The following is a 57,223-nucleotide window of genomic DNA, read 5'->3' as shown; positions in this document are numbered from 1 at the left end:
GCCGACGGCGAACCGCTGACCTCGGGCGCGTCCGTGGCCGTCGGCGCGACGGTCGCCGCGGCGAGTGCCGTGCCGCCGGTCCGCGGGTCGTTGGCGGCGTTGACGCCCAGCGCGACCCCGGCCACCGCCAGCACCGCCGAACCGCCGACCGTCGCCAGAAGCAGATTGGTGCGCTTCATCGTGGTGTCCACCTTTCCTCGGTTGTCGACTCCGAGGATCGGTCAGGTCGGGATAGCACCGCGCTGTCCGAGCGCTAAGGCCAGGTTAAGGCGGCCGGGGGCAGGGTCAGCCGCGCCGGTTGAGTTCCGCCTCGAGCCGCTGGACGAGCGTCTTGCGGTCCTTGCTGGCGCGCTCGTTGCGCAGTGCGGTCTTGAGCTGTCGCGTGTCGAGGCCCCGGACCAGCTTGGCCGCCTCGGCCACCGACATCTCGGTCATCCGGCCGGCGGTGGTGGCGTCCCGGCGCGCCCGCTTGGCGGGGCCGGTGTTCGCGACGTACTGCTTGCCGCTTCGCGACGCTTCGCGCTTCTTGGTGTCGGTCGCGCGCTTCTGGCTGTCCGACATCTCGTCCCAGGCCTTCTTGGGCAGGTAACGACTCGTCGTGTCGCCCTTGCGCGCCCGCGTGTCGCCCTCTTTCGTCTGCCACTTCTCGTTGCCCCAGCGCTGGAGCGACTTCTGCCGCTCGTCCTTTTCGCCGAGGAATCCCCCGCCGCGCTTCTTGTACTCCTGAGTGACCAGCTGCGACTTGCGCGCCGACCACTGCCCCGGTCGGCCGCCCTTGTCGGAAGACTTGATCTCTTCCTTGATCTGCTCTCTGAGCTCGGGTTTCGTGTACCGCGCCATGACTGGCAGCTACCCGGGACCGCGGTGGCTATGCCTGTGGCCGGGACGTCGGTGCTCCGAGCCGCAGCAGCACCTGCGCCCCGCCCCGCGGACGGGTACCCAACTCCAGGCGACCGCCGGCGGCCTGCGCGGCGCGGCGGGCGATGTCCAGGCCGAGGCCGGTCGACCCGGCCGCGCTCGCGCCCCGGCGGACGGCGCCGGCCGGCATCCCCGGACCCTCGTCGGCGACGCTGAGGACCACCTCCCCCGCGTCTTCGGCGAGCCGGACGGCGAACGACGTTCCGTCGGGGGTGTGCGCGAAGACGTTGCCGAGCAGGGCGTCCACGGCCGCCGCCAGGTCGTCCGCGGCCACACCGACCGGAAGAGGCCCGGGCGCCAGGTCGAGGGTGACGGCCCGGCCGGTGTCCTCGGCCAGCACCGACCAGAACGCGACCCGGTCGGCGACGATCGCCGCCGCGTCCGAGGCGGCCGGTCCCGCCGCCGGTGAGTGCCGCCAGCGGGCCTGCCGGATCAGCCCGGTGACCGCACGTTCGAGACCGTCGGCGGCGGCCGTTATCCGGGACGCGTCGTCCGGGTCGCGCAGCGACTCCGCCTCCAGCCGCAACGCCGTCAGCGGCGTCCGCAACTGGTGCGACAGGTCGGCGACCTGCTCGCGTTCCTGCACGAGGAGCACCTGGATCCGGGTGGCGAGGTGGTTGAGCGCACCGGCCACCTCGCGCAGCTCGGCCGGGCCGGCCGGGGTGACCCGGGCGTCCAGCTCGGCGTTGGCCAGCCGGTGCGAGACGGCGGAGAGGTCACTGATCGGCCGGACCAGGGTGCGCGCCAGCCGGTCGGCGACCAGCAGCCCGATCACCACGAGGATCACGCCGAGCAGCGCGAGCACCAGCCAGGCCCGGGTGACCCCGGCGGTCAGTTCGTGCTTCGGCACCACGATCCGGATCACGCCGGTGCCGTCCGACCGGCCCTGCACGGCGATGACCACCTCCCGGCCGGCCGCCGACTCCCCGGTGAGGCTCTGCCCCCGCGCGGCCAGGGCAACCGCCGGCGTACGGGGGGTCTGGGCGCCGAGCACCGTGCCGTCCGGCAGGAAGACGCTCACCGGTCGCCCGGACTCCGCGGCGAGCTGCTCGACGGTGAGCCGGATGGTCGCCGCGTCGGCGGTGCCGACCACCGGCACCAGACTCTGCGCGTCGGCGGTGGCCCGGACGGTGGCCCGGTCCTCGGCGACCGTGCGGACCAGCAGCGCCAGCGGCACCAGGAAGGCGATGAGGGTCAGCACGCTGACCGCGGCGACCAGCAGCGCGAGCCGTGCCCTCACGGCTGCGCCGCCGGCGCTTCGAGACGCACCCCGACACCACGCACGGTGTGCAGGTAGCGGGGCTGTTGGGCGTTCTCCCCCAACTTGCGCCGCAACCAGGACAGGTGCACGTCGACGGTCTTGTCGGCGCCCCCGTACGGGATCTGCCAGACCTCGGTGAGCAGTTCACGTTTCGTGACCACCTGGCCGGGGCGGCCGGCGAGGTGGTGCAGCAGGTCGAACTCGCGCGGCGTCAGCTCGACCACCACCCCGTCCAGGGTGACCTGCCGGGCCCGGGCGTCGACGCGCAGCCCGCCGACGACGAGCACCGGGTCCTGCGCGTCGGCGCCGGAGGGCCCCCGCCGCAGCACCGCCCGGGCGCGGGCGTCGAGCTGTGCCGCGGTGAACGGCTTGACCACGTAGTCGTCGGCACCCGCGTCGAGCACCCGGACGATCTCGGCCTCGTCGTCGCGGGCGGTGGCCACGATGACCGGCACCGAGCTGACCGCGCGCAGCATCCGCAGCAGCTCACGCCCGTCCAGGTCGGGCAGGCCCAGGTCGAGCACGACGAGATCGGGGCGGTCCTCGAGGGCGTCGCGGAGCCCGGCCATCGCGGTCGAGGCCGCGGCCACCGCGTGGCCGCGTTCCCGCAGGGCACGGATCAGCGGGGTACGGATGGTCAGGTCGTCCTCGATGAGCAGCAGGCGGGCCACAGCTGGCAGGCTAGCCGCTGCCGCCGGCAGCGAGGCGCACGTTAACCATGCCTTAGCGTCCGGATGTGCCAACGACAAGGACGGATCGGGGATAGTCAGAGGATGGGCCGTCGTTCGATTCTCGTCGCCGCGGGGTGGGTGGCCACCGCCGCCGTGGCGACCCTGATCGGGTTGGGCGCGATCCGGTTGGTGGGTGAGAGCCTCACCGGCACACCGGGCGGGGTGCGCAGCGAGGCCGAGATCGAGCGGGCGCTCGCCTCGCCGGAGCCGGTGCCCACCGGCACGACGGGCACCGGCTCGGTCGGGCCGGGCACCAGCTCAGCCGGGCCGGGCGCGACCAGCCCCGCACCGAGCGCAAGCTCCGGGGTCCGCCGGGGGTTCGCCACCGACGGCGGCACGGCCGTGGCCGAGTGCGGCCCCGGTGGCGTACGCCTCGTCTCCTGGGCACCCGCGCAGGGCTTCCGGGTCAGGGACGTGGACCGGGGCCCGGACGACGACGTGGAGGTCACGTTCCAGGGGCCCACCCGGGGGTACGAGTTGAAGGTGCGCTGCATCGGCTCGGAGCCGGTGGCCGTCGCCGATGACTAAGCCGGGACGTACACATGGGTGATTCTTCGCCTACCACCACCGTGTCGGAGAACAGATCCGACCAGAAGATGCAGACCTAGATCGTTGACCAGTATTTCTCATCTTCACTCGTGCCACTTCTAAGTCCTCCGCTCCCGGTCAATGGTCCCGAATGGAACCCCTGTCCGGAAACCTCCGGGCAGCCCAATGCTGGGATGTTGATCTGGTGGTCTTGTCGTACCGGGCCCCTACGGTGTGCCGATGACGCGATTCGTGCAGCAGCCCGACTACGAGGGTGCGGAGTTCATCGACCTGTCAATGGCCAGCGCAACCTTCCGCGAGGTGGATCTCAGCGGCGCCCGGATGCGTGGCGTGCTGCTGTTGGACGCCGACATCGACGGGGCGATCGACGGCCTGCGCATCAACGCCGTGGAGGTCATGCCATTGATCGAGGCCGAGCTGGATCGCCTGCACCCCGAACGGCTTCGACTGCGGCCAACCACACCCGAGAGGATGCGCGATGCGGTGGATGTCATCGAGGAGCTGTGGCAGGCGACGCTGCGACGCGCAAGCGTGCTGCCAGAGGAAGCCGTCCACAGATCAGTGAACGACGAATGGTCGCTCGCCCAAACCCTGCGCCACACGATCTTCGTCGTGGACGCCTGGTATGGCCACGCGGCGGCCCTTCGCCCGAACCCGTTCCATCCGATCGGCGTACCCGCATCGTTCACCACCAACGGCACCGAGTTCGGCATCGACGAGTCGGCCGCGCCCACCCTCGGCGAAATCCTCGCCGTGCGCGCCGAGCGGATCGCCGATCTGCGCGCATATCTGGCGCAGGTCACGCAGGAGGAGCTGGACCGCGTGCGGGGGCCGAACACCGCGATCGGCTGCCCGCCGCCCGCCGAACGTACGGCGGTCAAGTGCCTGCAAGTCATCTTCAGCGACCAGTGGGCGCACGTGCAGTTCGCCGACCGCGACCTGGCCATCCTGGAACAGGAGTATGCGTGATGCTCCGGGAGGTCCACTGCTACACCGTCCGCGTACTCGTTTGATAGGCCAAACGCAGAATTCGCTAGCGCCGGCTCCGGGCGGTAGGCCGCTTTCGCAGCACGGCTCCGATGGAGATCACGGTGACGTTCACGACCGTCGGTCCGCCGACCCACTCAGGTCACTCGGAAGACCGGCCACCCGATCTCGGTGCGCCACGCGGCTGGATCGCTTGCGTCCCGAGGTCCGACGAGGTACACCTCCCGCACGGGCCCCGCCACCGACATGGCGTTCTTCACGACCCAGGTACCGAGCTCGCCGTAGGTGACCTCGATGCCATCGTGCTCGCCGACATGGGTGGCCACCGCCAGTTCCGCGGCGGGTAGGGTCGCGGCGTGCACCCGCCCGGTACGAGGTGGAGCGGCCGTCGGCAGGTAGACCAACGCGTGACCGCGGCCCTGCTCGAACAGGGAGTTGTCGTAGGTGCCACCCGGTGGACCGGTCACCGCGTCGCCAACGGCCACCTCCAACTCCGCCATTGCGCCCGCGAACCAGGCTTCGACCTCGCCCTCGTCGACCACGGCCGCCACCGCCGCGACCGTGCGGGCGGGCTCGGCACGGAGCTCCACCTTGATCGGCGCGGGGTCGGGGCGGAGCAGGCGGCGCAGCGACGCGACCGCGGCTCGGGTGCGGTCGAGTTCGGCCTCCAGGCGTTGGAGGTGGTCGGCGATCAGGGTCGCGCGGACACCGGGGTCCGGGGACCGCAGGATCCGCTGCACGTCGCCCAGGGGGACGTCGAGTTCGCGGAGCCGGTTGATGACCTGGGCGGTCGGGATCTGCTCGATGGCGTAGTAGCGGTAGCCGGAGGTCTCGTCCACCACGGCGGGTTCCAGCAGGTCGCCCTCGTGGTACCGCCGCAGGGTCCGCACGCTCAGGTGGGTCAGGCGCGAGAACTCCCCGATCGTCAGCACCTCCGCAGTATGAAGGCTCCCCCAGGGGGAGAGTCCACCGTTTGACCCTCCTGCACCGCGAGGCCACATGGTGGGCTCATGACACACCACATCAACCTCCGGTCCGATCCACTGCCAGCCACCGTCCGCGGTTTCCTCGCCGCTCACGTCGTCCGCGACGCCGACACAGCATCGTCGTTCTTCGCCGAGGACGCGGTGGCCATCGACCAGGGCGAGTCCTTCCGCGGCCGAGAGCAGATTCACGCGTTCCTGCGGGACGCCGGCTCCGAGTTCGAGTACACGACCGAGCAGATCGCTGCTGCCCGAATCAACGACGACCACTGGGTGGTGACCCTGCGGCTCGAGGGAACCTTCCCAGGCGGCGTCGCCGAGCTCGACTATCGGTTCACGACCCGTGAGGACCTCGTCACCGAACTCGTCATCGCCAACCACGGGTCCTGACAAGACCCGCATCACGTCAATCTTCAGAGGAGAGCGAATGCCCGCTTCAGATCGCGATCGTCTCGATGGGCGCCGAGCGCTGGTCACGGGCGGATCGAAGGGCTCAGGCAAGGCCGTCGTCGAGAGACTGCGGGAGATGGGCGCCGACGTCTACGTGACGGCCCGGACGATGCCCGAGGGATACGAGCACCCCGACCGGTTCATCGAGGCCGACACCTCGACGGTCGAGGGCACGAAGGCGGTGGCCGACCGGATCGCCGAGACCGGCGGCGCACTGGACATCCTGGTGCACGTCGTCGGAGGTGCCTCGACGCCGTCCGGTGGGTTCGCGGCCATCACCGACGAGCAGTGGATGATCGAGCTGAACCTGAACTTCCTCGGAGCGGTGCGGCTCGACCGAGCTCTCCTCCCCGCGATGATCGAGTCCGAGTCGGCGGTCGTGCTGCACTTCACCTCGATCCAGCGTGAACTCCCTCAGTACGACGCGTCCCTGGCCTACGCGGCAGCGAAAGCCGCGTTGCGCACCTACAGCAAGGGGCTCGCCAACGAGCTCGCCCCGCGCGGCGTCCGCGTCAACGCGATCAGCCCCGGCGGGATCGAGACGGAGGCCTACGAGAGGTTCGTGGACCGAATCGCCGAGGGCAACGGGATCAGCCGCGAACAGGCCAAGCAGAGCATCTACGACTCCCTAGGAGGCGTGCCCCTGGGACGGTTTGCCAACACTGAGGAGATCGCCGACCTGGTCGGGTTCCTGGTCTCGGACCGCGCCTCGGCCATCGTGGGCGCCGAGTACGTGATCGATGGCGGAACAGTCCCGACCGTCTGAGCCGGCAAGCGGAGTGACCTACGCCTTCATCTGCGGGGATGTCCTCCGGATCTCGGTCCCGCCCCCGCTGCTACGTGATCGAGGCGGGTCCGCCCCCACCGCCAGATCGACGGTGGGGGCGGACCCTGGTGGTGGTTCAGCTGGTGTACGCCTCCACCTCCCAGAGCGAGTGGCCGTACCCGGTGCCCCGGGCGGTGCCGTTGATCCGCAGGTAGCGGCCGTTGGCATTGAGCGCGGTGTGCTCGTCCACCCCGCCGTCGGCGCCGGTCACCGTCTTCACGGTCGTCCAGGTGGTGCCGTCGTTCGAGGTCTGGATCTGGTACGCGCTGCTGTACGCCGCCTCCCAGCTCAGCTTGACCCGACCGATCGCGGTCGGGCTGCCGAGATCGACGCGGATCCACTGCGGGTCGGAGAAGGTGCTCGACCAACGGGTGGTGAGGCTGCCGTCCACCGCCTGGGCGCCGGACACGTCGGCCCCCTCGTTGCTGGACGTGGACGTCGGCTTGTTGAGCAGCAGGTTGCCGCCGGTCGGGTTGCCGGTGCCGCCGTACACCTCGAACTCGAACAGCGAGTAGCCCCAGGCGGTGCCCCGGGTGGTGCCGAGGAGCCGGATGTAGCGGCCGGAGCCGCTGAGCCCGGTCACGTCGTCCACCCCGCCGTCGCCGCCGGTCACGGTGCGGATCGTGGTGAAGTTGACCCCGTCCGGCGAGGTCTGGATCTGGTAACCACTGCCGTACGCCGCCTCCCAGGTCAGTTTGACCCGGCTGACCGAGTATGTGGCGCCGAGGTCCACATCGATCCACTGGGGGTCACTGAAGGAGCTGCCCCACCGGGTTCCGGCCACGCCGTCGAACGCGTTGGCCGCGCCGTACGCGCCCTCGAAGCTGGACGCACGCGCCGGCTTGCCCCGGGCCAGGTTGGCGCCCGGATCGGGATCCGGGTCGGGGTCCGGGTCCGGCCCGGGCCCACCGGGGGTGGTGGAGAGCGTGAACTCGTCGATGTCGAAGTACGGGCCGGCGCCCTTGAAGACCAGGAACAGGGTCCGGGTGCCGGTCGGGGCGGTGACCCCACCGGTGACCGTGGCGAAGTTGGCGTACCCGCCGGTGGAGACCACGGTGGCCGAGCCGACCAACGGCCCGGTCGGCGAATCGACCCGCAGCTCCAGCGTGCCACCGCCACCGGCCGGGGCACCGACCCGGGCGCTGAACGACTGGACGCCGGTCAGGTTGTAGGGACGGAACGAGATCCAGTCGTTGTTGTCGATGTAGCCGACCGCCGCGCCGCCGTGCCCGGCTGCCCCGGCGACGACCTGGACGCCGGACGAGTCACCGAAGTGCTCGGCCTGACGTACCCGTGGTTGCAGGACGGCCTGGGTGTGCGTGGTCAGTGCCGGCTGACCACCACCGCCCAGGTCGGTGTACTCGGCGTCGATGATGCCGAAGATGTTCGCCGCCGTGTCGTGCTCGCCGTCCGCCGAGGTCTGGATGACGCCGGAGCAGCCCTGCACGCTGCCGAGCTGGTGGCCGTGCGAGTCGTGGCCGAGGACGTAGTTCACCTTCACCCGGGCGCAGTTGATCGCACCGTCCTGCGCGTCGGTGACGGTGACGGAGAACGGCACGGCGTCCCCGAAGGTGAAGGTCTGCCCGTTCAACGGGGTGTTCACCGTGACCACCGGGGCACTGTTGCCGACCGTGACGACCACGCTCGCGGTGGCCGTCTTGCCGGTGGTGTCCCGGACCGTCAACGTCGGACTGCGGGTCCCGTTGGTGGTGTACGTGAAGCTCGGGTTCGCCGCGGTCGAGTCGGTGGTGCCGTTGTTGTCGAAGTCCCAGGCGTAGGTGAACGGGTCGCCGTCCGGGTCGAGCGTGCCGGCCGAGGAGAAGGCCACGGTCAGCGGCGCGGTGCCACTGGTCGGGGTGGCCGAGGCCTTGGCGACGGGCGCTCTGCCCTCGCGGGCGTACTCGATGCGGTAGAGCGCCGAGTTGGCGTCGCCGTTGAACCAGCCGGTGCCGTAGTCGAGCACGTAGAGCGCGCCGTCGGGCCCGAACTCCATGTCCATGACCTGCGTGCCGGTCCACGGGAACGGGTTGATCTTCAGCGGTTGGCCGGACCCGTCGAGCTTGATGTTCTTGATCCAGCGGCGGCCGAACTCACCGGCGAAGTAGGTCCCGTCGTAGTACTCCGGGAACGCCACGGGCGAGGTGTTGTTCGGGTCGTACCGGTAGACCGGGCCGCCCATCGGCGACAGGCCACCGCCGGTGAACTCCGGCGGCGAGCCGGAGCCGCCGTACGGCAGCCACGCCGAGACGGCCGGCGGCAACTGGGTGATGCCGGTGTTGTTGGGCGAGTTGTTGACCGGCCCGCCCGCGCAGTTGAACTTCGGCCCGGACGGGCCGGACGGGAAGGTGTAGTCGTTGTACGCGTCGTTGCGGGCGGTGCAGTACGGCCAGCCGTAGAAGCCGGGCCGGTCGATCCGGGCGAACTCCACGTTGCCCGCCGGCCCGCGGTTCGGGTCGGCGGTGCCCGCGTCGGGACCGTAGTCACCGAGGTAGACGATGCCGGTGGCCTTGTCCACGCTCATCCGGAACGGGTTGCGGAAGCCCATCGCGTAGACCTCCGGGCGGGTCCGCGCGGTGCCCGGGGCGAACATGTTGCCGGCCGGGATGGTGTAACCGCCGGCCGTGCTCGGCTTGATCCGGAGCACCTTGCCCCGCAGGTCGTTGCTGTTGGCCGAGGTGCGCTGCGCGTCGAACGCCGGGTTGCGCCCGGCCCGCTCGTCGATCGGCGTGAAGCCGGCCGAGTCGAACGGGTTGGTGTCGTCACCGGTGGACAGGTAGAGGTTGCCCGCCGCGTCGAAGTCCATGTCACCGCCCACGTGGCAGCACATGCCCCGGCTGGTCGGCACGTCGAGGATCAGCGTCTCGCTGGCCAGGTTGATGGTGTTGTCCGCGTTGACGGTGAACCGGGCCAGCCGGTTGACGCCTTCCCAGACGGCGAACTCGGCCGGGGTGCCGGTGGCCGGCGCGCCGCCACCGGGGGTGCTCAGTGGTGGGGCGAAGTACGCGTACACCCAGCGGTTGGTGGCGAAGTTCGGGTCGGCCTTGATGCCTTGCAGACCCTCCTCGTCTCCGGTGTAGACCGGCAGCGTGGCGGCGATCTTGGTGTTGCCGGCGGCGTCGGTGTGCCGGATCACGCCGTTGCGCGAGGTGTGCAGCACGCCCCGGTCCGGCAGGACGGTGAGGCTCATCGGCTCACCGGTCTCGGCCGCGCCCTTGGCCAGCTCCACCTGCTGGAAGCTGCTGGTGACGGTGGGGCCGCAGTCGGCGTCGACCGCGCCGGCGGCCGTCTGGATGCCGCCGAGCAGATGCTGACGGAAGCTCGCCTCGGTGTACGACGCGTCGGTGTGCCCGAGGCCCGTGTACCAGGCCCGGCCGCCGGAGTAGTTCTGGCACCAGGAGATCGGGTGGTCGGCACCCATGCTCCCGCCGGTGTAGGTGCTCTCGTCCAGGGTGGCGAGCACGTGCGCGTTGCCCCGCGGGTTGGTGCGGTAGTTGTACAGCTCGTCGAACCGGTTCCACCGCTGCGGCAGCGTCGCGGTGGACGGGTGCACCTGGTCGGCGACCTTGACGGTGACGTTCTGCTCGGCGGGGTGCGAGGCGAAGTACGCCCCGACCAGCCCGCCGTACCAGGGCCAGTCGTACTCGGTGTCGGAGGCGGCGTGCACGCCGACGTAGCCGCCGCCGCCGGTGATGTAGCGCTCGAACGCAGCCTGCTGGGCGGCGTTGAGCACGTCGCCGGTGGTGGACAGCCAGATCACCGCGGCGAACCGGTCGAGGTTGGCGTCGGTGAACTGGGCGGAGTCCTCGGTCGCCTCGACGGTGAAGCCGTTGGCGGCGCCGAGCTGCTGGATGGCGGCGATGCCCGGGGTGATGGAACCGTGCCGGAATCCGGCGGTCTTGCTGAAGACCAGCACGGTGAAGGGTGCGGCGCTGGCCGTGGGTGGCGAGGCGACGATGCCGCCGGCAACGAGGACCGCGCTCAGCGCGAGGCCGAGCCACGATCTCAGGGATCTGCGCACAGTGGGGTCCTTTCGCGGTGCGAGGGACGGCGTGCGCCGATCACGCCTGGCGGTGGTGGGACGAGATATGTGAATGCATGGTTGCGTCCGGATCACGGGCGCGTCAAGCACTCTCCCACCAATCCTGAGAGCGTTATCTCCGCAGGTCAGAGACGACCGTCGAGAGCTAGATCGAATAACGGTTTTCCGGCTGCGATCCGTACGCGGAGGGCCCCGGAGCGCGGCCTACGCGCTCGGGGCCCTTCCCAACGGTCGGTCGTCCTCGCGTCAGCGCGAGTAGTACTCCACGACGAGTTGCTCGTCGCAGACGACCGGGACCTCCGACCGCAGCGGGAGTCGGGTCAGGCGCGCGGTCAGGCCGGCCAGGCTGACGTCGAGATAGGGGGCGAGCCGCTCCGAGGCGTGTGCACCCGCCGCCGCGACGAGGAACGGGGCCTTGCCCCGGCTGCGCTCCGCGACGGCGATGACGTCGCCGGGTTGCAGCCGCGCGGACGGTCGGTCCAGGCGGCGGCCGTTCACCGTGACGTGCTGGTGGGTGACGATCTGGCGGGCCTGGTAGATGGTGCGGGCGAGACCAGCTCGCAGCACCAGCGCGTCCAGCCGGGTCTCCAGCTCGACGATCAGCTCCTCACCGGTCTTGCCGGGCCGGCGCACCGCCCGGTCGAACGCGCGCCGGAGCTGGCCCTCGTGCAGGTCGTACTGCGCCTTGAGCCGCTGCTTCTCCAACAGTCGGACCTTGTAGTCGCTGGTGGTGCGTCGGGCGCGGCCGTGCTGCCCCGGCGGGAACGGTCGGCGCTCGAAGTAGCGCACACATTTCGGGGTCAGCGCGATGCCCAGAGCGCGGGAGCGCTTGACCTTGGGACGGGTCTGATTCATCCTTCACCTCTCAAGTAAGGTAAGGCTAACCTTATTAGGAGATGATCGCCGTGAGCAAGCCCTCGACCAGCACGGACACCACCGACGACGCGGCTGTCCGACTCCGATCGATGCTCGTCGCCGCCGACTCCCTCACCCTGCACGTCCCCGGGATCGAGGCGTACGTCGCCGGACGGCACGTCGTGACTGGCGACGGACGGCTGCGGGTCGACCTGCCGGCCGGATGTCACCTGACCGACCACCTCGCGCAGCAGCGGGAAACCGTGGCGATGGTCGAGGTGACCGATCTGGCGCCCACCCCGGTGCGCAACCGGGTGCGGGGGCGAGGCACCCTCACCGGCTGGCTGGCGATCGAGCCCACCACGACCGAGAATGATCAGGACATGGTGGCGCTTCTCGACCTCGCCACCGCCGAGCTGACCGTCGAGGGCCACACCATCTCCGTCGGCCCGGACGCCTTCGCGGCCGCCCGGCCCGACCCACTGGCCGCCGCCGAGGCCGACCTGCTCTGCCACCTCGACCACCACCACCCGCAGGCCGTCGAACGGCTGTGCCGACTGATACCGACCCGCCATCTCCAGGGTGTTCGCCAGGTCCGGCCGGTACGCCTGGACCGCCACGGCGTCGTGCTCCGGTTGGAGCTGGCCAGGGGTGACCGCGACGTCCGGCTGAGCTTCGGTGCACCGCTTCGGCATCCGGACCACCTCGGGGCCGAGATCGAGGCGCTGCTTCACCAGGCGCACGGCTGCCGGAGCCGCCGTGTGCACTGAATGACCGAAGACGATCGTTGCGCTTAGGCAAGGCTGGCCTATGCGAAATACCCCTAAAAGGGGCAGCCCTTGGGGAATTGTCCCGTCGGCGCCGGGTACTGGGATTACCCGGCACCACCGACGAAAGCGAGAGCGCTGATGACTGACATGCTGGAGATGCCGCGGGTCCACGAGTGCACCGTCACCGACTGCGGCTACAACCACGACGGCTGCCACGCGTTCGCCATCACAATCGGGCAGGAGAACGGGCACCAGAACGCCAACTGCGCCACGTTCATCGACACCTCGGCCAAGGGCGGGCTGGACCGGGTCATCGCCCAGGTCGGTGCCTGTAAGCGCAGCGACTGCCAGCACAACGCCGAGCTGGAGTGCCACGCACCGTCCATTCGGGTCGGCCCGGGGCAGGACATCGCCGACTGCCAGACGTACCAACCGCGCTGAGCAGTCGCGGGCACCGGGAGAGGGCGGCCGTCACGGCCGCCCTCTCCGGCACGTCAGCTCAGGCGGGTACGACCATCGGCGTGCCGGCGATCGGGTCCGGTACGACGAGGCAGTTGAGACCGAACACCTGCTCGACGAGGTCGCCGGTGACCACGTCCACGGGAGCGCCCTCGGCGACGATCGCGCCACTGGACATCGCGATGAGGTGGTCGCAGTAACGGCAGGCAAGGTTGAGGTCGTGCATGACGATGACGATGGTCTTGCCGGACTCCGCGTTCAGTTTCCGCAGCAGCCGCAGCAGCTCCACCTGGTGGTTGATGTCCAGATAGGTGGTGGGCTCGTCGAGGAGCAGCAGGTCGGTGTCCTGGGCCAGGGCCATGGCCACCCAGACGCGCTGGCGTTGACCGCCGGACAACTCCCGGATCGGGCGGTCGATCAGGTCCGCGGTGCCGGTGGCGTCGAGGGCCCGGGCCACGGCGTCGTGGTCGTCGTCGTTCCACCGCCGGAACCACCCCTGATGGGGGTAGCGCCCTCGGGAGACGAGGTCGGCGACGGTGATGCCGTCGGGCGCGACGGGGGTCTGCGGGAGGAGCCCGAGGACCTTGGCGACGTCGATGTTGCGCAGCTCGGCGAGCGACCTGCCGTCGAGCAGCACCGTTCCCGCCCGTGGTGCGAGCAGTCGGGCCAGACCGCGCAGCAGGGTGGACTTGCCGCAGGCGTTGGCGCCGACGATCGCGGTGACCTTGCCGTCGAGGACGGTGACGTCGAGGTTGTCGACGATGGTCCGGTCGTCGTAACCGAGGGTCAGGCCCTCGGCGCGTAGTCGGGTCATCCGCCCGCTCCTTGCCGGTTGGTGGTGGCCAGCAGCCACAGCAGGTAGGGAGCACCGACCGCGCCGGTCACCACGCCGGTGGGCAGTGGTGTGGGCAGCAGGTGCACAGCGACGAGGTCGGCGGTGAGCAGCAGCCCGGCGCCGACCAGCGCGGCGGGCAGGACACCCCGGGCAGCCGGACCGAGGAGCCGGTTCGCGATCGGCCCGGCGACGAGAGCGACGAAGGCGATCGGCCCCGCCACGGACACCGCGAGGGCGACCAGCACGACGGCGGTCCCGAGAAGCCCGGCGCGACTGAGCTCGGCTCGGGCGCCCAGCGTGCGGGCGGTGTCGTCGCCGAGGTCGAGGGCGCCCAGCGGCCGTTGCAGCAGGACGGCGACCGGCAGCAGGACGACCAGCGCACCGGTGAGCAGGAGCAGCTCCGTGGTGCTGGCCTGCCCGACCGAGCCGATCAGCCAGTGCATGGCCTGCCGGGCCTCGAACAACTGCGCCCTGCTGAGCACGTAGCCGATCAGGCCCTCGAAGAAGGCCGCCACCCCGATGCCGATGAGGATGAAGCGGTAACCGGTGACACCGTCGCGCCAGGCCAGGAGGTACATCGCGAGGGCGGCGAGAATCGCGCCACCGAGGGCGAGCCCGCTGACGACGAGGCCGCCGGCCTGGAGGAGCACGATCCCGGCGGCGGCCGCCAGGCCGGCACCCGAGGTGATGCCGACGAAGTCCGGCGACGCCAGCGGGTTGCGCAGCACCTGTTGGAAGATCGTCCCGGAGGCACCGAGAGCGAGCCCGACGGTCAGTGCGGCGGCGGCGGTCGGCAGCCGCAGTCCCCGGACGACGAAGTCGACACTGGGGTTGTCGGACAGGTGCAGCACCGAGGCGATGACCTCCCCGGCACCGATGCGGAAACTGCCCACCATCATGGTGAACACGAAGAGGGCGGCGACCGCCACGGTCAGGGCGCAGGTCACCAGGATGGACCGGCCGGCGCGTCGCCTCCGGTTGGCCCGCAACGCCGCCGCCGTGCCGGACGTAGCGGAGCGGAGGTCACTCGTCGTCGTTGTCGTCATCGTGCTCACACCTCCGACAGCCGGCCGTAGCGCACGATCGCGATGAACGCCGGCGCGCCCATCAGCCCGAGGACCACACCCACCTGAAGCTCGTCGGGGGCCGCGACCACGCGGCCGAGCACGTCGGCAAGGAGCAGGACGATGGGTGCCAGCAGCATCGAGTACGGCAGGATCCACCGGTAGTCGGGGCCGCAGATGAACCGAGCCAGGTGCGGCACGACGAGCCCGACGAAGACGATCGGCCCGCACGCGGCGGTGGCCGCGCCGGCGAGGACCGCGACCACGGCGAACGCCGCCGCGCGGGTCCGGACCACGTTCTGGCCGAGGCCACGCGCCACGTCCTCGCCGAGCGCGAGGCCGTTGATGGCGCGCCCGAACCCGAGCGACGCCGCGAGGCCGAGGAGCAGGAACGGCGCGACACCGGTCAGGATCGGGGTGTACCGGCCGGCGAGCGACCCCACCTGCCAGAACCGCAGCTCGTTGAGGGCGTCCACATTGGTCATCACGATTCCGCTGGTCACCGAGACCAGGCCGGCGGTGACCGCCGCCCCCGCGAGAGCCAGCTTGACCGGGGTGGCACCCTCCCGGCCGAGGGACGCGACCGCGTACACCAGCGCGAGCGCCGCGATCGCGCCCGCGAAGGCGAACCAGACGTAGACACCGATGCCGCGTACGCCGAGCACGGTGATGGCGAAGACCACGAACGCGGCGGCACCGGAGTTGATGCCCAGGATCCCCGCGTCCGCGAGGGGGTTGCGGGTGACGCCCTGCAGGATCGCCCCGGCCACGCCGAGCGCGGCGCCGACGAGGATGCCGAGCAGAGTGCGGGGTACGCGCATCTCCAGCGTGACCGTGCTGCTGATCGGCCCGTCGCTGTCGAAGTTGACCAGGGCGTGCAGCACCTCGGACACCCCGATCGCCCGCGAGCCCAGGGTCACGCTGAGGAAGCCGACGAGGGCGAGAGCCACGAAGAGGACGGCGAGCCCCGGCCCGAGGGCAGAGGCTCGCCGCACGCCTCCGGTCGAGGTGCGCGTCCCGATCTGGCTAGTTGCCGACATTCGGATCCGCGGCCTTGACCGCCTGGGTGAGCTTGTCCAGCTCGGTGGCGAAATCGGCGTAGGTGTGCAGCCAGAACGCCGGCCACGAGACGGCTGCACCGGCCTTGGCTGCCTTGATCTTGAACCAGGTCGGCTGCTTCGTGCCCCACTCGGCGTTCGCGGTGGGGGTGAAGGAGCGGCCGTCGAACAGGATCAGGTCCGGCTGGTACGTGTCGGCGTTCTCCCAGCTCAGGTTCTCCCAGTACGGGAAGGCCGGGTCCGGGCTGGCCGGGTTGATCACCTTGAGGCCCCAGGTCTGCAGGTCCAGCAGCTCGGGCGCGTACTCGGGGTTGGCCACGTAGACCTTCTCGGTCGAGGGCGACATCGCCGCGACCGTCAGACCCGGCTTGCTCGCGGTGGCCGCCTTGAACGTCTCGACCGCCTGCTCGAAGCGCTTCTTGTTCGCCGCGATCTGCGGGCTGTTCACGTCGGCGCCGAGGCTCTCGGCGAGATCCTCGTACCCCTCGGCCAGCGCGACGATCGACTTGCCCTGCGCGACCCCGACGACGGGGGCCAGGTCGGCGAGCTTCTTGCTCTTCTCGTCGACGCCCTCCTCCATGCCGCTGTGCGCCTTCTCGGCCGGCCACCAGTCCCCGACGATCAGGTCCGGACGCAGGGCCGCGGCCTTCTCCACGTCGATCTTGCCCCACTCCTCGCCGAGGATCTCGATCCCGGCGAGGTCGAGGTTCTTCAGGTTGGGATCGGTCTTGACCGGCTCGTCGGCGTAGACGCCGACGGGCTTGATGCCGAACGACAGGAGCGCCGCGGCCTCACCGGCGTGCGCGATGATCCGGGTCGGCTTCTTGTCCGCCTTGACGACCTGACCCGACCCGTCGGTGAACGACCAGGGGCCGGAGGCGGCGGCCGCGGCCGTGTCACCGGTGCCGGTGTCGTTGCCACAGGCGGTGAGCGTGCCGAGCGCGACGCTCAGCGCCGCCACGGCCAGGACCGGACGCCATTTCTGCATGCTGAAGTTCCCGATCTCTCGAAGAGAAGTGAGCCACCCGGCCCGAAAGTTAGGTTAGGCTAACCAATGCTTCGAGTTTTGCCAACGCGGGGTGCCCTTCACCTCGGGAAATGGCCGAACGGCGGCGACCAGCGGCCCGACGGCCCTCAGCGACCTCCCGCGACCAGCTCCGCGATCATCCCCTCGCAACTGCGGGCGACGACCTGCGCCCCGCGCCGCTGCGCCAGCGGAAGCAGAGGGTCCTCGGCCCGGTCCCGCCACCGCCACTGCGCGTCGGAGGCGACCTCCCAGAGCCGCTGCGCGGTCGCCTCGTGCTCGACACCGAGCCGGGCGGCAAGGCCCACTCCGTTGCCCCCGACCAGTCGCTGCGCCTCGTCCGCCAACTCCACGTCGAACCCGAGCCGGTTGTTGCGCAGCGCCACCAGCAGGCGCAGCTCCCGGAACTCGTGCGCACCGGCGAGGATCTGCTCGACCGCGCCGACCAGCTCGCCGGAACCCCGGGTGGGCTCGGCCCGCAGCAGCGTCTCCACCGCGGCCAGCGCGGACCGGGCCTTGAGTGTGTCCCGGCGGTCGATGAAACAGCGGGTCACCGACTCCCGCAGCTCGGTGAGACCGCTGCGCCGGATGAGCTCGGCGGAGAGTTTCACCCGACTGTCGAAGCCACTGCGGACCAGGGTGGCCGCCAACCGGACACCGAAGATCCCGAACCGGTCCAGCAGCGCGCCGCGGACCTCGGTCTCCAGCCGTACCGGCAGATCACCACGGAGGAAGCGCTCGGCGGAGATCAGATGGGCGTCCAACCCCGCCCGGGGCACCGAGGCCAACGCCGCGAGCGCCGCGAAGTCCGACTCGCCGAGCATCCTGCCGGCCAGGCCGAGCATCCCGCTGCACGCCACCACGTTCACGCTCAGTGCGCTCACCCGTGGGTCGCGGTAGTGCCGGCGGGCGAGCTGACGGGCGCTGAGCAGACCGTCGATCCGGCCTCCCCCGGTCTCGTCCGCCCGGGACAGCACCATGATCACGTTGATCGGGGCGGCCTGCCCGACGGCGCCGTCCCGGCCCGCCTCCAGCATCCGCAGATCACTGTCACGACCGTCACGGGTCAGGTACAACACCGCGTCCGAGTCCCGCAGCACCCGCTCCACCAGGGGCACCCGCCCCTGCTCGACGTCACCGGGAACCGCCGGAGTGTCGATCAGCGTGATCTGCCGCAGCGCCCGCGTCGGCCACTGCACCACGATGTCGCGCAGGTCCCCCGTGTCCCAGCCGAGATCCACCCGCAGCCCGGTCGCCGACTTGACCACCGTCAGCTCCTGCGGGGGCTGACCGGCCGGATAGGCGGTGGCACGCGGGGCGGGGCCGTCCTCGTACCAGGTGAACACGCCGTCGGCCCGCTCGACCGGCGCGACCTCCTCGCCCATCAACGCGTTGAGCACCGTCGACTTGCCGGACCGCCACGGCCCGGCGACCGCGATGCGCAGCGGTTGCTCCAACCGGGCCACCTGATTGCGCAACTGCCCCACGGCCCGCGGGTTGTCCTGATAGAGATCGATGGCCTGGTGCAACAACCCCCAGGCCGCCTCGTCCAGGCGCAGCCCCACGGTCATGTCTGCGGCTCCAACAGCAGCGGCGCGGAACGCGTGGCGGTCAACTGCTGAGCCTGCTCGTAGAGCGCGGCCAACCGGGTCATCTTCAGCCGGATCTCGCGCTGGCGCTGCTCGCGCAGCGAGGCATCGGTGTCGGCCTCCTGCTTCGCGCTGCGGAACGACTGCACGATGGCCTCCTGAAGCTCCTCGGTCAGCCCCGTGAAGTGGTCGCGCAGCATCCGCTGCACCTGCCGGACGGCGTCCCGGCAGTCGCGGGTCATCCGCACGAAGAAGTCGTCCACGTGGCGCTGGATGGCCGTCTTGACGGTCGCCTGACGGCGACGGAGCAACTGTTTGCTCTCGTCCCGGATGCTCTTGCCGCCGAAGAGCGCCCCGATGCCGACCGAGACCGGGTTGATCATCGGCATTCCGGCCAGGGTGGTCGCCAGGCCGAACATCAACATGCCGCCGTACGAGCCCTTCATGCCGGTGAACAGCTTCTGGCCGGTGGTGAACCTGTCGATCGTCGGCCGTTGCAACTCCGGCAGTCGCTGGCCGATGTCGTCCGGCATGGACATGGACCAGGGTGGCAGGACGTCGTAGCCGTACCGATTGAAGTTGGCGGCCACCCGGCGGGCGATCCAGTCGCAGCGCTGGATCAGCCACTCGTGGTTGGCCTCCGCCGCCTCGACGAGGCTGCGCTCCAACCAGTCCTGAAAGGTGTCCCACGCGTCGAGCGGATCGGCGGTGTCGAACGCCTCGTCCACCGTACGCAGGATCTGCCGGGTCCGGTCGCGAAGGTCGTACTCGATGTCGGAGAGCAGGTCGGCGATCTCGTCGTTGAGCGTGTTCTGCCAGCGGGTCGAGCACCGGCGCAGCTCGTCGACCTCGCGCTGCGCGGCGTGCAGGCGGGAGATCGGCCCGGACTGCTCCTCGGCCTCCTGGGTCGCCAGCTCGGCGCGCAGCGGTGCGGCCAGCTGCTCCACCACCGTCCGGGCCACCGCCTGCACCGACGCCCGGGCCAGGTGGTCGGACTTGCCGGCCAGGTCCCGCTGCAGTCGGGCGATCAGCGCGGGAAAACCGGACTCGGCGTTGAGGTCACGGTCGTCGGCCGCCGCGGCGCGCAGTCGCAGTGTCGCCGAGACCGGGATCAGCGCCGCCGCGACACCGGCCTCAACGAGATGCTGCCGGTTGCGCTCGGCGACCGCGCGCCAGTCCGCCACCAGATCGGTCTTGCTCTGCACCACGACCACGTTCGGGTGCGCGCGCATCACGTGCAGCAACATGTTCAGCTCGGCGACCGACAGCTCCCGAGTGGAGTCGGAGACCAGCAGCACGGTGTCCGCGCGGGCGGGCGCCGCGACCGGGGCGGCGCCACCGACACCGGCGACCTCGTCGGTGCCCGGAGTGTCCACCAGCACCAGCCCGGCGCCGAGCAGGGCGCGCGGCACCCCGATCTCGACGTACGCCGGACCGCCGCCCGCGCGGCGGCCGACCAGGCCGGCCACGCCCGCGGCGACCTGGTTGAGTGCCACCGGGGTCCGCTCCACCGTCATCGTGGCGGCGGAGCCGGCGGGACGACCCGAGGCTGGTGGCGGCGCCTGAGCGACTGCGGCGGACGGGGCTTCGGCGTGCTGCACCACGGTCGGCAGGAGGGTCGTGCGGCCGTCGCCCACGGGGCAGGCGGGAGCGTTGATGATGGCGTTGATCAACTGACTCTTGCCCTGGTTCGGCTCACCGATGACCAGGACGCGCAGCGTCGGGTCCAGCAGTTGGGCACGCTTCTGCCGCACCGTCTGGAGCAGGTCACCACGACCATGAGCACTGCACGTACGGGCGATCTCGTCCAGCACGTCCAACCAGATCCCGGCCATCACCGCACCAAGTGTGCGGATTTCGGCTCAATTATCAAGAGGGACCGGATGTGGAACCGGAGAGGGCCGGATCGCCCGAAGCGACCCGGCCTCCCGCTCCCGCCGGAGATCCCTGTCAGAGCAGGCCGCCGGTGATGCCCAGCAGGCCGTGGTCCGACGAGTCGTGCGAGTCGCCCAGCACACCATCGGTGGCGCCTCCGGTCACGTCGCCGACCGTGCCGGTGACGCCGGGCAGGAGGCTGTCCACCTGGTGCGTCACACCACCCACAGTGGACGGCACGTCGAGCGGCGGGACGACGCCACCGACAGCCCCTCCGCCGTGGCCCAGGCCCAACCCGCCCAGGGTGTCGTCGACACCGAGGGAACCGACGACACCGTTGAGCTGACCGTGGGTGCCGGAGAGGACACCGCCGGTCAGGTCACCGCCGAGCAGACCCGGGTCGGTGGCACCGAGCACACCACCCGGGTCGCCGGCCACGCCGGTGACGTTCCCCAGAACCGGGTCCGCGATGGCGTCCACCGGCTGCACCACGTCGGCGTCGAGGGTGTGCGCCACGTCGGAGACGCCGGCCAGGTCGCTGTCCAGCCCGTACGGACCGACGCCCAGGCCGATCCCCGGCAGGACGGTGATCCCGGCGGCGGCGGCCGACGGGTCGACCGCGATGGCGCCGAGCACACCGGCCTTGATGTCCACGCCGGTGGGAGAACTCGTGACGCTGATCTGCTGCGCCACGCTCTGCAACTGGCCCACCACGTCCGTGGTGTCGGTGACCAGCGGGTCGAACCCGAGCTCCCCGACGGCCGGCACCAGCGGCGTGAGGCCCTGCCCCGGCGCGTAGTCGACCACCAGCGGCACCACGTCCTGCACGTCCGCCGCGGTGATGTCGGTGAGCCCCGCGGCCCGCAGCGCACCCTCGGGGTCCAGGTCGAAGGCCGACCGCGCGTCGGGGTTCGTCAGCAGGTCGAGCACGAAGTCGTGGAGGGTCTGGTGCGAGTCCATGTGCCGGTTCTCCTCGGATCTGGGCGTCGGCGGGTGTCGTACGTCGACAGTGACGCTATTGCCGGGCCCGCCCCCGGGCATCGGGGCTCAGCCCGCATCCGGGCCGGTTGAACTAGGGGCTCCGCCGCCTCGTACGTTAGGGGGACAGGGGGAAACCGACCCGGCGAGATTAGGGTCCCGACCAGGGACTGATCTCTGGTACGAACGTAGGAGCCCGCGGGGTTCGCCGGGGGTGGGTCGTCGGCAGCACCGACACCATCGCCACCGGCCGGCCAACTCACGGGGGGAGAAGAGACGATGCCGTACGTCCTGGGGATAGACATCGGAAGCACCAACACCGCCGCCGCGGTCGCACGGTCGCACGGCACGACCTGGACCCGCCCTGAGCCCGTCCCGCTGCAGGTAGGCTCCACCCTCGTACCGTCGGTGCTGTGCCTGTCCGAAGACGGCTCGCTGCACGTCGGCGAGCCCGCCACCGACGATGGCAGCCGCACCACACGCGACTTCGTGCACCGGATCGGCGATGACGTACCCCTGCTGCTCGGCGGCGAAACCTGCCCGCCGCAGACTCTCACCGCCGAACTGGCGGCGTGGGTGGTGGAACGGGTCCACGCCCTGGAGGGCGGGCCGGCGGAGGCCGTCGTGCTCAGCCACCCGGCGGGGTGGCGTCCCTACCGACGGGAGGTGCTGCACCGGGCGCTCTCCGGCTTCGGTCTGCGCAACGTGACACTGCTGCCGCGCACGGTCACGGTCGCCGAGAGCCACGCCGCCCGCGGGTTCGCGGGCAGCACCGCGGTCGTCTACTTCCTGGGGGGCAACAGCTTCGAGGCGGCTCTCGTGCGTCGCACCCCGCGCGGCACCTACGAGACGTTCGGCACCCCCCAGGGTCTGGACCCGATCGGCGGGGCCGACTTCGACGAGGCGCTGGCCGACCACACCCGTACCGCGCTGGCCCGGGAGTTGGCCGCCGGCGCACGCCGCGGCACCCAGGCCGCGCTGCGCGGCCTGCGCGCGGAGTGTGACCGGGTCAAGCGGGTGCTGACCGTCGACCTGACAGCCGACGTGGTGCTGGCCCTGCCGGGCGGCCCGGCCCGGATGCCGGTGACCCGGGCGCAGTTCGAGGCCATGATCCGCCCGACGGTGCAGGTCACCGTCGACCTCCTGCTGCGGGCCGTGCGCAGCGCCAACCTGACGCCGGGGCAGCTCGACGGCGTCCTGCTGGCGGGCGGCTCGACCCGCGTCCCACTCGTCACCGAGCTGGTCAGCGCAGCCCTCCCGGTCCCCGTCGAGGTGGAACCGGACTCCCAGTTGACCGCCGCCACCGGCGCGGCGATGGCCGCCTGCCAGGTGGTGTCGCCGCGCCACCGCCGACAGCCACCGGCCCGCGATCCGGCCCCGGTCAGTGGTGCCGGTCGGGCGTCCGTCCCGGCGACACGCCGCCCCCACCACGACACCACCGTCCCGGGCGACCCGCCACCGCGGCCCCCGGTCCGGGTCCTGCCACTGGACCTGCCGAAACCGTCCCGCCTGGCGTTGGCACGCAGCCGGGGACGCGAAGGATGACCCCAATGATCATGAATGACACCGCCGAGGCCGGGCTGACGCTGGACAGGGGGCCGCAGGCCCTGCTGGACACGGTCGTGCAGAATCCGACCGGCCCGCTCAGCGTCGGCATCGCCGGTCCGGGCGGTCACGGGAAGACCGCGCTGCTCGCGGAGCTGGCGCGGGTCCACCAGCGGGCCGGGGTCACCGTGCGCACGACCGCCCCCGAGCCGGGTGAACCGGTCGACGACGACACGCTGGTGCTGGTCGACGACGCCCACCTGCTCGACGACGCACGGATCGAGGTGCTGCTGGGTCTGGTCGCCAGCCGTCGGCACCGGCTGGTGGTCGCCCACCGCCCGTGGCCCCGGTCGGCGGCGCTCAGTGAGCTGGTCGACTCGCTCCGGCGCGACGGGCAGGCCCTGCTCCTCACGCCGTTCACCCGGGAGCAGACCGCCGCCTACCTCGCCGCCACACCCGAGGTGGGCCGCCGCGACGACCTGGTCGACTTCGTCCACACGCAGACCTGCGGCGTACCCCGCGATGTCGAACGGCTGGCCCGCGGCCTGGCCGGCGCGGAGACCCCGACCGGCGCGGTGGTCGACCCACCCCGGTCCGTCGTCGGCGAGCTCGGGCCGGACCTGGACGTCCAACCCGACGCGGTACGACGACTGCTGCTGGCCGTCGCGGCCGCCGGGACGCTGCCGGTGAGTATGCTCGGCGCACTCCTGGGCCGGGAGCCGGCGGCGGTGGACGACCTGATCGCCACGACCAGGGCGGCCGGGCTGCTCGGCGCCGACGGCCGGCTCGCGCCGATCGTCCGGCGGGCCGTCACGACGCTCAGCCCCACCACCGAGCGGACGGCGGTCTGGCGTCGGCTCACCGAGTTGCAGCTCGCCCGGGGTGGCGCGGTGCTGCCGCTGGTCCGGTCCCTGCTGGCGGTCGGGGCGCTCGGTGACTGCCCGGTCCCGACCCTGGTCGCGGCGGCGAACGAGGCCCTGGCCGACGAGCCGGCGTTCGCCGCCGACCTGTTCGGGGCCGCCACGGCGGCCGGACGGCCAGCCAGCGCCGAGCAGGCGCTCGCCGCCGCACTCGCCGGCAACCTCGACGACGCCCTCCGACTGGCGGACCGACTGCTGTCCACGGCCACTCCCCCCGATCGCCGCGAGGCGGCCGTGGTGGCAGCGACCGCCCTGGCGCACCGTGGGCACGTCGGCCGCAGCGTGGAGCTGTACCGGTGGTCGGGCACCGCGTCGGCGACGGCGTTCGCCACCGTCGGCGGGCTCGCCACCGGCGACCTGGCCGCCGCCGCCGAGCCACCGGCCGGTGACCCCGCCGGCGAACCCCCGACCCTGCACGCCAGCGCCGCCCGGCTGATGGCCGCCGGCGTCCGCGACAGCGTGACCGGCTCACCGACCGCCGCGCTCTCCGCGCTCGTGCAGGCCGCCGCGCTGCTGGAGCCGGACGGGCGGGCGGCACTCCTCCCGGACAGCCCGGCGGCACTCGCGGCGCTGACGGCGGTGCACTGCGGCGAGCTGGAGATCGCCGAGCAGGTGCTGCACCGGGGCCTGGCCGCCGGCGTCGGCGGCCCTCTGATGGCTCGTCGCCACCGGCTGTTGCAGGCCTGGATCCTGATGGTCCGGGGCGAGACGCACGCCGCGACCGAACGCCTCGCCACGGTGACCCTGGACGGGCGGCCGTTGGAGTCACGCGACCTGCTCTTCGCCGCCGCGATCCGGATGGGCGTCAGCCGGCGCAACAGTGACCTCGGGGCGCTCAAGCGCGGGTGGGGGCAGGCGCTGGAGGCAGTGGTCCGGCACCCCGTCGACCTGTTCACGCTGCTGCCCCTGGGTGAGCTGGCCATCGCGGGCGCGCGCCTCGGTGACCTGGCCCGCCTGGAGCCGTACCTGCTCCAGGGGCGCGCCCTGCTGGGCCGCCTCGGCGACCCGCCGCTGTGGAGCGTCCCCCTGCACTGGAGCGGGTTGCACGCCGCCATCCTGACCGCCCAGCCGGCGGTCGCCGACGAACACGTCGCCGCGCTGCTCGCCGCCGCCGGCCACAGCCGGTACGCCGCCAGGGTCGCCGCCGCCGCGGAGAGCTGGGTGGAGGTGCTGCGGGGCGTCGTCGACCCGACCCGGGTGGAGGCCGCCGCCCGGGGGCTGCACGACACCGGGTTGTGCTGGGACGGTGCTCGCCTCGCCGGTCAGGCCGCGATCCGTACCGCCGACCGGCGGGCGATGACCACCCTGCTGGAGTGCGCCCGCGCGTTACAGGGACGGCCACCCGGCGCTCCCGGTGGGCAGACACCGACGACCGGCGCGAGCACGGCCCGGGTCGCCGGCCCCACCCAGCAGGGGCTCAGCGACCGCGAGTACGAGGTCGCCGAGCTGGTGCTGGCGGGGTTGACCTACCGGGAGATCGGCGACCGGCTCTTCATCTCGGCGAAGACGGTGGAACACCACGTGGCGCGGATGCGCAACCGCCTGAACTGCGCCAACCGCACGGAGCTGCTGGCCCTGCTGCGCACCATCGTCGCCGACCGGGCCAGCGACACGGCCGGACAGCCGTGGCCACAGCGGGCGACCCGGTGACGCGCCCACGCGGCGGACGCCGCCGCACCGAGCGGGGGCGGACGTGACGCCCAACGAGGTGCGACTGATCCGGGTCAGGCTTGTCGTGCTGGCGGCCGTACTCGTCTCACTGTGGTCCTACGCGGCCTACGTGGCCAGCCAGGACGCGGCCGACCTGCTGCGCGTGCGGGCCCTGGCGGACACCCTGGGCCAGCCCGTCGACCGACTGGTCCTGGGCCTGCAGGCCGAACGTCGGCTCACCGCCGAGGGGGTCGCCGCCGCCACGCCGACGGCACCCCCGCTGGTCGCGGCGCGCGCGGGCACCGACCGGGCCGCCGCCGAGGTCCGCGCGTTCACCGAGGGCCGCGACCTTCGGCTGCTCAGCGCCGGTGACGTCCGCGACCGGGCCGGCGAACTGGTCCGTCGGCTCGACGGGCTGGGCACGATCCGGTCCCAGGTGGACGCCGGGCGTCTCGACCTGGTCGGGGCGATCGACGCGTACGACCAGGTCGTCGACGTCGCCTTCCGGGTGTACGGCCCGGAGTGGGGCGCGTACGAGAGCACCCTGGCCGCCGACACCCGGGCGGTGATCGCGCTGGCCCGCGCCCGGGAGCTGCTTGCCCGGGAGGACACCCTGGTCAGCGCGGCCCTGACCGGTGCACGGCTGGGCACCGAGGCGCGGAGCCGGCTGACCGAACTCGTCAGCAGCCAGCGGTACGCGCGCGGCGAGGCAGCGGCCGGGCTGCCCGACGGCGGCCAGAGTGAGCACCAGCGCCTCCTGACCGGTCCCGACTTCGCGGGTCTGCTCGCCCTGGAGGCCCGGCTGCTGGCGGCCGACACCGCGCTGACCGGGATCACCGTCCAGGCCTGGCGGGCAGCTGCGGACGCCGCTCTGGGCGCACTGCAGACGCTGGTGACGACCACCGCCCGCAGCAGTGCGGAGCGGGCCGCGCCGGGCGCAGCGGTGGTCGTCGCGCGTACCGGTGCCGTGGTGGGGCTCGGCCTCATCGTCGTGCTCGTGCTCCTGCTGGGTTGGGTGAGCACCGTCCGACGCCTGACCGACGAACGGGTCACGCCGGACGACGGCACCCCGGCCCAGGCCGTGACCCCGGCCCAGGCCCCGGCGCGCGATGCCACGACGACGCCGGACGGTGACGCCGAACAGGAGTTGTTCCTGCTGCTCACCCGACGCAACCAGGTTCTGCTGCGCGATCAGCTCGGCCTGCTGGACGGGATGCAACGCCGGGAGCGGTCCGCCGAGGAGACCAGCGAGCTGTTCCAGCTCGACCATCTCACCACCCGGATCCGCCGCAACGTGGAGAAGCTGATCACCCTCGCCGGCACGAGGCCCGCCCGCCGCTGGCGGCGACCCGTGCCCCTGCTCGACGTGGCGCGCGGTGCGGTCGCCGAGGTGCCGGACTACCACCGGGTCCTGATCGCACCGCACTGGCCCTGGTCGCTCGCGGGCCCCGCCGTCACGGACGTCGTCCACCTGTTGTCGGAGCTGATCGAGAACGCCCTCGCCTTCTCCGCGGCGGACACCACGGTGCGGGTCAGCGCCGAGTACCGACCGCAGGGTTGCGCGGTGCTGGTCGTCGACGACGGGCCGGGTATGGACTCGTCCGCGCTGGCCGAGGCGAACCACCTGCTCGGCCACCCACCGCCGGACGGCCCGCCCACGGGTTTCGCGGGCCTGTACGCGGCCGCCGTGCTGGCCGGGCGCAGTGGCGCGCACGTCTCGTTGCGCCCCAGCCGGCGTGGTGGGACAGCCGCCACCGTGCTTCTCCCGGGCGCGCTGGTCACGTCGGGTGACACCGGCCGTGGGCCGGCCGGCGCATCACCCGGCACCCCCCACCCGCCGGCACGCGGCGGCACCGACCCCTCCGCCCAGAACGGCGACGGCCAACTGCCGACGCGGATCCGCCACACCGGGCCGACCGGCCCGAAACCCGGCAGGACCAGCCTCGACACGGTCGAGTTGCCGGTCGCAAGAGCAACAAGGAGACACCCATGACGTCCGCAGTGGTCACCGACGACGACCTGACCGGCGCCCTGGACCGCCTGGTCGAACGAGTGCACGGCGCGGAGTTCGCCGTGGTGCTCTCCCCCGACGGGCTGCCCCTCGGCGGTTCCCAACAGGTCAAGGGCGAGCTGGCCGAACAGCTCTCCGGCGTGGTCGCCGGTCTGATCGCGATGGGGTTGGCCGCCACCCGGCTCTGCGAAGGGGGCGGTCTGCGTCAGGTCGTGGTGCAGATGGCGCGAGCGTTCCTGTTCGTCGCCACCATCCCGAACGGCACGATCCTCACCGTGCGGATCGCCGGTGACGACGTCAAGGTCGGCGACATGGCGTACGAGGTGGCGCTCTTCGTGGGGCAGGCCGAGCGGCACCTGCCGATCCGTCTCGGACCCGCCTCCTCGGCGACGATCGGGGATCCTGGTGCGCAGCACCGGCAGCGCTGACGAGGCGTGGTACGACGACGACGCGGGCCCGGTGGCCCGGCCGTACACGATGACCGGAGGGCGCACCGCACCCAGTGGCGACACGTTCGACCTGATCTCCCTGGTCGTCGCCCGCCGGGGGGTCACGCCGCCCACACCGCTCTTCCCCGAACAGGCGCGGATCGTCGAGCTGTGTCACGATCCAGTGTCGGTGGCCGAGGTCGCCGCGGAGCTGGATCTTCCCCTGGGGACGGTCCGGGTGCTACTCGGTGACCTGCTCACCGCCGGGCTGATCGAGACGCATGACCCGCCGATGCTGTCGGAGCTGCCGACCGACGATCTGCTCGAGGCGATACTCGTCGGGCTTCGCGGCCTGTGACGGGGCAGATGCCGCCCGCACGGATCGTGGGCGCGCATCCGGCGACGAACTGAAGGGGAGACAGGCAGTGCCGGCAACACCACCCCAGCCACGCCGTACCGTGGCGATCATCCTGCTGGACCGGATCGTGGCTGTCGGCACGACCGCGCGGCGGGTGCTCACCGGTCGGGACGACGTCTCGCGGGCCACCTGGGTGGCCGTGATCGCGGCGCTCGGGGTGCTGGTCGCGACGGCCGTCTCGGTCATCGGGTTGCTGCGTACGCCGGAGAAGCTGACGCCGGTGACCCTCGACGCGCCACCGTCAACCGAGCAGGTGGGCACTGCGCCGACCGACACTCCCCGGGCACAGGCACGTCCGGCGGCCAGCAGCCCGGCGACGTCCGCTCCCTCACCGACCGCGTCGACCACCGCGGCCCCACCGACCGTCGGTGCGTCGACCCGGCCCACACCGAGCGGCGCGACGGCGTCGGCCACCCCGGCCGCCCTGACCGCCGATTTCGCCATCGCGGACACCGCCCTGCTCAGTTACGGCGCGGCCGTGACGATCAGCAATCCCGGCTCGGTGCCGGTGCCGCAGTGGACGCTGACCGTCACCCTGCCCCGGGAGTCGCTGCGGGTCAGCGCGGTCGAGGGCGCGCGGGTCAGCCGAGACGGCGCGGTGTGGACGTTCGTGCCGGACGGAGGCGCCGGTCAGGTGGCGGGCAGCGCCTCGGTGACGGTGACGTTCCGGGTCAACGGCTCGCCGGCGGGCGCGGCCCCCGAGGCCTGCGCCATCGACGGGGCCGCCTGCGTCGGCTTCTCGCACTGACCGGTCCGGCTCAGCACCGGCTCCCGCCGGTCAGGGGTGACCCGTCCGGAGACGGGCCACCCCTGCGCAACCCCGGAGGGCTACTGCTGGTTGAGTTGCACGGCGAGATCGATGACCAGGTGGCCCACGGCGAACCCACCCGTTGACTGAGCCGCACCGGTGAGCAGATCCACCTGGTAGACCCGGCTGGGAACGCTGCCGTTGAGGACCGCGTAGGCGTTGTTGCCCGTGGCTCGCCCGCTGCGGACGGTGCTGTGGATGTCGAAGCCGGCCCGCTGGTCGGCGGCCACACCCAGGCTGCCGGTGGCGACGAGTTGGCCCGAGTTGGCCGGAGACTGCAGCGCGACCTGGTCCAGGTTGGTGTCGACGTCGAACAACGTGGTCGCGGTGCTCGGATCGAGGTCGTTGTTGGTGTAGGCCGCTGCGGTCAGCCCGGGCGCGGCGGTGACCGCTGGCGGGTAGGTGAGGGTGCTGTCGGCGAGCGTGGTGCCGCCGACGTTGACGTTGTGCCGCAGGTTCTGCCCCAGGTTGCTGATGATGCGCAGGCGGTCGGCGGCCGGGTTGAAGTCGACGCCGAAGAACGACCCGCTGAGGGCGACGGTCAGCTGGCTGACCTTCGTGGCGGTGGCGTTGCTGGTGGACAGGGTGAAAATGCCACCGCTGCTGCCGACGCCGTAGAGCCTGCCGTCCTGGACCCGGTAGTCGATGCCGACGAGGTTCTCGGTGCCGGGCAGGTCCACGGTGCCGATCAGACAGGCCAACCCCGGTCGGTTGGCGGCGAACTTCAGGAGCTGCTGGTCCTCGGTCAGACCGACCGCCACCCGCCCGTTACGGCCGCCGGCGTTCAACAGATCCCAGAGGATGGTGCAGGGGAACGCGTCCAACGACGACCGGCTGGAGGCTGCGGTGCTGACGGGCGGCGCGCTGTGCGGCCGGGCCGCAGCTCCCGCCGAGGTCGTCAGCATTCCGATGACGATGGCGGTGCTGGTCAGGAGCAGTCCTCGATGGAACACACGATGCATGACAGGGCCTTCCTTGCGTGACGTACGTGAAATGCCCCGGCAGTGGCATCGGAACAGGGCCGTCCCAAAGGTCCATTCAGAACGTTTGCCCAGCTCAGACGCTATATGGCCGCCCGGTCGGGTGCTGTCGGATCACGTACCATCGAGACACCTTCCACCTATTCGTCCCTTCGCCGCGCGGTCCAACGTGTCTCAGCGCGCGGTCACGGGCGACTCGGCCCGCTCACCCTGCTGCCGCAGGGCCGGCAGCGCCGGCGCCAACGCCGCCAGGATGCACAGGCCGCCGATGGGCAGCAGGTTGAGCGTGACCACCGGCGCGACGATGCCGGCGACCAGCAGCGGGACGCTCCACCACGGCAGCCGCCGTCGGGCCGCGAGCATTCCGGCGAGGACGACGAGGCCGAGGAAGAAGAACTGGGGTACGACGTCGTAGAAGGCCACCTCGACACCGGGGATGTCCTTGAAGTCCGCGCCGAGCGCTGACATCTCCGCCCGGTCCGCGGCCAGGAGCCCCTCGACGATGTCGGCGCCGAACTGCACCATCGTCGCGCCCAGGCCGACCATGGTGACGGTCACCACCCCGGTACGCCACGGGCTGCGGGGCAGCAGACGGGCCAGGGCGAGCACGGCCGGGACGAAGCACACCATGCCGGCGAGGCCGACGAGATGCGCGGCCTGCCAGTCGAGCCCTGGGCCGTACACCCCGTCGGACTTTCCCCACAGGCGTACCAGTCCGTAGGCCGCGATACCGACCGGTCCGGCGATCACGAAGAGCGCAGCGCGTTTCATGCCAGCCATCATCTGGCCGCCCACACCCGTGCGACCTCCGGGAGGCTCCCCCGCCCAGCCCTGGAATTCGTCTCAGGTATTCCACTGAGCAGACCCTCGGTGCCGGCAGCGGTGTGACCCCACGTCCGGCCCATCGGCCGGGCGTGAACGGCTCACCGCTCCGTGATGAGTGGGCCGTAGTCGGCGCGGGTGAGCGGGTCGGCGGACAACGAACCGTCGGCCCGGGGCACGCCGAGGGGTCTGCCATCGCGCAGGAAGGCCACTGTGGTGACGTCGTCGCGGCTGGTCAGGGTGCAGACGATCTGCCCGAAGGCGAGGACCTCGTCGCTGCGGCCGGCATCGACGGCGGGCGCGTCCACCGCGACGAGGGCCTGCGTGCCGGTCACCGTCACCCCGGCCGCGTTGACCGCCCCCGGCAGCGCGCTGGTCAGGTCGCTGTCGCGCTCCTCCCCGGTCGGGCCGGAGAGCAGGTGCCGCAGTTGGTCGGCCATGCTCGGCGCACGGTCGACGCGCCGGACCACGGGGATGATCCAGTTGTCGCGTACCAGGCAGAGTGTCTCCACGACGTGGCCGGCCGGCGCGGTGGCGTCGGCGGGAACGGAGCTGTGGAACGGCCCGCGCGGTGGCTGCACCGTCCGGGGGCCCTCGTCGGTGGGGATGCCGCAACCGGTCACCAACAGGACGAGCGCCAACGGGGCGAGACGGCGTCGGTTCACGGCAGGCTGCCCGGCAGGGTGACCCGGAAGCGTGCGCCGCCCCCGGGGCGGTCGACGACGGTGGCGTGCCCGTCGTGCGCGGCGGCGTGCTGGGCCACCAGCGCGAGCCCGAGCCCCGTGCCGTCCCCGGCGCCACGGGTGTGGGCGGCTCGACCCCGGACGAAACGGTCGAAGATCGCCTCACGATCCTCCACGGGCACGCCCGGGCCATCGTCGTCGACCTCGATGACACCGGAGCCCCCGTCACGGCAGAGACGGACTGCCGCGGGGCCGGCGCCGTAGGTCACGGCGTTGTCCAGCAGGTTCGCCAGGACCTGGGCGATCCGCCGCCGCTCGACGTGCCAGGTCGGGGGGACCTCCGGCGCCAGCTGAACGACGCCGACCGGCAGGTCGTACGCGTGGCAGGCCTCTTCGGCCAGCTCCACCACGTCCACCGGGGCACGGTGGGCCGGCTGGTCGCTGCGGGCCAGGTCGATCAGGTCGTTGACCAGTCGCTGGAAACGGTCGATCTCGGCGGCGACGAGCCCGGCGGCCATCGCCGTCCGGTCGTCCTGGTGTTCCCGACGACGGGCCAGGACGCTGGCCGCCGCGGCGAGGGTCTGCAACGGTGAGCGCAGCTCGTGGCTGACGTCGGCGGCGAAGCGCCGGTCCCGCTCGATGCGGCGGGCGAGCTGGTCGACCATCTGGTTGAACGAGGACGAGAGGCGGGTCAGGTCGGGGTCGGTCGCTGGGGTCAGCCGGGCGGTGAAGTCACCGGCGGCGATCTTCCCGGCAGCGTCCGCGACCGCTGTCAGCGGCCGTAGCCCGTGCCGTGTGGCGTACCACCCGAGGGCGGCCCCGGACCCGGCGACCAGCACCGCGACCGTGGTCAACGCCAGCGCCAGGACCTGGAACGTCTGCTCCAACTCGCGCAGCGAGTTGACCTCGAAGTACGCCGCCGACGCGGACAGCGGCACCCCCACCACGAGGGCGGGTTGTCCGGCGACGCGTACCCGCTGCACCGCCGGTTCTCCGGCGGCGACGATCCGACGCAGCTCGGCGGGAATGGCGGTGGTGGTGCCCGGGTCCGCGGTGCGCGCGTACCACTCACCGTTGAGGTGCAGCACCGGCCGCCGGTTCCCGCCGGTGTCCAGCGACCGGAGCACCTCCACCACGTCCGGACTGTCCGTGTCGAGCCCGGCGTGCACCACCGCGGCGTCGAAGTAGGCGGCCCGCAACGCGATGCGTTCCCGGTCTTCGAGCAGGGATCGACGGGTCAGTTCGTAGGAGACCAGGGCCATCGACGCGGAGAGCAGGAGCGCGCCGACGGCGAACGCGGCGGCCACCCGGGTACGCAGTCCGAGGCGTCTCATCGTTGCAGCTTGTAGCCCAGACCCCGCAGGGTCACCAGGTGCCGGGGGTTCGCCGGGTCCGGCTCGATCTTCTGCCGCAGTCGGCCGACGTGGACGTCGACCAGCCGTTCGTCGCCGCTGTCGTAGCCCCAGACCCGTTGCAGCAACTGCTGACGGGACAGCACCCGGCCGGCGTGCTCGGCCAGCTCGCAGAGCAGGCGGAACTCGGTGCGGGTGACGGTGACCTGCTGGCCGGCGCGGCGCACCTCCCCCGCCTCCGGGCTGATCTCCAGCTCCCCGAAGGCCACCGCCGGCACCGGATCCGGCGTTGACGCGGCCGCCAGCGGCCGGGCGCGCCGACGCAGGGCTCGCAGTCGGGCGGTCAGCTCTCTGATCGCCACGGGTTTGACGACGTAGTCGTCGGCGCCGGCTTCGAGGGCGGCCACGATGTCGTCGGTCCCGTCCCGGGCGCTGACGACCACGATCGGTACGTCGTCGTCACGGCGCAGTTGTCGGATGCACTCGAAGCCGTCGAGGCCGGGAAGCATCAGGTCGACGAGCACGTAGTCGGCCGGGTGGTGACGCTGGGCGCGCAGGCCCTCCTCCGCGGTTGCCGCGCCGAGGGCGTCGTAGCCCTCGTCCTCCAGTGCGAGCAGCAGCGCGAGCCGGATGCGGTCGTCGTCCTCGATCACCAGTACGGCCGTCATGCCGGAATCATCCTCGGCAGCCCGCCGAGCGGCCAACCGTGCTGCTCAGCTCGCGGTTTTGTCACACAACTGTCACAGAGCCTTGCAGCTATCGCCAAACCCGCCCGTAACGGTGGTGGTGGACCGAGAGCTGACGGAGAGGGGCACGGCCATGACAACGCCGGTGATGCCGACGCGGTACACACTGCCGCTGGTCGAGGTGCGCGTCACCGAACTCGACCTGGCCTGCCTACCGGAGGTCGGTGCGATGTTCGATCGACTGTTGACCCTGCGCCCCGCACAGGTCGTGATCGATCTCTCCGACTGCCGACACCTCGACGCCGCCGCCATCGGCCTGCTCCTCGACCTGCACCGGAGGCTGGCTCGCGCCGACGCGGTCCTCACCGTGCGCAACCCGAACCTTCGGGTCCGCCGCATCCTGCACATCGCCCGCCTCGACCAGGTGCTGTCGATCGTCACCGACCGGGGCGTGGCGGCGCGGACCGCACCAGGCCAGGGCGTAGGAAGGACCCCAGCATGACCGTCGTCCCGGACGAGTACCTGATGACCCTCATCTGTGACACCTGCGGCGAGACCATTCGCGGCACCGCGTGCGTGCTTCCCGACGCCGAGGTCGTCTGGACCCTGGTGGCCGAGCACGGCTGGAGCGGCTCCCCGTTCGCCACCGGGCCGCACCGCTGCCCGCACTGCAGCCTGCTGCCACCCCCGCGCAGCGGGTCCGGCTCGTGCGCCGGCCACGGCCCCGGAGGCATCCTCGGCATCGACCACCTCGACGACGTCACCGTCATCGCCGCCACGGGCGACATCGACCTCGACACCGGTGACACCCTGCGTACGGCGCTGCGGCACGTGGCCGAGGTGGGCGGGCACGTCGTCGTCGACCTGAGCCGGGTGCACATCATCGACTCGACCGGGCTCGGTCTTCTCGTCCGCGCACACCGCGACGCGCGGGAACGCGGCGTCACGCTCTGCCTCGCCGCGCCGTCGCGCTTCATCCGCACCGTCCTGCACACCATGCGCCTCGACGGCGCGTTCCCGATCTTCGAGAGCCTCGACGACGCCCTCGGCCAGTTGTCCGACGACGCCACGCGACGCCAGCACGCGGTCGGCTGACCCGGGCACATGCGCCGGAGAGGAGCGGCGACAGGGTCGGGCGGCCCGGTGGCGAGCATCGCTCATGCTGGAGTGGTGATTCGTTTCGTACTGAATGTGCTGTGGCTCATCTTCGGCGGTGGCATCGTCCTGGCGGTCGGCTACGGCGTCGCCGCGCTGATCTGCTTCGTCCTGGTCGTGACGATCCCGTTCGGGGTCGCGTCGCTCCGCCTCGCCGTCTACTCGTTGTGGCCCTTCGGCCGCACCCTGGTGCCGAAGCCCGGCGCGGGCGTCGCGTCCGGTCTGGCGAACATCCTCTGGCTGGTGCTGGCGGGCTGGTGGCTCGCGCTGTCCCACGTCGTCGCCGGCATCGCGCTCTGCGTGACGATCATCGGGATTCCATTCGGCATTGCCAACTTCAAGCTCGTGCCGGCGGCACTCTGGCCTCTCGGCCGAGAGGTCGTGGACGCGCCCTGAGCTTGGAAAACGGGGGCACCTGCCCCCTGCCACTTCTAACATATAGCGCACTGGGGGGCTTGCGGCAAGACCCGGTTCGTGCCGCAAAATCGTCGGCCGAGGCCAGAATCTGCCGAATTGGAAGTCCCCATTTGAATTCCTTGCCCACCTCCGTGTTCGATTTCCCCGATCATCTGTCCCCCAAGACCGACCCGGCGCTGATCGCCCGCGACGAGCAGCACTTCGCGACGATGGCGGAGAGCCTTGATCAGCTGAACGCAGAGCTGTCCGAGCGCCTTGCCGCCGAGCGCAGGGCGCCCGGCGGCAAGGGCCGGCAGGCGATGGACCGGGACGAGGAGATCCGTCGGCTGACCGGCCGCCTGCGTGCGCTGAGTCGCTACGGCCTGGACCTGTGTCTCGGCCACGTGGTCGGCGCGGACGACCCCGAGCCCGTGTACGTCGGACGTCGCGGCCTCACCGACAGCGAGGGCCGGCGGCTGCTGCTCGACTGGCGCTCTCCCGCCGCCGAGCCGTTCTTCGGCGCCACCCACGCCAACCCGATGGGTCTGGCGAGCCGTCGCCGGTACCGCTGGACCCGCGGCCGGATCAGCGACTACTGGGACGAGGTCTTCACCCCGGACGGGTTCGTGGGGCACGCGGTCGCACTGGACGACCAGTCCGCGTTCATCGCCAGCCTCGGCAGCGCCCGGTCGACCCGGATGCGGGACGTGCTCAGCACCATCCAGGCCGACCAGGACGCCATCATCCGCGCGGGCTCGGCCGGGGCGCTCGTCGTGGACGGTGGTCCGGGCACCGGGAAGACCGTCGTCGCGCTGCACCGCACCGCCTACCTGCTCTACTCCGACCCTCGCCTGGGTCAGCGTCGCGGTGGCGTGCTCTTCGTCGGGCCGCACCAGCCCTACCTGGCGTACGTCGCCGACGTCCTGCCCAGCCTCGGCGAGGAGGACGTGCAGACCTGCACCCTGCGGGACCTCGTCGGCGAGGGCGCCACGGCGACCGTCGAACCCGACCCGGACGTCGCCCGGTTGAAGTCAACCGCGGACCTGGTCGGTGCCATCGACGCGGCGGTCAGGTTCTACGAGGACCCACCGGTCACCCCGATGACGGTGACGACCGACGACGCCGACATCTGGCTGAGTGCCGAGGACTGGGCCGACGCGTTCGAGGCGCCGGGGCCGGGCACCCCGCACAACGAGGCGCGAGACGAGATCTGGGAGGAGTTGCTCACGATCCTCGTGGACAGGTACGACGGCGACGAGCCGGACGACGTGGTCCGCGGGTCGCTGCTGCGAAACAGGGAGCTGCGGTCGACCGTCAACCGCGCCTGGCCGCTGCTCGACGCCGCCGACCTCGTGGGGGACCTGTGGTCGGTGCCCGCGTACCTGCGCACGTGTGCGCCCTGGCTCAGCCCGGCGGACGTCCGGAAGCTGCAACGCGACGACCCCCGGGCCTGGACCGTGTCCGACCTGCCGCTGCTGGACGCGGCACGACGGCGCCTCGGCGAGGCGTCCGGGCGTCCGCGTCGGCACGACCCCACCGCCGCAGTGGAACGCGAGCACAGGGCCCGGGTCGTCGACGAACTGCTCGCGGCCGACGCCTACGACGACGGTGAAGGCCTGCTGACGATGCTGCGCCAGCCGGACCTGCTCGACGCCCTGGTCGACGAGTCCGCGTTGCCCGTCGCCGACCCGGATCTGCTGGCCGGCCCGTTCGCCCACATCGTCGTGGACGAGGCCCAGGAGCTGACCGACGCCGAGTGGCAGATGCTGCTGGCCCGCTGCCCGTCGCACAGCTTCACGATCGTCGGGGACCGCGCCCAGGCCCGGCACGGGTTCACCGAGTCGTGGCAGGAACGCCTGACGCGGATCGGGCTCGACCGGATCACGCTGGCCACCCTGAGCATCAACTACCGGACCCCGGAGGAGGTCATGGCGGAGGCCGAGCCGGTCATCCGGGCCGTGCTCCCGGACGCCAACGTGCCGACCTCCATCCGCAGCAACGGTCTCCCCGTCGTCCACGGATCGACCGCCGGGCTGGGCGCGATCCTCGACGCCTGGCTCGCCGAGCACGTCGACGGGACGGCCTGCGTCATCGGCGATCCGACGTTCCCACCGACGTCGCGCGTCCGGTCGTTGAGCCCGGAGCAGGCCAAGGGTCTCGAATTCGACCTGGTCGTCCTGGTAGACCCGGAAGCGTTCGGCACGGGCATCGAGGGGGCGGTCGACCGCTACGTCGCGATGACCCGGGCGACCCAGCAACTGGTCGTCCTGACGAGCCCCTGACGGCACGCCGCGCAGCCAGGCGACGCTGTCGCTTTCGAGCGTGATGCCACAGAGTCATATTTATACCTCTGTGGCATCACGCTCTTCAGCCATCACCCCACCGAGGTACGCCCGGACGCAACGGCCACGATCGCGTTACGCGACGACCTGCCGTGGTGGACCTGGGAGTTGACCGACGAGAGGGAGGCCCTGCGCGCGGAGCTCACCGCATGGCTGCTCCAGCACGCCCCGGCCCGGCTGCGGACGATCGGCGCCGACCCGGAGCTGCTGTCCGGGATCAGCCTGCTCGCCATCACGGGCGCGGCCCGATGGGGCGACCCGCACTGGCCGAACCGCGGCCGGACGGCCTGAGGACGCGGTGTCTCCGCAGGGCCAGCACGGGGTGGCCCTGCGGAGACGTCGCTCACGGAACTGTTGTGGTCCTGCTAGTTGCCGAGGGTGACGTGCAGGATCCGCTCGTTGCTGTTGTTCGGGGTGCTGTCCTTGTCACCGGTGTTGGTGGTGGTCAGCCAGAGCCCCCCGTCGGGAGCCGGCTCCACCGTCCGCAACCGACCGTAGGTGCCGCTGAAGTACGTCTGCACGTTCGTCAGGCTGCTGCCGCTGATCACCGCGCGGTACATCCGGGCACCCCGCGCGCAGGCCACGTAGAGCGCGTCCCGCACGATCGTGATGCCCGAGCAGGACCCTTCGGCGGTGGGATAGGTACGCGCCGGCGCGATGAACCCGGCGGTGCCGCACGCGCCGCTGGTGCCCTCGCACGCCGGCCAGCCGTAGTTGCCGCCCCGGGTGATCAGGTTGGTCTCATCCATGACCGAGTTGCCGAACTCCTGCTCCCACAGCCGGCCCTGCGAGTCGAACGCCAGCCCCTGCGGGTTGCGGTGGCCGTAGCTCCACACGTAGTTGCCGAACGGGTTGTCCGAGGGGACGGTGCCGTCCGGGTTGAGGCGCAGGATCTTGCCTTCGAGGGCCGCACGGTCCTGCGCGTAGTTGCCGTTCTGCGCGTCGCCGGTGCTGGCGTACAGCTTGCCGTCCGGGCCGAACCGCAGGCGGCCACCGTCGTGGTACTTGTTCCGCCGGATGCCACTGACCAGCACCTGTTCGCTGGCGGTGTTGAGTCGCCCGTTCTCCAACCTGATCCGCACGATCCGGTTGTCGCTGGGCGAGGTGTGCATGATGTACAACCAGCGGTCGCTGCTGAAGCTGGCCGAGACGGCGAGCCCGAGCAGGCCGCCCTCACCGTCGGTGCTCTGCACGTTCGGCACCGTGCCCAGGTTGGTCTTGGCGCCGGTGGTGGGGTTGAGCTGGATGATGTCGTGCGCGTCGCGGCGGTTGTAGAGGACGCTGCCGTCCGGCAACGTCACCAGCCCCCACGGGATGTCGGTGTCGGTGGTGACCTGGCGTACGCCGCACACCGGGTTGCCGCACGCCGCGCCGGTCGTCACCGTCGTGGTGCCGCTGCGCGAGGAGGCGTTGTTCTGCGCGTCCCGGGCCACCACGTAGTACTGGTACGCGGTGTTCGCGGCCAGCCCGCTGTCGGTGAAGGTGGTCGCCGGCGGTGCGCCGGTGACCGTGCCGACCTTCACGCCGGCGCGGTGGACGTCGTACGCCCGGACCCCGATGTTGTCGCTCGACGCGGCCCAGCGCAGTGTCACGGTGGTGCCCGACGCGGTGCCGATGAGCTGCTGCGGCGCGGTCGGCGGCTGGGTGTCGACCTGGCAGGGCGGCGGCGTGATCGAGACCGTGGTGCTCGCCTGGGACACGTTGCCGGCGGCGTCGCGGGCGTTGACGTACAGGCCCCAGGTCGCACCGGCGACCACGGTGAGGTTGGTGGACAGCGTCGTGCCGCTCACCGACGTCATCAACTGCCCGTCGTGGTAGATGTCGTAGAAGGCGACCGCGACGTTGTCCGTCGAGGCGTTCCACGCGAAGGTCACCGAGTTGCAGGTCAGGCCACTCACCCGCGGGTTGCCCGGCGCCGTGGGCGGCTGGCTGTCGCTGCTGCCCAGGGCGGTCGTCCACCGTTGGTTGGTCTGCCCGTTGCAGGTCCAGAGCCCGACCGTGGTGCTGTTGGCGGTGCCCGCGCCGTTCACGTCCAGGCACAGGCCGGACTGGACGCCGACGATGCTCCCGTTGGTGTTGATCCGCCAGCGCTGGTTGGCACCACCATTGCAGCCGTTGATCTGCAGTGCGGCCGGCGCGGTGGTGTCCTGGCCGACCACGTCGAGACACATCGTGTCGTCGTAGACCCGCAACTCCCCGGCCGAGGTGAGGCTCCACGCCTGGTTGGCCTGACCGTTGCAGTCGTAGATGTTGATGCCGGCGCCGGCCGTCCGGACGTTGCCGACCACATCCAGGCAACGGCCGCTGGCCACACCGACCACTGTCGACGGTGCCGCGGCGGCGGCCGGCACGCCGACGGCCACGGTCAGCAGTGTCACCGCCGCCATCACCGCCGGCAACAGCCGCCGTCGTGGTCTGGTCCGCGCGATGACTCGCATCCGTCCTCCAGGGTCAGGGCGTCGACCGGGTCACCCGGACGACCGAGCGTCCGACCACACCGAACGATAGACATCGACCATCAAAGATGCATTCGACACACAAGTCAAACGATGTCACTCGATCGGGGGCAAAACCGCACTCCGCGTACGCTTCGCTCAGCCCTGCAACGACTCCCGCACGTGCCGACGGGCGTGATGGATCCGGGACTTCAACGTGCCGACCGGGATGCCCAACTGCCCCGCGATCTCCTCCAGCACCCGCGGGCCGATCGCGGCCAACAGCACGTCGAGTGCGGCACTGTCGCCGGCCGCCGCCCGTCTCGCCAGCTCCTCGGTGTCGGATTCCTTCGCCACCCGCGCTCCCCCGCTCGTGGGCATCACCGGAGTCCCGGCCGCCGGATAATACGGTCATGTCCATCCCGCCACAGGTCGGCCGTTACCGCATCGCACGCCCCGTCGGCGCCGGTGCGTTCGCCACGGTGTGGCTGGCGTACGACGACGAGCTGCGCTCGCCGGTGGCCGTGAAGGTGCTCGCCGACAACTGGTCGCAGCGGGCCGACATCCGGGGGCGTTTCCGCCAGGAGGCCCGGTTCATGCGGCAGGTGGACTCCGACCACCTGGTCCGGGTGCTGGACGTCGGCGAGCTGCCCGACGGTCGGCCGTACCTGGTGATGACGTATGCGGCGGGCGGCACGCTCGCCGACCGGCTGAACGACGGGCCGATGCCGGTGCGTGAGGCGCTGCGCGTCGCCGCCGACATCGCCCGGGCGGTGGCCGTCCTGCACGACAACGGTGTGCTGCACCGCGACCTCAAGCCCTCCAACGTCCTGTTCGACACCAGTGCGGCCGGTGGCCGGGTGCTGGTGGCCGACCTGGGGCTGGCCAAGACGCTCGCGCACGCGTCCGGCTTCACCGTGGTCGCCGGCACGCCCGCCTACATGGCGCCCGAGCAGCTCGTCCCCGGCGGCGGCATCGACGTGCGCGCCGACGTGTACGCGATCGGCGCGCTGACGCACCACATGCTGACCGGGATGCCGCCGGGGCAGCCGGTGCAGGCGGCACCCCGCACCTCCACGGCCGTCGAGCGTGTCGTCCGCCGGGCGCTGCATCGCGATCCGGACCGCCGTTGGCCGAGCGCTGCCGCGTACGCCTCGGCGTTGGAGGGTCTGCTGGCCAGGCGCCGGGTCGCGGCCCGGCCGCCGTCGCGGCGCATCCGCCGGTCCCTCGCCGCCGCGCCACCGTGGCCGCGACGCTGGTCATGGCCGGGTCCGCCACCGCCTCCACCGCGCCACACGGCTGGACACGGGTGGGCGACGCCTCCGGCGCCGTCTCGCTGGCCGTGCCGGACGGCTGGGCGAGGCAACTGCGCGACGGCGGCTGGGATCCGACCGTGATCGGTCTCGCCGAGGAGCGCGGCCCCGGCCTGCTCGTCGGAAGGGACCTCGGCGAGTGGTCCGACGTCGACAGCCCGACACCGGGCGTCTTCGTCGGGGTGAGCCGCACCCTGCGGGCGGCGCGGCCGACGCTGCCCGATCACAGTGGCTGCACGGGCGCCGCCGACCGGACGGTCACCGCCGGCACCCTGAGCGGGACCGCCGCGCACCGGGCGCGATGCGGGGGCACGCACACGTCGTTCAGCGAGGTCACCCTGGTCGCGGCCGACGGCTCGTTTGGCGTGTACGTGCAGGTCAAGCAGACCGACGGCCTCGACCGCACCGACGAGATCCTCGGCACGCTGCGGGTGGACGCCTCGATGGTCGCGCAACGCTAGTACCGTTCCCAGTTGCCGCTGCCGTCGGCCTTGCGCCACCGCCGGGTCTCGGTGCCGCCGTCGAGTCTGCGGACGGTGGCCTCCACGTTCTGGCCCACCACCCGGTACGAGACGAAGGTCATGACCTGGTTACCGCTCGCGCTGGAGTCGTCTCCCAGGATCACCGGCCACGCGTACCGGTCCCGACCGTTGTCCGCGAGCTGAACGGGCACGAGAGCCTGTCGCCGTGCGGCGTCGCGGTTGCCCAGTTCGACGAGGACCAGCGCGTCCTCGGTGGACGGTGCGTTCGCCGGCTCCTCGACGATGAACTCGGCGTACACCGGCCGGGCACCGTCCGGCAGAATCCGGCAGGGCACGTCGAGGCCGTTCGAACCGTTGCGGAACCGCACGGGGTCAGCCTCAGCGCAGAACCTCAGGTTCTGGATCACCGCGTCGGGCCAGTTGGTCCGCCTGATCTCGCTCACCTGAGCGGCCGGCCCGGAGGTGCGGGTGGCCGGGGCACCCGGGGTGTTGCTACGGGTGGCCGGAGCACTCGGGGCGGAGCTGGTCGGCGCCGGAGCAACCGACGTCGACGGGCTCGCGCTGCCGGCCGGAGAGCCGGCGGGCGCCGCCTCGCCGCCGACACGGTCGACGGAGGACGTGCACCCGGCCACGAACGTCAGGGTGAGCGCCACACCGGGGAGCAGCTTGCCGCGCATGAGTGATCCCTTCCTCGGTGGTTCTGTCACAGGGTTTGATGCCCGGGCGTGGCCTGTGGTTCACGCGAATCTCCTACTCAGGTCGTAGGCGCATTGCCGTCCTGCGCCAGATGGCTGGGCGCGATCGCTCGAACAGGCTTGTCCCAAGGCATCGGGTGACGCCGTACGGACCCGCTCCGGACACCCGTTCGCCTGGGAAGGCACCGGCAGACAATGCGCTCTCGCACTGTTCTTCGACCCCGCTCACCCCGCTTCGCCGCGACGATCGTCCGACTCGGCGCGATGCTGGCGGCCACCGCCGTCGTCGTCGTGAGCACCGCGGGCTGCGGCGCGTCGCCCAGCCCCGCACCGCCGGTCGACACTCCGGCCGCTCCCGCCGGCCCGGGCGGCGCCGGCCCGGCCCTGACCGACACCGACGTCAACGCCTGGCTCGACGGCCTGCTGCCGGCCGCGCTCGACCGCACCGGCATCGCGGGGGCCACGGTCGCCGTCGTGGACGACGGCAAGATCATCACGACCAGGGGGTACGGCTACGCCGACACCGGCGACGGTGGCGACGGAGCCGTGCCCGTCGACCCGGACCGGCACCTCTTCCGGATGGGGTCGGTGTCGAAGCTCGTCACCGCCACCGCCGTCCTGCAACTCGTGCAGAGCGGCGATCTCGACCTCGACGCCGACGTCGAGACGTACCTCGACTTCGACCTGCCGCGCAGCTACGAGCAGGCAATCACCCTGCGGCACCTGCTGACGCACACCGCCGGGTTCGAGGAGCGGATCGCCGGCCTGATCGGCACCGACGGCAGCGACCTCAACCTGCGCAGAGCCCTGATGACGGACCCACCGGAGCAGATCTACGAGCCCGGCACCGTCCCGGCGTACTCCAACTACAGCAACGCGCTCGCCGGCTACATCGTCGAACGCGTCAGCGGGACCCGCTTCGAGGAGTACGCGCAGCGCAACATCCTGGACCGCGCGGGTATGCCGTCGTCGACCTTCGAACAGCCTCTCCCGGCGCCGCTGCGCGACCGGATGTCCAAGGGGTACGACACCTCGGCCACGCCCGCCGCACCCTTCGAGATCGTCGGCACTCCCCCGCCCGGCGCGCTCAGCGCCCCGGCGACGGACATGGCGCGCTTCATGCTCGCCCAACTCGGCGAACCGGTCGGTTTCGGGCCCCTGCTCGACCAACCGACCCGCGAGTTGATGCAGCGTCCGGCGCTCGACGCCACATCGCTGGGCACGCTGGCCGACGGACCCCGGATGACGCTGGGCTTCTTCGAGGAGGACCGCAACGGCCGCCGCATCCTCGGCCACGGCGGCGACACCAAGTACTTCCACACCCACCTGCAGATCTACCCCGACGACCGGGCCGGCATCTTCGTCTCGCTCAACAGCAACGGCACCGGCGCCCTCGACAGCCACGACCTTCGTCAGTCGGTCGTCAACGGCTTCGCCGACCGCTACCTCCCCGCCCGCGAAGGGCAGTCGACCGCCGGCGTCGACGCGGCGACCACCGCCGAGCACGCCGCACTGGCGGCCGGCACGTACGAGTCCTCACGCGCCATCGGCAGCAACTTCCTGACGGCCATCGGCCTGGTCGGTCGTACGACGGTCAGCGTCGCCGACGACAACCGGTTGCTGCTCCAGCCGGGCCCACTGTCGGACTCCCCCGCCCTCTACGAGGAGGTGGCGCCCTGGGTCTGGCGCGAGGTCGGTGGGCAGCGAGAGATCGCCATGCGGGCGACTGACGACCGGGTCGAGGCGATCAGCTTCGACTCCGCGTTCGCGCTGCTGCCCGTCGAACCCGCACGCTCCTCCGCGGTGGCCGTCCCGGTGCTGGCCGGGTCGACCGTCGTGCTGCTGCTCACCGTGCTGGCCTGGCCGATCGGCGCGATCGTCCGCCGCCGGCTCGGCCGCGCCCCACGGGAGCGGGCCGGGCGTACCGCGCGGATCCTGAGCCGCCTCGCCGTCGCCGGCACGCTGCTCGCGTTCGCCGGTTGGGTGCTGAGCATCGCCAGCATCATGAGCCTGGAGGACGTTCCCGGCGCGGTCCTGCGCATCGTGCAGGTGCTGCAACTGGTCGGCCTGCTCGGTGTGCTGCCCGCCGCTGTGCGGCTGGTCGACGACGTCCGACGCCACGTCGGCTGGCAACGGATCGTCGGCAGCAGCCTGATCCTGCTCGCTCTCGCCGGTGCGGGCTGGTTCGCCGTGGAGTTCCGGCTGCTCGCACCTAACATCTCCTACTGACCCGCCCGACCCGGCACGATCCGGAGCGAGGATGCGCACCGCATGAGGGACCACACCGGCACCGACCCCGGCTCGCCACGACTGACCAAGTGGCTCGACCAACGGCTCACCCGCGTCGGGGTGACGGGCGTGTTCCCCCGGGACTGCCTGCTGGCGGCGGCGCTGACCGTGCTGACGTTCGTCCTGTTGACGGTGCTGTTCTGGTTCGTGGCACCGGAGGACGGGGTGTCCTTCGACCCGGCGCAGGCCTGGCTGCTCGTCGCCGTCTGCTGCGCACAGGCGATGCTCCTGTGCCTGCGTCGGGTCCGGCCGCTGCTCTGCCTCGGGCTCATCGCCGGCCTCCAACTGCCCATCATCGGCGTCTCACTGCCCGAGGCGACCATCCGGGGCATCGCACCGTTCGTCGTGGCGTACACCGTCGGGTCGTTGCTGCCGCTCCGGCGCGCGCTGCTCGCCGTCGGCGCGGCCGTGCTGGTGGAGACGGTCGGGGTGGCCCTGCTGGTGACCCCGGATCTCCTCACGGCCGTCGCGTACGTCTCCGCGAGCGCCCTGACGTACCTCAGCGCGGCCCTCGTCGGCAGTTACGTGGCCACCTACCGGCGCTACGTCGACCTGGTCCGGGTGCGGGCCGACGAGGCGATCCGGGAGCAGCGGACGAAGGTCGAGGCGGCGATCGGCGCGGAGCGCTCCCGGATGGCACGGGAGCTGCACGACGTGGCGGCCCACCACCTCTCCGGGATGGTCGTGCAGGCGTCGGCGGTGGAGCGGCTGATCGACCGGGACCCGGCGGCGGCGAAGGCCGGGGTGGCCTGGATCCGCTCCCAGGGCAAGGAGACCCTGGACAACCTGCGGCTGGTCGTCGGCGTGCTGCGCGGGCGGCCGGGGCACGAGGACGCGGACGGCCCGGCACCCGTGCCGGGACTGGAGATGCTCGACGACCTGGTCCGCACCGCGGGCACCCTCGCCGGCCCCGTCGAACTCCTCCGGGAGGGTCCGGAGCGCGAGGTGTCGCCGATCGCCGACGTGGCGCTCTACCGGATCGCGCAGGAGTCCCTCAGCAACGTTCGTCAGCACGCGCCGGGCGCACCGGCGCGGGTGGTGCTCCGCTTCCTGCCCAGGTCGGTGTCGCTGGAGGTGGTCAACGAACCGGCCGCCCCGCGACCCGCTCCGGCGGCCCGGACCGGCGGTGTCGGCCTGGCGGGAATGCGCGAGCGCGCACAGCTGATCGGCGCGTCGTTCACGGCCGGCCCGACCGCGACGGGCGGTTGGTCGGTCACCGCGACGTTGCCGACGAACGGGCCCGTCGCGCCACACCCGAGGGAAGAGGCCCCCGCATGATCAGAGTGATGCTCGTCGACGACCAGGCGGTCGTCCGCGCCGGCTTCCGCGTGATCCTGGAGGAGGCGGGAGACATCGAGGTCGTGGCGGAGGCGTCGAGCGGTTCCGCCGCGGTCGAGCTGGCCCGCCGGCTGCAACCGGACGTCATCTGCATGGACGTCCGGATGCCCCACGGCGACGGGTTGACCGCGACCCGACAGATCCTCGCGGACGCGTCCGGCGCGCCGCCCGCGGTGCTGGTGGTGACGACGTTCGACCTGGACGAGTACGTCTTCGGGGCACTGGAGTCCGGTGCCAGCGGGTTCATCCTGAAGGACTGTGAGCCCGAGGAGCTCATCCAGGCGATCCGACGCCTGGCCAGCGGGTACGGGCTGGTCGACCAGGCCGTCACGCACCGGGTGATCTCGGAGTTCGCGAGACGTACGCCAGCTCCCCGCTCCGACGCGGCGGCGGCACACCAGCTGACCGCGCGGGAGACCGAGATCGTCGAGCTGCTCGCGCAGGGCCTGTCCAACGTCGAGATCGCCGACCAGCTCTTCATCGAGACGAGCACGGTCAAGTCACACCTCGGGCGGGCCATGGCGAAGATCGGCGCGCGGGACCGGTTGCAGACTGTGGTATGGGCGTACCAGAACGGGGTTGTCCGCCGCTGACCGCCGATCACCCGGCGTCGACAGTGGACGGCCCCGGAGTACGATCCCGGTCACACCGCAGAGGTGATCTCCCGCCGACGACCCCTCGATAGGAGCCTGGCATGGCCGGCCCGGACGCCGAACTCACCGCGAAGCTTCAGCCCGACGTGCCGCACGCAGCTCGCATCTGGAACTACTGGATGGGCGGTAAGGACAACTTCCAGTCCGACCGGGCGGCCGGCGACGCGGTCGCCGAGGTCTACCCGGAGATCGTCCTCATGGCGCAGCAGTCGCGCCTGTTCCTGGTGCGGGCCGTGCGCTACCTGGCCGCCGAGGCGGGTATCCGGCAGTTCCTCGACATCGGCACCGGTCTGCCGACCATGCAGAACACGCACGCGGTCGCCCAGGGGGTCGCCCCCGACTCGCGGATCGTCTACGTGGACAACGACCCGATGGTGCTGGTGCACGCACGGGCACTGCTGGCCAGCACGACGACCGAGGGTGTCACCACCTACGTACCCGCCGACTACCACGACCCGGAGACGATCCTCGCCGAGGCGGCGCAGACGCTCGACTTCGACCAGCCCGTCGCGGTGATGTTCATGGGCGTGATGGGCTACGAGCCCGACCTCTCCGTGGTGCGCTCGATCGTCGAGCGGATCATGGGCGCGATGCCCTCGGGCAGCTACCTCGTGTTCTGGGACGGCACCAACACCAGCCGGGCGGTCGTCTCCGGTGCCGAGCGACTGGCACAGAGCGGCGGCGTCCCGTACATCCTGCGCAGCCCGGAGGACCTCGACAGTTGCTTCTCCGGCCTGACGAAGGTGGAGCCGGGCCTGGTGCCGATCCCCCTGTGGCGACCGGACGAGGCCGACGCCACCGGGATCGACGCGTACGGCGCGGTGGCCCGTAAACCCTGACCGACAGGCGTCGCCCCGCTCGCGCCAGTACGGCGGGAGCGGGGCGGACGTCGTTCACCGGGCGCAGGCCGCCGTCAACCCGTCGGGCGTCACGCTGGCCGTCACGAGCAGACCGAACGTCGTCACACCGTCCGGCGTCAGCGTCCCGTTGTACGAGGCGTTGCGAACCATGACGTCGACACCGGCAGCCTCGACCACTCCACCCCAGACGGTCTGGACGCGCTCGTCACCGGTCCAGCGCCAGGAGACACGCCAGCCGTCCAGCGGCTCCGTCCCGGCGTTGCGGACCGTGACCGTGGCGACGAAGCCGTTGCCCCAACGGGCGTCGATCGTGGCCGTCGCGCGGCAGGCGGTCAGCGAGGAGGTCCGCACCGATGAGAACGCGTACGGGTCCCGCCGGCCCTCGACGTCGCTGAACCGGTACCAGAACTCGGTGTCGGGCGTCAGCCGGTCGATGGTCACCGAGCCGTAGCGCTCCGGCCCGGAGACGGCCTCGGCCACCGGCGCTCGCCACTGTTCGGCGTCCTCCCGGCTGGCGAAGAGGCTGACGGTCATCGGCGGGTCGTAGCCGCAGGGCGGTCGGAAGAAGATCGAGTACGAGATGGTCACGCTCGTGGTGGTCGCCCCGGTCACGTTGGCGGTGATCGGCAGGGCCGGCGGGCAGACGGGGGTCGGCGACGGCGTCGGCGTGGCCGAGGGGGTTGGCGTCGCCTCGGTGGGGCCGCTCGTCCCGCCCCAGACGGCAAGCGCCGTGGTCGTGACGGCGAGGAACATGCGAAGCATCGGTGCCTCCGGTGGTTACCGGGCACCGATGACCGAGTGGTAGCCGGTGCCGCGCTCGGGTTTCCGGCCGCCGACGAGGACTGCCCGGCACCGGTGGCCTGACCACCTCGTGCGTCCCGTGGACCGGAGGGGATGCGGTGCGCGCTGGCTCCCGAGCACGACCGAACCACAGCATGGCAGTCGACGAACATCGACACGAGGCAGTCGCGTCAGCCGCGGGAAGACCGAGCGGGTCACCTCGGCACAGCCTGACGGCACCACGACGCAACCCTCGTGATGGTGTAATGCGTCGGTCCCGCTCGCCCAACCGAGTCAGAGGGTTGCCCCGTGCGCAAACAGCAGCCGACAACCGCCGGAATCGCCGTCGGCATGCTCCTCGCCGCCTTCCTGATCGGCACGCCAGCGCCGGCTCACAGCGCCGGAACGGCACAGGCAGCGGCGATGCCGCTCACTCAGCACGTCAACCCGTTCATCGGCACCGGTATGAGCAACGCGCCGGAGCCCGTGCCCGGTGGCGCCGGTGGCAGCACGGTGCCGGGGCCGGTGCTGCCATTCGGGATGGTGCAGTTCAGCCCGGACACGCCCCTCGCCTCGCCGTCCGGCTACCGCGACACCGACACCACCGTCGAGGAGTTCAGCCTCACCCACTTCAACGGTGCCGGGTGCGCCAACAACGAGGACATCGGCATCCTGCCGATCACCGGAAACGTGACAACCTCGCCCGGCAGGACGTGGACGTCGTACGCCGGGAAGTACAGCAAGGCCAACGAGGTGGCGGCACCGGGCTATTACCGGACCGTCCTGGACAACTACGGCGCGACCCAGGTCGAACTGTCGTCCACCCGCCGGACCGCGGCGATGCGGCTGACGTATCCGTCGTCGGAGAAGACCGCGCAGGTCCTGTTGAACACGAGCCGCAACGCGACCGGTCTGCGCAACGGCTCGGTCAACATCAGCGGTCGTACGGTGACCGGCACGTTCACCGGTGGCGGTTTCTGCCACTCCACGAAGACGTACCAGATCTTCTACCGGATGGAGTTCGACCGCACCCCGACGGCCCACGGCACCTGGCTCGACGACACGGTCTCGCCGGGTTCCGCCTCGACCAGCGGCGTCCGCTCGGGCGGCTACCTCACCTTCGACGCCACCACGAGCCGGGTCGTCCAGGTGAAGATCGGGATCTCGTTCGTCAGCCTGGCCGGGGCACAGGCCAACCTCGCAGCGGAGCATCCCGGCTTCGCGTTCGACTCGGTGCGCGCGAACGCCGACAGCGAGTGGAACGCCATCCTCAACCGGGTCCAGGTAGCGGGCGGGACCTCGGTCGACCTGCAGAAGTTCTACACGGCGCTCTATCACGTGCTGGTCAACCCCAACCTGGCCAGCGACGTCGACGGGAAGTATCGCGGCTTCGACAATCAGATACACAGCGCGAGCCATCCCGTGTACCAGAACTTCTCCGGCTGGGACATCTACCGCTCGTGGGCCGCGCTGATCGCGCTGGTCGCGCCCGTCGAGGCGAGCGACATGGCCAAGTCGATGGTGCTCGCCGGCCAGCAGGGCGGCCTGCTGCCCAAGTGGTCGCAGAACAACAACGAACACGCCGTGATGATGGGCGATCCGGGCCCGATCGTCGTGTCCAGCATGTACGCGTTCGGTGCCCGGAACTTCGACACCGGGGCGGCGCTGACCCTCATGGACCGCAGTTCGTACGGCGGTACGATGCAGGGAATTCCGCTCCGTGCCCGGCAGGAAGGCTACGTCGCGCGGCAGTACGTCCACGAGAACGCCGCCGACTCGCTGGAGTATTCGGCATCCGACTTCGCCGTCGCGCAGTTCGCCCGCGCGCTGGGCGACACCGCGAGATACAACGCGTACATCCAGCGATCGCAGTGGTGGCGCAACCTGTTCTACCCGGCGTCCGGCTACCTCCAGGACCGCGGCGAGGACGGTTCCTGGCCAGCGCCGCTCAACCCGGTCAGCCAGACGGGATACGCGGAGGGCAACGCGACCCAGTACACGTGGATGGTCCCGCACAACTACCGCACGCTGATCGAGCTGATGGGCGGCCGGCAGACCGCCGTGCAACGACTCGACCACCATTTCACGCAGCTCAACGGTGGCCTGGCCAGCCCGTACTTCTACATCGGCAACGAACCGGAGCACGGCGTGCCGTGGATCTACCACTTCGCCGGCGTGCCGGCCAAGACCAGCGCCGTGGTGCGGCGGGTGGTGACCGAGTCGTTCACCACCGGCGCTGGCGGCCTGCCCGGCAACGACGACCTCGGCGCCACGTCGTCCTGGTTCGTGTGGGCGGCGCTTGGCATGTACCCGACGACGCCGGGCAGCGACACGCTGGCCCTGCACGGCCCGTTGTTCCCCTCGATCCTCATCGACCGGCCCACCGGCGACATCCGGATCGACGCCACGAACGCCGGCAAGGACAACCCGTACGTGCAGGGGTTGTCCGTCGACGGGACCGGGACCTCGCGTCCGTGGCTGCGGTACACGGACATCGGCGCGGGAGCGACGCTGAGCTACACGATGGGCGTGAGCCCGTCGAACTGGGGGACGGACCCCGACGACGCGCCGCCGTCGCTCGACGACGGGTTCAGCCCGCCGCCCGCGCCCGACCTCGGCCCGAACCTCGCCGCCGGGCGCCTCGCGACCGGATCAACACCCTGCGCGTCTGACGAGGCCCCGGCCATGGCGTTCGACGGCGACCTGGGCACCAAGTGGTGCACGCTCGCGACCGATCCCAAGGTGCTCCAGGTGGACCTCGGCGCGACGCAGGACGTCACCGGGTTCGTGCTGAAGAACGCCGGCCTGGGCGGCGAGTCGACGGACTTGAACACCCAGAAGTACACCATCTCGACCTCGACCGACGGGACCACCTGGTCCACGAAGGTCAACCCGTTCCCGCGGCTGCGGGTGAGTCGCAGCTACTACCCGATCGCCGCCACGCCGGCGCGGCACGTGCGACTCACCATCACCGAGGCCAACGGCGTCGGGGGCGCCGCCGCCCGCATCCCCGAATTCGAGGTGTACGGAACGGGCGGCGGCCCGACGAACCTGGCGCTTGGTGGCGCCGTCACGGCCGCCCCCTCCTGCACCGCCGACGAAGGCCCGGAGAAGGCGGTCAACGGCACGGTCGACGGCGGTGTGACGGACAAGTGGTGCGCGTCCGGCACGGACAAGTGGCTGAGTGTCGACCTGGGCGCGGCCCGCGCGCTGACCGCGATCACCGTGCGGCACGCCGGCGCCGGTGCCGAGACGCCGGCCTGGAACACCCGCGACTACGACCTGCGGGTGTCCGACGACGGTGACACCTGGACGACTGTCGCCCAGGTGCGCGGCAACTCGGCGAGCGTGACCCGGCACAGCGTCGCGGTCAGCGGCCGGTACGTCCGGCTCGATGTCCTGGTGCCCGCCCAGAATACCGACGCTTCGGCGCGCATCTACGAGCTGGAGGTCTACGGAATCAGGTGATCGAGTTGTAGACCGGGACCCAGCCCATGCTCTGCCCGGTGGAGGAGAACACTTCGATCTTGCGGACCACCGAGCCCAGCGTGGTGGCCGCGACGCTGTTGCCGACTCCGATCCCGCCGACGGCGATGAGTTTGCCCTCGGTGCGGATCTGGCCGGCGCCACTTCTCGTCCCATCGATGTCATGTGATCGCCTCCCGTGAGACGTGCCCACTCACCATCGCCGCGGACCCTATCCCGTCTGTCTCGACTGTTGGGGGCACGCGTTTCCGGAGGTCGCGTCACCGGGGCGGCGGGGCCGCGCCCAGTCCGGTCGGACATCGTCCGCCTCCTCTTCGCCGGACGGACACGCGACGGGCGCCCGCACCGACAATGATTCATCATTGTCTATCACTTCGGACGTGGGAGCACACCATGCTCGACAGAAGCAGCACGATTCGGCGACCCCGGGCGGCGAGGGCGCTGATCGCGGCAGCCGCCGCCGCAGTGCTGGCCGCCTCCCTCCTCGCCGCGCCGACGCCGGCCGGAGCCGCCGTCAGCCGGGCCGAACTCGCCCTCCGCTGGGCACCTGTGCACTACCAGGACGTCGACGCGACCGGCAGCCACGCGCTGAGCGGCCAGTCGGACTACATCACCAGGGTCGACTTCGACGGCGACCTGAACGGGCGCAACAACTGGGACCGGGCCGGGCAGGCGGGCAACTCCCTCGCCGCGCACGCGTACTACTCCGTCCTGGAGACGAGCACCCACTGGTACATCACGTACTACTTCTTCCACCCCCGCGACTGGACGGACCACCCGTTCTTCGAGTCCGAGCACGAGAACGACGGTGAGGGTGTCCTGTTCGCCATCGAGCGCGACGGCTCCCCGTACGGTGTCCTGCGTTCGGCCGTCACCGTCGCGCACAGCGACTTCTTCTCGTACACGCCGGTCGGTAGCACCTGGACCAGCGGCCGGGAGGGCGTCGACGGCACCCTGCAGTTCCAGGCGTCGCCGCACGACACGTTCCAGCACCCGGTGACGGCACAGGAGGCCCAGGGCCACGGGTTGAAGGCCTACCCGCAGTACACCATCAACGGCGACGGCCTGGTCTACTACCCGTCGACGGTCGCGGAGACGCCGAGCGACGGCAACGACCGCGACGTGCGATACCAGCTCATCGACATCTTCGCTGCCGGCGGGTTGTGGGCGCAGCGGGCGAACCCGAGCCTCTTCGCCGCTCTGGGCACGTTCGCCGGCGACACCTCCGGCGACTGCGGCGCCGGCACCTGGACCTGTTCGACCAACTCGGCCAACGCACCGTGGGGCTGGGACGACGGCGACGACGCACCCGGGCGCGGCGAGATCGCCAGCGACCCGGCGAAACTGTCGGCCGAGTACTTCACGGTCCCGGCCGGCCTGGCGCGCACCTACAGCTACAACCCGTACGCCGGGGCAGCGGCGGCGCTCAAGGAGGCCGCGAGGACGGCACCGCCGATCGTCGACTGATGTCCGCGTCTCCCCGGTGTCGGACCCACTGGGTCCCTCACCGGGGAGACGCGACCCGCACCCGACACCGCGGCCCGCAATGTCGGTGCTGGGAGGTCTACGGGATCAGGTGATCGAGTTGTACACCGGAACCCACCCCAGGCTCTGCCCGGTGGAGGAGAACACTTCGATCTTGCGAACCACCGAGCCCGGCGTGGTGGCGGCGACGCTGTTGCCGACTCCGATCCCACCGACGGCGATGAACTTGCCCTCGGCGCGGATCTGCCCCGCGCCTCCGCGGCGGATGATGACCGTGTCCGCGGGGGTCTGGTACGGGACGGCGGCCTCCACGGCGTTCCACGCCAGTGTGACGTCGACCGAGGCGGTGTCCACGAAGACCGCGGGGTGCGACGGGTGCGCCTGGCGCAGGTGGTTGCCCACCACGACGGCCTTGGTGGAGCCCTGGTGGACGGCAACGCAGCTCACCGCCCGGCGCGCGTCCGGATTTTCCACCCGGTTGCCGACAACGGTGACGTCCCGGCTGGCCAGGACATTGATGTGGCCGACGCAGTTGGTCGCGACGTTGCCGGTGATGGACACGCCGACGGCCTGGCCCGACCGGGGCAGGGCGCCACGTGCACTGCCGTCGATCTCGATGCCTCGCAGTTGGCAGCCCGACACGGTGTTGTCGGCGACCACCAGGTTCGTCACCTGCTGGGTGTAGACACCTGCCTGGCCGCACTCGGTGATGGTGTTGCCGGAGATGACGGTGCGGTCGGCGCCGAACCACACATTGATGCCGTCGTAGTACTTGGACTCAGCGCGCCAGACGCCGCCCCAGTCCTCGGCTTCCTGCGACGACAGCCAGTCCATCGCCACGTGGTTGTTCGTGATCCGCACGTCGTGCCCGTTGCTGCCGATGCCGAACCGGACGTCCTCCGTGGTGCAGTTCGTGATGAGGATGTCGTTGGACGTGCCGGGGGTGTTGTCCCACACGCTGATGCCGGTGTGGCGGAACCCGCGGGACACCACCCCGTCGACGACGATGCCGGTCGACGCGGTGATGACAACCCCGCTGTACCAGTAGGTGGCGGCGTGGTCGACGAGGTTGAGCCCAAGAACCTTCAGCCGGTGGCAGTCCTGGATCTGGAGTACGCCGCGGACCTGGTCCTTGACCGTCACGGGCGCGGCATCGACCAGTGCCAGTGTGGCCCCGTGACCCCGCAGCGCGGTGTCGGTCAGCCCGGAGAGCGTCACCCGGTTGCTGACGCGGTATGTCCGGCCCGCCGGGAACAGCACGCCCATGGTCGGCGTGGTCGCCCGCGCGGCGTCGAACGCGGCCTGGATCGCCGCGGTGTCGTCGGTGACTCCGTCGCCGACCGCTCCGTGCGCGAGCACCGAGACCCAACCGTCTTCCGTGACGGCCATCGCCGCCGTGGCCGGCTTGGCCGCCAGAGCGGCCCCGCCCGCCAGGGCCGTGGCCGCCAGGCCAGCGCGCAGGGCGGTGCGTCGTCCCATCGATGTCATGTGATCGCCTCCCGCGAACGTGCCCAATCACCATCGCCGCGCACCCTATCCGCCTCGCGCCGCCTCCTGGGGGCACGCAATTTCGGAAGTCACCTCACCGGGAAGACGAACCCACCCGCACCCGGTCGCTCTCCTTGTCGGAGAGGAACAGCGCCAGCGCCTGCCCCTGCTCGGCGACGGCGGCGCGATCGGCCCGGGAGAAGCCGGTCAACGGGCTGACCGTCACCGTGCCCGCCTCGACGCTCCAGGTGGCGGCGACCCGGCCGTCGACCAGCACCACGCGCTCACCGGCCACCGAGAGAAGGCGGTGCTCGTCGTCGATGATCCGGCTGCGGTCGTCGTAGCCGAGGATCGCGTTGTCGAACGCCGGCAGGAAGCGCACCGGAGCGGGTGTCTCGGGGTCGGGGCGCGGCGCGTCGGCGAGGTCGAGCAGCTTGCGGCCACGCACGTCGCGGAAGGTGACCAGCTCGTCGCGCATCGCGGCCACAGCGGCCGGCAGCCCGGCGAGGCCGGACCAGGCGCGCACGTCGGCCGTGGCCGCCGGCCCGAACGCGGACAGATAGCGGCGTACGAGAATCTGGCCGACGTGATCGGCGTCGTCCGGGGTCGGCGGGTCGACCTCCCGGCCCAGCCAGGCGGCGAGCAGCACGTTGCGGGCGCCCCCCTTCGCACGCCACACCCCCCGGGGCGGGAGTTGGATCAGCGCGACGAGGGCCACCGCCATCTCGCCCAGGGCCCGCGGCCCCGGCGCCGGCCAGCGCTCGCCGAGCGCCCGCCCGATCTCGGGCGTCGAGCGCGGCTCACCGTCGGCCAGCAGCGCCCGCGCCGCAGCGGCCAGCTCGTCGAGGTCGACCCCGTCCAGCTCCTTGCGGTAGACCCCGAGCACCCGCTGGCACAGCATGGCGTGGTGACGGGAGCGCCAGGCCACGGCGTCGTCGGCGACGAGCAGGTGAACGGTGCGGCGCATGAGATGGGTACGCACCACGTGTCGCTGGGTCAGCAGGGTCGAGAGCACCGCCGGGTCGAAGGCACGCAGCCGCGACCAGAGCCCGACGAATGGCTCCTGCGGCTCCTGTGCCTGTAGGCCGCCGAGGTGCGCGACGGCGTCGAGGACCGGCACGTCGGCGCGATCGAGCAGGAGTTGCCGGGCGAGCGTCGCGCGGTTGAGCGCCCGCGTGTCGAGAACGGTCACGCCCTCATTGTCCGGACGGGAGTGACAGTCGCCGACGACGCGGCCGGTCGACGCGGCGAGTCGCAGGGTGCGGATCCGCCCCGTCCGGCGGCACCGGGCGGGGCGGATCCGCGCGTGAACGACCGGTCAGTGCCGGCCCACGAAGATCCCGATACCGTTGGCGACCGCGCGCTCCGTACCGTCGGAGGGGCTGTTGCGGGCGGTCGCCGTCGCCTGGCCCGGCTCGCGTACGGCGACGGTGCTCGAACCGCCTCCGTCGAGGTTCACGGCGGCGTCCGCGCCGAGCGAGCGCATCAGGTCGGCCAGTTCGGCGATCGTGAAGCCGGCGCTGGCGGGGGCGCGGCCGGCCAGGGCGACCAGGTACACCGTCCTGCCGTCCGGGCTGACACCGGCTGCGCTGCGCACCGCGGCGGTCCTGGTGTCCAGGCCGGCCAGCGGCTCACCGTCGCGCAGGATCGGCGCGCCGCCGACCGCGAAGGTCAGTTTCGGCTGGCCGGCGGAGTCGAGCTTCTCCCGCACCTGCACCCGGTCGCCGACGGCGAGGTCGTCGAGCGCGTCCGCGCCGCCCTCCCGGCCGACGAGCACCTGGGTGTCGGCGGGGATCGCGCCCGAGCCGGGCGTCTGACCGACCGAGGTCACCACATCACCGCGTACGGTCACCTCGTAGGTGTGGGTGCTGCACGGGTCGCTGCGGCTGGTGTCGGTGCCGCAGGTCGACCGGACCCGGGAGGCGGCACCCCAGGCGGAGGTGAACAGGCCGACGCCGTCGACCGGGAGCGCGTACTGGTTGAGGCCGCTGAGGGCGATCTTGCCCTTCCTGCTGCGAACCTCGCCGTCCAGGCTCAGGGTGTCGACGCGCGCCTTGCCGTTCACGCCCACTCCGAACACGTCCCGGGTCGAGGTGCCGGGGGCGAGGCCGGGGCCGAAGCGCTGAGCGGTGGGCACCGCGAACTTCAACCCCTCGCCGTCGGCGATCTCCGGGCCGGACGACGAGTAGGTCGGCGTGACGCCGACGTGGGTCTCACTGTTGTTGAAGAAGTCGCCGTTGACACCGGCGACGGCGCCCTGGTCGTTCGTCATCGCCGAGACGACCTTGCGCTGCGCCACTGCGTCGGGGTGCAGCAGGTCCAGGGAGACCTTGTTCTTCCTCAGGTCCGCCGTGAGTAGGTAACCGACGGTGACGCCGCGGGGCGTGGACACCTCAAACGAGCCGTACGTGACGCCCGGCGCAAGCTGCTCGGTCGAGGTGACGGTGATCGGGGTGCCCGCCTGGGCTACCG

Annotated in this window: 52 protein-coding genes (2 of these 52 only partly in view); 25 read left to right on the top strand and 27 right to left on the bottom strand. The window is 71.5% G+C overall.

Annotated features, from left to right (window positions below):
* The 4 genes from LADH09A_RS24275 to LADH09A_RS24260 all read right to left on the bottom strand — a co-directional run.
* Positions 1-179, bottom strand: the start of a protein-coding gene (locus LADH09A_RS24275; RefSeq protein ID WP_238647774.1) for a PepSY domain-containing protein. It extends 349 nt beyond the left edge of the window; the window shows 179 of its 528 coding nt (coding positions 1-179); the start codon lies at positions 177-179; the stop codon falls past the left edge of the window.
* Between the two features lie 106 nt (positions 180-285).
* A complete protein-coding gene (locus LADH09A_RS24270) occupies positions 286-840 on the bottom strand; it encodes a DUF5872 domain-containing protein (protein ID WP_238647773.1) in 555 nt (184 codons plus the stop codon).
* A gap of 28 nt (positions 841-868) precedes the next feature.
* A complete protein-coding gene (locus LADH09A_RS24265) occupies positions 869-2,158 on the bottom strand; it encodes a sensor histidine kinase (protein WP_238647772.1) in 1,290 nt (429 codons plus the stop codon).
* The gene (locus LADH09A_RS24260; RefSeq protein WP_238647771.1) at positions 2,155-2,850 is read right to left on the bottom strand and encodes a response regulator transcription factor; all 696 of its coding nucleotides are present in this window, start codon (positions 2,848-2,850) and stop codon (positions 2,155-2,157) included. The genes LADH09A_RS24265 and LADH09A_RS24260 overlap by 4 nt, the downstream gene beginning before the upstream one ends.
* A gap of 102 nt (positions 2,851-2,952) precedes the next feature.
* On the opposite strand from LADH09A_RS24260, the gene LADH09A_RS24255 reads away from it, so the two are divergent.
* Positions 2,953-3,438 carry a septum formation initiator gene (locus LADH09A_RS24255; protein ID WP_238647770.1) on the top strand — a complete coding sequence of 162 codons (486 nt, stop codon included), beginning with the start codon at positions 2,953-2,955 and terminating at the stop codon, positions 3,436-3,438.
* Between the two features lie 240 nt (positions 3,439-3,678).
* Positions 3,679-4,428, top strand: a complete 750-nt coding sequence (locus LADH09A_RS24250) for a DinB family protein (protein ID WP_238647769.1) — start codon at positions 3,679-3,681, stop codon at positions 4,426-4,428.
* 155 nt (positions 4,429-4,583) lie between these two features.
* Here the strand turns inward: LADH09A_RS24250 and LADH09A_RS24245 are convergent, their stop codons facing one another.
* Positions 4,584-5,378, bottom strand: coding sequence for a MerR family transcriptional regulator (locus LADH09A_RS24245; RefSeq protein ID WP_238647768.1), 795 nt, complete (start codon positions 5,376-5,378; stop codon positions 4,584-4,586).
* Between the two features lie 78 nt (positions 5,379-5,456).
* On the opposite strand from LADH09A_RS24245, the gene LADH09A_RS24240 reads away from it, so the two are divergent.
* Together LADH09A_RS24240 and LADH09A_RS24235 are read left to right on the top strand one after the other, a co-directional pair.
* Positions 5,457-5,819: a nuclear transport factor 2 family protein gene (locus tag LADH09A_RS24240; RefSeq protein WP_238647767.1), complete on the top strand. Its 363-nt coding sequence runs from the start codon at positions 5,457-5,459 to the stop codon at positions 5,817-5,819.
* 37 nt (positions 5,820-5,856) lie between these two features.
* The gene (locus LADH09A_RS24235; protein ID WP_238647786.1) at positions 5,857-6,645 is read left to right on the top strand and encodes an SDR family oxidoreductase; all 789 of its coding nucleotides are present in this window, start codon (positions 5,857-5,859) and stop codon (positions 6,643-6,645) included.
* A gap of 136 nt (positions 6,646-6,781) precedes the next feature.
* Here LADH09A_RS24235 and LADH09A_RS24230 read toward each other — a convergent pair whose 3' ends face one another.
* Both LADH09A_RS24230 and rpsD read right to left on the bottom strand, forming a co-directional pair.
* Positions 6,782-10,723 carry a ThuA domain-containing protein gene (locus LADH09A_RS24230; protein ID WP_238647766.1) on the bottom strand — a complete coding sequence of 1,314 codons (3,942 nt, stop codon included), beginning with the start codon at positions 10,721-10,723 and terminating at the stop codon, positions 6,782-6,784.
* A gap of 267 nt (positions 10,724-10,990) precedes the next feature.
* Entirely contained in the window at positions 10,991-11,599 is a 609-nt protein-coding gene (rpsD, locus tag LADH09A_RS24225) for a 30S ribosomal protein S4 (RefSeq protein ID WP_238647765.1), read from the bottom strand.
* A 110-nt stretch (positions 11,600-11,709) separates the two neighbouring features.
* Here rpsD and LADH09A_RS24220 point away from each other — a divergent pair, with 110 nt between their 5' ends.
* Together LADH09A_RS24220 and LADH09A_RS24215 are read left to right on the top strand one after the other, a co-directional pair.
* Positions 11,710-12,369, top strand: a complete 660-nt coding sequence (locus LADH09A_RS24220) for a DUF2470 domain-containing protein (protein ID WP_274530087.1) — start codon at positions 11,710-11,712, stop codon at positions 12,367-12,369.
* Between the two features lie 138 nt (positions 12,370-12,507).
* Positions 12,508-12,810, top strand: a complete 303-nt coding sequence (locus LADH09A_RS24215; RefSeq protein ID WP_238647763.1) for a DUF1540 domain-containing protein — start codon at positions 12,508-12,510, stop codon at positions 12,808-12,810.
* 58 nt (positions 12,811-12,868) lie between these two features.
* On the opposite strand, the gene LADH09A_RS24210 is transcribed toward LADH09A_RS24215, so the two are convergent.
* The 7 genes from LADH09A_RS24210 to LADH09A_RS24180 all read right to left on the bottom strand — a co-directional run bounded on the left by LADH09A_RS24210 (position 12,869) and on the right by LADH09A_RS24180 (position 21,233).
* Entirely contained in the window at positions 12,869-13,642 is a 774-nt protein-coding gene (locus tag LADH09A_RS24210) for an ABC transporter ATP-binding protein (protein ID WP_238647762.1), read from the bottom strand.
* Complete coding sequence (locus LADH09A_RS24205) at positions 13,639-14,709, bottom strand: FecCD family ABC transporter permease (protein WP_238647761.1); 1,071 nt, start codon at positions 14,707-14,709, stop codon at positions 13,639-13,641. The genes LADH09A_RS24210 and LADH09A_RS24205 overlap by 4 nt, the downstream gene beginning before the upstream one ends.
* Before the next feature lie 5 nt (positions 14,710-14,714).
* Positions 14,715-15,722, bottom strand: a complete 1,008-nt coding sequence (locus LADH09A_RS24200; protein WP_238647760.1) for a FecCD family ABC transporter permease — start codon at positions 15,720-15,722, stop codon at positions 14,715-14,717.
* A 31-nt stretch (positions 15,723-15,753) separates the two neighbouring features.
* The gene (locus LADH09A_RS24195) at positions 15,754-16,773 is read right to left on the bottom strand and encodes an ABC transporter substrate-binding protein (protein WP_238647759.1); all 1,020 of its coding nucleotides are present in this window, start codon (positions 16,771-16,773) and stop codon (positions 15,754-15,756) included.
* Between the two features lie 146 nt (positions 16,774-16,919).
* Positions 16,920-18,380 carry a dynamin family protein gene (locus LADH09A_RS24190; protein ID WP_238647758.1) on the bottom strand — a complete coding sequence of 487 codons (1,461 nt, stop codon included), beginning with the start codon at positions 18,378-18,380 and terminating at the stop codon, positions 16,920-16,922.
* Positions 18,377-20,233 (bottom strand): dynamin family protein, encoded by a 1,857-nt coding sequence (locus LADH09A_RS24185; protein ID WP_238647785.1) that lies wholly within the window; start codon positions 20,231-20,233, stop codon positions 18,377-18,379. The genes LADH09A_RS24190 and LADH09A_RS24185 overlap by 4 nt, the downstream gene beginning before the upstream one ends.
* 115 nt (positions 20,234-20,348) lie before the next feature.
* A complete protein-coding gene (locus tag LADH09A_RS24180; RefSeq protein WP_238647757.1) occupies positions 20,349-21,233 on the bottom strand; it encodes an IniB N-terminal domain-containing protein in 885 nt (294 codons plus the stop codon).
* A 297-nt stretch (positions 21,234-21,530) separates the two neighbouring features.
* Between LADH09A_RS24180 and LADH09A_RS24175 the strand changes: the two genes are divergently transcribed.
* The 6 genes from LADH09A_RS24175 (at position 21,531) to LADH09A_RS24150 (ending at position 28,971) form a co-directional block, all read left to right on the top strand.
* On the top strand, positions 21,531-22,796 hold the full coding sequence (locus LADH09A_RS24175) for an Hsp70 family protein (RefSeq protein ID WP_238647756.1): 1,266 nt from the start codon (positions 21,531-21,533) through the stop codon (positions 22,794-22,796).
* 5 nt (positions 22,797-22,801) lie between these two features.
* Complete coding sequence (locus LADH09A_RS24170; RefSeq protein WP_238647755.1) at positions 22,802-25,366, top strand: helix-turn-helix transcriptional regulator; 2,565 nt, start codon at positions 22,802-22,804, stop codon at positions 25,364-25,366.
* Positions 25,367-25,409: 43 nt separating this feature from the next.
* Positions 25,410-27,359, top strand: coding sequence for a sensor histidine kinase (locus LADH09A_RS24165; RefSeq protein WP_238647754.1), 1,950 nt, complete (start codon positions 25,410-25,412; stop codon positions 27,357-27,359).
* Positions 27,356-27,805, top strand: a complete 450-nt coding sequence (locus LADH09A_RS24160; RefSeq protein WP_238647753.1) for a roadblock/LC7 domain-containing protein — start codon at positions 27,356-27,358, stop codon at positions 27,803-27,805. The genes LADH09A_RS24165 and LADH09A_RS24160 overlap by 4 nt, the downstream gene beginning before the upstream one ends.
* A complete protein-coding gene (locus LADH09A_RS24155) occupies positions 27,783-28,163 on the top strand; it encodes a DUF742 domain-containing protein (RefSeq protein WP_308194674.1) in 381 nt (126 codons plus the stop codon). Before LADH09A_RS24160 ends, LADH09A_RS24155 begins: the two co-directional genes overlap by 23 nt.
* 67 nt (positions 28,164-28,230) lie before the next feature.
* Positions 28,231-28,971: a cellulose binding domain-containing protein gene (locus LADH09A_RS24150; RefSeq protein WP_238647752.1), complete on the top strand. Its 741-nt coding sequence runs from the start codon at positions 28,231-28,233 to the stop codon at positions 28,969-28,971.
* An 80-nt stretch (positions 28,972-29,051) separates the two neighbouring features.
* Here the strand turns inward: LADH09A_RS24150 and LADH09A_RS24145 are convergent, their stop codons facing one another.
* From LADH09A_RS24145 to LADH09A_RS24125, 5 genes are all read right to left on the bottom strand, one after another.
* Positions 29,052-29,993 (bottom strand): DUF4394 domain-containing protein, encoded by a 942-nt coding sequence (locus tag LADH09A_RS24145; protein WP_238647751.1) that lies wholly within the window; start codon positions 29,991-29,993, stop codon positions 29,052-29,054.
* A gap of 192 nt (positions 29,994-30,185) precedes the next feature.
* Entirely contained in the window at positions 30,186-30,782 is a 597-nt protein-coding gene (locus LADH09A_RS24140) for a hypothetical protein (RefSeq protein ID WP_238647750.1), read from the bottom strand.
* Between the two features lie 152 nt (positions 30,783-30,934).
* The gene (locus LADH09A_RS24135; protein WP_238647749.1) at positions 30,935-31,498 is read right to left on the bottom strand and encodes a GerMN domain-containing protein; all 564 of its coding nucleotides are present in this window, start codon (positions 31,496-31,498) and stop codon (positions 30,935-30,937) included.
* Positions 31,495-32,850 carry a sensor histidine kinase gene (locus LADH09A_RS24130; protein WP_238647748.1) on the bottom strand — a complete coding sequence of 452 codons (1,356 nt, stop codon included), beginning with the start codon at positions 32,848-32,850 and terminating at the stop codon, positions 31,495-31,497. The genes LADH09A_RS24135 and LADH09A_RS24130 overlap by 4 nt, the downstream gene beginning before the upstream one ends.
* Complete coding sequence (locus tag LADH09A_RS24125; RefSeq protein ID WP_088948809.1) at positions 32,847-33,536, bottom strand: response regulator transcription factor; 690 nt, start codon at positions 33,534-33,536, stop codon at positions 32,847-32,849. Before LADH09A_RS24125 ends, LADH09A_RS24130 begins: the two co-directional genes overlap by 4 nt.
* 151 nt (positions 33,537-33,687) lie before the next feature.
* Between LADH09A_RS24125 and LADH09A_RS24120 the strand changes: the two genes are divergently transcribed.
* The 5 genes from LADH09A_RS24120 (at position 33,688) to LADH09A_RS24100 (ending at position 37,738) form a co-directional block, all read left to right on the top strand.
* On the top strand, positions 33,688-34,056 hold the full coding sequence (locus tag LADH09A_RS24120) for an STAS domain-containing protein (protein WP_238647747.1): 369 nt from the start codon (positions 33,688-33,690) through the stop codon (positions 34,054-34,056).
* The gene (locus LADH09A_RS24115) at positions 34,053-34,649 is read left to right on the top strand and encodes an STAS domain-containing protein (protein ID WP_238647746.1); all 597 of its coding nucleotides are present in this window, start codon (positions 34,053-34,055) and stop codon (positions 34,647-34,649) included. Before LADH09A_RS24120 ends, LADH09A_RS24115 begins: the two co-directional genes overlap by 4 nt.
* A gap of 75 nt (positions 34,650-34,724) precedes the next feature.
* On the top strand, positions 34,725-35,105 hold the full coding sequence (locus LADH09A_RS24110; protein ID WP_238647783.1) for a YccF domain-containing protein: 381 nt from the start codon (positions 34,725-34,727) through the stop codon (positions 35,103-35,105).
* 152 nt (positions 35,106-35,257) lie between these two features.
* Positions 35,258-37,387, top strand: coding sequence for an RNA polymerase recycling motor ATPase HelR (gene helR, locus LADH09A_RS24105; protein WP_238647745.1), 2,130 nt, complete (start codon positions 35,258-35,260; stop codon positions 37,385-37,387).
* A gap of 168 nt (positions 37,388-37,555) precedes the next feature.
* Complete coding sequence (locus LADH09A_RS24100; protein ID WP_238647744.1) at positions 37,556-37,738, top strand: hypothetical protein; 183 nt, start codon at positions 37,556-37,558, stop codon at positions 37,736-37,738.
* Positions 37,739-37,812: 74 nt separating this feature from the next.
* Here LADH09A_RS24100 and LADH09A_RS24095 read toward each other — a convergent pair whose 3' ends face one another.
* Positions 37,813-39,885 carry a PQQ-dependent sugar dehydrogenase gene (locus tag LADH09A_RS24095; RefSeq protein WP_238647743.1) on the bottom strand — a complete coding sequence of 691 codons (2,073 nt, stop codon included), beginning with the start codon at positions 39,883-39,885 and terminating at the stop codon, positions 37,813-37,815.
* A gap of 156 nt (positions 39,886-40,041) precedes the next feature.
* Positions 40,042-40,239, bottom strand: a complete 198-nt coding sequence (locus LADH09A_RS24090) for a sigma factor-like helix-turn-helix DNA-binding protein (RefSeq protein ID WP_238647742.1) — start codon at positions 40,237-40,239, stop codon at positions 40,042-40,044.
* 56 nt (positions 40,240-40,295) lie between these two features.
* Here LADH09A_RS24090 and LADH09A_RS24085 point away from each other — a divergent pair, with 56 nt between their 5' ends.
* Positions 40,296-41,279 carry a serine/threonine-protein kinase gene (locus tag LADH09A_RS24085; RefSeq protein ID WP_238647741.1) on the top strand — a complete coding sequence of 328 codons (984 nt, stop codon included), beginning with the start codon at positions 40,296-40,298 and terminating at the stop codon, positions 41,277-41,279.
* The gene (locus LADH09A_RS24080; protein WP_238647740.1) at positions 41,276-41,656 is read left to right on the top strand and encodes a hypothetical protein; all 381 of its coding nucleotides are present in this window, start codon (positions 41,276-41,278) and stop codon (positions 41,654-41,656) included. Before LADH09A_RS24085 ends, LADH09A_RS24080 begins: the two co-directional genes overlap by 4 nt.
* On the opposite strand, the gene LADH09A_RS24075 is transcribed toward LADH09A_RS24080, so the two are convergent.
* Complete coding sequence (locus LADH09A_RS24075; protein ID WP_238647739.1) at positions 41,653-42,354, bottom strand: hypothetical protein; 702 nt, start codon at positions 42,352-42,354, stop codon at positions 41,653-41,655. The two genes, LADH09A_RS24080 and LADH09A_RS24075, sit on opposite strands and share 4 nt — an antisense overlap.
* A 213-nt stretch (positions 42,355-42,567) precedes the next feature.
* On the opposite strand from LADH09A_RS24075, the gene LADH09A_RS24070 reads away from it, so the two are divergent.
* The 4 genes from LADH09A_RS24070 (at position 42,568) to LADH09A_RS24055 (ending at position 47,491) form a co-directional block, all read left to right on the top strand.
* A complete protein-coding gene (locus LADH09A_RS24070) occupies positions 42,568-44,601 on the top strand; it encodes a serine hydrolase domain-containing protein (RefSeq protein ID WP_238647738.1) in 2,034 nt (677 codons plus the stop codon).
* Positions 44,602-44,643: 42 nt separating this feature from the next.
* The gene (locus LADH09A_RS24065) at positions 44,644-45,939 is read left to right on the top strand and encodes a sensor histidine kinase (protein ID WP_238647737.1); all 1,296 of its coding nucleotides are present in this window, start codon (positions 44,644-44,646) and stop codon (positions 45,937-45,939) included.
* Entirely contained in the window at positions 45,936-46,592 is a 657-nt protein-coding gene (locus tag LADH09A_RS24060) for a response regulator (protein ID WP_238647736.1), read from the top strand. Before LADH09A_RS24065 ends, LADH09A_RS24060 begins: the two co-directional genes overlap by 4 nt.
* Before the next feature lie 101 nt (positions 46,593-46,693).
* Entirely contained in the window at positions 46,694-47,491 is a 798-nt protein-coding gene (locus tag LADH09A_RS24055; RefSeq protein WP_238647735.1) for an SAM-dependent methyltransferase, read from the top strand.
* A 54-nt stretch (positions 47,492-47,545) separates the two neighbouring features.
* On the opposite strand, the gene LADH09A_RS24050 is transcribed toward LADH09A_RS24055, so the two are convergent.
* Positions 47,546-48,274: a cellulose binding domain-containing protein gene (locus LADH09A_RS24050; RefSeq protein ID WP_238647734.1), complete on the bottom strand. Its 729-nt coding sequence runs from the start codon at positions 48,272-48,274 to the stop codon at positions 47,546-47,548.
* 327 nt (positions 48,275-48,601) lie between these two features.
* Here LADH09A_RS24050 and LADH09A_RS24045 point away from each other — a divergent pair, with 327 nt between their 5' ends.
* Positions 48,602-51,760 (top strand): GH92 family glycosyl hydrolase, encoded by a 3,159-nt coding sequence (locus tag LADH09A_RS24045; protein ID WP_238647733.1) that lies wholly within the window; start codon positions 48,602-48,604, stop codon positions 51,758-51,760.
* Here LADH09A_RS24045 and LADH09A_RS24040 read toward each other — a convergent pair.
* The gene (locus tag LADH09A_RS24040) at positions 51,753-51,971 is read right to left on the bottom strand and encodes a hypothetical protein (protein WP_238647732.1); all 219 of its coding nucleotides are present in this window, start codon (positions 51,969-51,971) and stop codon (positions 51,753-51,755) included. The genes LADH09A_RS24045 and LADH09A_RS24040 overlap by 8 nt on opposite strands.
* Before the next feature lie 200 nt (positions 51,972-52,171).
* On the opposite strand from LADH09A_RS24040, the gene LADH09A_RS24035 reads away from it, so the two are divergent.
* Positions 52,172-53,245, top strand: coding sequence for a hypothetical protein (locus LADH09A_RS24035; RefSeq protein WP_238647731.1), 1,074 nt, complete (start codon positions 52,172-52,174; stop codon positions 53,243-53,245).
* 105 nt (positions 53,246-53,350) lie between these two features.
* Here the strand turns inward: LADH09A_RS24035 and LADH09A_RS24030 are convergent, their stop codons facing one another.
* The 3 genes from LADH09A_RS24030 to LADH09A_RS24020 form a co-directional block, all read right to left on the bottom strand.
* Positions 53,351-54,742: a right-handed parallel beta-helix repeat-containing protein gene (locus LADH09A_RS24030; protein ID WP_238647730.1), complete on the bottom strand. Its 1,392-nt coding sequence runs from the start codon at positions 54,740-54,742 to the stop codon at positions 53,351-53,353.
* Positions 54,743-54,845: 103 nt separating this feature from the next.
* Positions 54,846-55,943: a winged helix DNA-binding domain-containing protein gene (locus LADH09A_RS24025; protein WP_238647729.1), complete on the bottom strand. Its 1,098-nt coding sequence runs from the start codon at positions 55,941-55,943 to the stop codon at positions 54,846-54,848.
* Positions 55,944-56,069: 126 nt separating this feature from the next.
* A protein-coding gene (locus LADH09A_RS24020) for a phosphodiester glycosidase family protein (protein ID WP_238647728.1) crosses the window boundary here: on the bottom strand, positions 56,070-57,223 show its 3' portion. Its footprint extends 103 nt past the window's final position; 1,154 of the gene's 1,257 nt are visible here — the last part of the coding sequence; its start codon lies beyond the right edge, outside the window; its stop codon occupies positions 56,070-56,072.

This window comes from Micromonospora cabrerizensis (assembly GCF_022230955.1).
Lineage (GTDB): Bacteria > Actinomycetota > Actinomycetes > Mycobacteriales > Micromonosporaceae > Micromonospora > Micromonospora cabrerizensis.
The sequence above is the reverse complement of the archived record's forward strand: the minus strand, read 5'-3'. Positions and strand labels throughout refer to the sequence as shown.

Excerpts from the sequence above, each read along its gene's own strand:
- LADH09A_RS24270 (WP_238647773.1), bottom strand. The coding sequence starts at position 840 with ATGGCGCGGTACACGAAACCCGAGCTCAGAGAGCAGATCAAGGAAGAG.
- LADH09A_RS24255 (WP_238647770.1), top strand. The coding sequence starts at position 2,953 with ATGGGCCGTCGTTCGATTCTCGTCGCCGCGGGGTGGGTGGCCACCGCC.
- LADH09A_RS24250 (WP_238647769.1), top strand. The coding sequence starts at position 3,679 with ATGACGCGATTCGTGCAGCAGCCCGACTACGAGGGTGCGGAGTTCATC.
- LADH09A_RS24240 (WP_238647767.1), top strand. The coding sequence starts at position 5,457 with ATGACACACCACATCAACCTCCGGTCCGATCCACTGCCAGCCACCGTC.
- LADH09A_RS24235 (WP_238647786.1), top strand. The coding sequence starts at position 5,857 with ATGCCCGCTTCAGATCGCGATCGTCTCGATGGGCGCCGAGCGCTGGTC.
- rpsD (WP_238647765.1), bottom strand. The coding sequence starts at position 11,599 with ATGAATCAGACCCGTCCCAAGGTCAAGCGCTCCCGCGCTCTGGGCATC.
- LADH09A_RS24220 (WP_274530087.1), top strand. The coding sequence starts at position 11,710 with ATGCTCGTCGCCGCCGACTCCCTCACCCTGCACGTCCCCGGGATCGAG.
- LADH09A_RS24215 (WP_238647763.1), top strand. The coding sequence starts at position 12,508 with ATGACTGACATGCTGGAGATGCCGCGGGTCCACGAGTGCACCGTCACC.
- LADH09A_RS24210 (WP_238647762.1), bottom strand. The coding sequence starts at position 13,642 with ATGACCCGACTACGCGCCGAGGGCCTGACCCTCGGTTACGACGACCGG.
- LADH09A_RS24205 (WP_238647761.1), bottom strand. The coding sequence starts at position 14,709 with ATGACGACAACGACGACGAGTGACCTCCGCTCCGCTACGTCCGGCACG.
- LADH09A_RS24195 (WP_238647759.1), bottom strand. The coding sequence starts at position 16,773 with ATGCAGAAATGGCGTCCGGTCCTGGCCGTGGCGGCGCTGAGCGTCGCG.
- LADH09A_RS24190 (WP_238647758.1), bottom strand. The coding sequence starts at position 18,380 with ATGACCGTGGGGCTGCGCCTGGACGAGGCGGCCTGGGGGTTGTTGCAC.
- LADH09A_RS24185 (WP_238647785.1), bottom strand. The coding sequence starts at position 20,233 with ATGGCCGGGATCTGGTTGGACGTGCTGGACGAGATCGCCCGTACGTGC.
- LADH09A_RS24180 (WP_238647757.1), bottom strand. The coding sequence starts at position 21,233 with ATGGACTCGCACCAGACCCTCCACGACTTCGTGCTCGACCTGCTGACG.
- LADH09A_RS24175 (WP_238647756.1), top strand. The coding sequence starts at position 21,531 with ATGCCGTACGTCCTGGGGATAGACATCGGAAGCACCAACACCGCCGCC.
- LADH09A_RS24170 (WP_238647755.1), top strand. The coding sequence starts at position 22,802 with ATGATCATGAATGACACCGCCGAGGCCGGGCTGACGCTGGACAGGGGG.
- LADH09A_RS24160 (WP_238647753.1), top strand. The coding sequence starts at position 27,356 with ATGACGTCCGCAGTGGTCACCGACGACGACCTGACCGGCGCCCTGGAC.
- LADH09A_RS24145 (WP_238647751.1), bottom strand. The coding sequence starts at position 29,993 with ATGCATCGTGTGTTCCATCGAGGACTGCTCCTGACCAGCACCGCCATC.
- LADH09A_RS24140 (WP_238647750.1), bottom strand. The coding sequence starts at position 30,782 with ATGAAACGCGCTGCGCTCTTCGTGATCGCCGGACCGGTCGGTATCGCG.
- LADH09A_RS24130 (WP_238647748.1), bottom strand. The coding sequence starts at position 32,850 with ATGAGACGCCTCGGACTGCGTACCCGGGTGGCCGCCGCGTTCGCCGTC.
- LADH09A_RS24125 (WP_088948809.1), bottom strand. The coding sequence starts at position 33,536 with ATGACGGCCGTACTGGTGATCGAGGACGACGACCGCATCCGGCTCGCG.
- LADH09A_RS24120 (WP_238647747.1), top strand. The coding sequence starts at position 33,688 with ATGACAACGCCGGTGATGCCGACGCGGTACACACTGCCGCTGGTCGAG.
- LADH09A_RS24115 (WP_238647746.1), top strand. The coding sequence starts at position 34,053 with ATGACCGTCGTCCCGGACGAGTACCTGATGACCCTCATCTGTGACACC.
- LADH09A_RS24095 (WP_238647743.1), bottom strand. The coding sequence starts at position 39,885 with ATGCGAGTCATCGCGCGGACCAGACCACGACGGCGGCTGTTGCCGGCG.
- LADH09A_RS24085 (WP_238647741.1), top strand. The coding sequence starts at position 40,296 with ATGTCCATCCCGCCACAGGTCGGCCGTTACCGCATCGCACGCCCCGTC.
- LADH09A_RS24075 (WP_238647739.1), bottom strand. The coding sequence starts at position 42,354 with ATGCGCGGCAAGCTGCTCCCCGGTGTGGCGCTCACCCTGACGTTCGTG.
- LADH09A_RS24070 (WP_238647738.1), top strand. The coding sequence starts at position 42,568 with ATGCGCTCTCGCACTGTTCTTCGACCCCGCTCACCCCGCTTCGCCGCG.
- LADH09A_RS24065 (WP_238647737.1), top strand. The coding sequence starts at position 44,644 with ATGAGGGACCACACCGGCACCGACCCCGGCTCGCCACGACTGACCAAG.
- LADH09A_RS24060 (WP_238647736.1), top strand. The coding sequence starts at position 45,936 with ATGATCAGAGTGATGCTCGTCGACGACCAGGCGGTCGTCCGCGCCGGC.
- LADH09A_RS24055 (WP_238647735.1), top strand. The coding sequence starts at position 46,694 with ATGGCCGGCCCGGACGCCGAACTCACCGCGAAGCTTCAGCCCGACGTG.
- LADH09A_RS24050 (WP_238647734.1), bottom strand. The coding sequence starts at position 48,274 with ATGCTTCGCATGTTCCTCGCCGTCACGACCACGGCGCTTGCCGTCTGG.
- LADH09A_RS24035 (WP_238647731.1), top strand. The coding sequence starts at position 52,172 with ATGCTCGACAGAAGCAGCACGATTCGGCGACCCCGGGCGGCGAGGGCG.
- LADH09A_RS24030 (WP_238647730.1), bottom strand. The coding sequence starts at position 54,742 with ATGGGACGACGCACCGCCCTGCGCGCTGGCCTGGCGGCCACGGCCCTG.